We start from the raw sequence: 57,671 nt of genomic DNA on the forward strand, positions 1-57,671 counted from the left end.
GCCTGCATCACCGTCACACGCTCCTCGACGAGGAGTGCGCGCAGCTGCTCGGGCTCGTGGACGACACCCGACGGAGCCACGACCACAGCCGCACCGGCGGTCAGCGGAGCGAACAGCTCCAGCCCCGCGATGTCGAACCCGACCGTCGTCACCGCCAGCAGCCGGTCCTCGCCAGTGACCGGGATGCGCCCCCGCATGTCGGTCAGGAGGTTCGCCAGCGCACCGCGCGAGACGACGACACCCTTGGGACGGCCCGTCGACCCCGACGTGTAGAGCACGTACGCAGCCAGGCCAGGATCGACCGAAGCAGGCAGCGAGGTCCCCGCAGCCGGCTCACGCTCCCACGCCCCCTCCAGCCACTCCTCGTCGATGACCAGGACCGGCCGGGTCTCCTCCCGCATGAACGCCAGCCGCTCCGCCGGGAAGTCGGCATCCAACGGCAGATACGCACCCCCCGTCTTCAGCACCGCCAGCAGCACCACCACCAGGTCCGCCGAACGCGGCAGCATCACCGCCGCATACCGCTCCGGACCCACCCCCGCCTCGACCAGCAACCGCGCCAGCCGCTCACTACGCGCCTCCAGCTCCGCGTACGACACGGCCACCCCACCGAACACGACCGCCGTCGCCCCCGGCACCCGGGCCACCTGCGCCCGCACACACGCCACCACATCCCCAGCGTCCGCGTCCGCCGACCGGGTGTCGTTCCACTCCTCCAGAACCCGCAGCCGCTCATCCTCCGCCAGCACACCCACCCGGCCCACCCGGGCCCCCGGCGCCGACACCACCGCCTCCAACACCCGCACGAAGCGGCGGCCCAGCAGCTCGGCGCTCTCCCGGTCGAAGAGGTCCGCGCTGAACTCCAGTTCCGCGTCGATACCCGCCGCGGAGCTGTCGTCGTCGTGGAGTTCCCCCAGGTTGAAGGCGAGGTCGAAGCGTGCCGCGCTCGATCCGACCGACTGCTCGGACATCTCCGCACCAGGCCAGGACGCGAGGGAGGCCGTGGCCGTCCGTGAGTCCAGGTTGTGCAGGGAGAGCATGGTCTGGAAGAGGGGATGGCGGCTGGTGGAGCGGTCGGGGTTGACGGCTTCCACGAGGCGTTCGAAGGGGATGTCCTGGTGGGCGTAGGCGGCGAGGTCGGTTTCGCGGACGCGTGCCAGAAGCTCCGTGAAGGTGGGGTTGCCGCTCAGGTCGGTGCGCAGGACGAGGGTGTTGACGAAGAACCCGACCAGGTCCTCGACCGCGTCGTCCGTCCGCCCCGCGATCGGTGAGCCGATGGGAATGTCGGTGCCCGCTCCCAGTCGTGACAGAAGGACGGCCAGTGCGGCCTGGAGGACCATGAAGGTGCTGGCCTGTTCCTGCCGGGCCAGTTGCGTGATGCGGGTGTGGAGTTCGGCGGGGATGGTGAAGGTGACGGTGCCGCCCCGGTGGGACGGGGAGGCGGGCCGGGGCCGGTCGGTGGGCAGGTCCAGCTCGGCCGGAAGACCCGACAGGGTCTGCTCCCAGTAGGCGAGCTGCTTGCTCAGGACGGAGTCGGGGTCGTCCTCGGTGCCCAGGACGTCGCGCTGCCACAGGGTGTGGTCGGCGTACTGGACCGGCAGCGGTGTCCAGGACGGTTCGCGTCCGGCCACCCGGGCCGTGTAGGCGGTGGTGAGGTCCCGGGCGAGGGGGGTCAGCGACCAGCCGTCGGCGGCGATGTGGTGCACGACGAGCAGCAGGACGTGGTCGGTCGCGTCGAGGCGGAAGAGGGTGGTGCGCAGGGGCAGGTCGCGGGTGAGGTCGAAGCCCTGGCCCACGGCGTCGGACAGCTCGCCGGCGAGCCGGTCCTCGGTGACGTCCCGTACCTCGACGTTCGGGGTGGCCTGGCCCGGGGTGAGGATGACCTGATGGGCACCGTGCTCGTCATCCGCATAGAGGGTGCGCAGGGCCTCGTGGCGTGCGGTGACGTCGGCCAGGGCTGCGCGCAGGGCGTCGTGGTCGAGGGCGCCGGTCAGGCGCAGGGCTACGGGGATGTTGTAGAGGGCGCTGCCGGGCTCGTACTGGTGCAGGAACCACAGCCGCTGCTGCGCGTACGACAACGGCACCCGCTCCGGACGCACCGCCCGCGCCACCACCGGCGTACGCGCGGACACGGCCTGCCCGAGCAACCCCGCCAGGCCCGCCACCGACGGCGTCTCGAACAGGGCCCGCACCGACAGCTCCACCCCCAGCGCCGTACGGATACGCGACACCAGCCGCGTCGCCAGCAGCGAGTGACCGCCCAGATCGAAGAAGCTGTCGTCGATCCCGACCCGCTCCAGGCCCAGGACGTCCGCGAAGAGGTGGGCCAGGATCTCCTCCTGGCCGGTCCGCGGTCGCCGTGCCGACTCGATCGTGCCGTCCCAGTCGGGCGCGGGCAGGGCGCGGCGGTCGAGCTTGCCGGTGGGGGTGAGGGGCAGTTCGGGCAGGGGGACGACCGCAGCCGGCACCATGTGCTGGGGCAGCCGCTCCGCGACGTACCCGCGCAGCGCGGCAGGGTCGGCCCCGGCGTCCTCGGTGAGGGAGACGTACGCGACGAGCCGCTTGTCGCCCGGCCGGTCCTCCCGTACGACGACCGCCGCCTGCGCCACCGAGTCGTGGGCGCCCAGCAGCGACTCGATCTCGCCCAGCTCGATCCGGAAGCCGCGGACCTTCACCTGGTCGTCGACCCGGCCGATGAACTCCACCAGACCCTCGTCGGTCCAGCGGACCACGTCACCCGTCCGGTACATGCGGGAGCCCGCCGGACCGAACGGGTTGGCGACGAAGCGTTCCGAGGTGAGACCGGGACGCCCCAGGTAGCCGCGGGCCACGCCGGCGCCGGCGACGTACAGCTCGCCGGCCACCCCGACGGGGGCGGGGCGCAGGGCGGCGTCCAGGACGTACACCCGCGCGTTGGAGACGGGGGTGCCGAGTTCGGCGGGGCGGGCGTCGCGTACGACGCCGGTGACGCTGTCGGCGGTGCACTCGGTCGGGCCGTAGAAGTTGAACGCCAGCAGGCCTTCCACCGACGTCAGTTCGCGGCGCAGGCTCTCGCCGATGGCCTCGCCGCCGAGGACCACGAGCGAGGGGCGGTGCCGGTCGGCGTCCAGCAGACCGGCGAGGAGCAGGTGCTGGCACTCCGACGGGGTCATGTCGACGACGTCGATGCGCTGCTCGTCGACCTGCCGCGCGAAGGCCTCCGGGTCGTGCCGGGTGTCGTCGTCGAGCAGGTGAAGCTCGTGGCCGTGCGCGGCCATCCACAGGAACAGGCCCCACGACGCGTCGAAGGAGAAGGAGGCCGTGTGGGCCATGCGCAGCCTGCGGCCGCCGACGGAGTCCACCACTCGGGTCAGGACTTCGTACTGGTGGTGATGGAGCAGGTTGCTGAGGCTCGCATGCGTGATCAGGGCCGCCTTCGGCCGGCCCGTCGACCCGGAGGTGTACAGGATGTAAGCGCCGTTGGCGGGGGTCACGGGGGCGGCGACCGGGTCGGTGTCCGGTCGGCCGTCGAGGGCACGGCGGGTCTCCGCGCCGTCCAGCCGGATCACCGGGACGCCCGAGCCGTCGAGGACCGCGGTCCGGTCCGCCGCGGCGGCGACGGTGACCACGAGCGAGGGCGCCGAGTCCGTCAGCATGAACGAGGTGCGGTCGGCGGGGTACTCCGGATCGACGGGGAGGTAGACCGCTCCCGCCTTCATCGCCGCCAGCAGCGCCACCATGGAGTCCACGGAACGGGGCAGCACCACGGCCACGACGTCCTCGGGGCCGACGCCCTGCTCGGTGATCAGCCGGGCCAGCCGGTTCACCCGGGCGTTGAGTTCCCGGTAGGTGACGCGGGTGTCCTGGAAGACGACGGCCGTCTCGTCGGGGGTACGGGCCACCTGGGCCTCGAAGAGACGGGGAAGGATGTCGGCCGGTACGGGACGCTCGGTGCGGTTCCAGTCCACGAGCAGGCGCTCCCGCTGCCCCGCGGCGAGCGCGTCGACGCGGCCGACCGGAGCGTGCGGGGCGTCGAGCAGCAGGCGCAGGATGCCCAGCAGGTGCTCGGCCAGCTCCCCGGCCTCCTCGGCGCGGAAGACGTCGGGGCGGTAGTCCAGCTGGAAACGCAGCGTGGAGTCGGGCATGCAGACGAGGCCCAGCGGATAGTGCGTGGCGTCGTAGCCCTCGGTGCGCAGGACCCTCAGGCCGTCGGTCGCGCGGTCGAGACCGGAGGCGTCCAGCGGGTAGTTCTCGAACACCATGGAGGTGTCGAAGAGTTCACCCACGTCGGTCAGCCGCTGGATCTCGGCGAGTCCGAGATGCTGGTGGGCGAGGAGCCGGCTCTGTTCCTCCTGGAGCCTGGCCAGCATGCCGGTCAGGGGCTCCGCCGGGCGCAGTCGCAGCCGCAGCGGCAGGGTGTTGATGAACAGACCGACCATGTCCTCGACCCCGTCGAGTTCCGGCGGCCGGCCGGAGACCGTGACGCCGAACACCACGTCGTCGATGCCGGTGACCCTCGACAGAAGCAGTGACCAGGCGCCCTGGACGACGGTGTTGAGGGTCAGACCGTGTTCGCGGGCGAGTGCGGTCAACGCCCGCGTCTCCTGGTCGTCCAAACCGAACCGGACCTGTTCCGGGACCACCGGTGGCTGTCCGGGAGCGAGCGCCGCGACCCGCGTGGGCTCCTCCAGACCCGCCAGCGCCTCCGACCAGGCCCGTACCGCCGCGCCCGTGTCCTGCTCGGCGAGCCAGGTCAGGTGATCGCGGTAGGGGCGCGGGCGGGGAAGCCCGGAGTCGTCGCCCTTGGCCAGGTAGAGCGCGAGCAGTTCCCTCATCAGGATCTGCATCGACCAACCGTCGAGCAGGATGTGATGGTTCGTCAGGACGAAACGGTGACGCTGTCCGCCGAGGTGGATGAGGGTGAAGCGCACCAGGGGCGCCTGCCCCAGGTCGAAGCGCCGGCTGCGGTCCTCCAGCGCCTCGGCCTCCGCCCGGCCCTCCCGGCTCGCCTCGGGCAGACCGCCGAGGTCGACGGTGCGCCAGGGCAGTTCGACCTCGCGGAGCACCAACTGGGCCCACTCGCCGGACTTGCGCTGGCGGAAAGCCACCCGCAGGTTCGGGTAGCGGGCGAGCAGCGCCGCGGACGCGTCCCGCAACGCCCCGGTGTCCAACGGACCTTCGAAGTCCGTCGTCACCTGGGCCACGTAGACGTCGGTGGCGGTCCCTTCGAGGACGTTGTGGAAGAGCAGTCCCTCCTGAAGGGGGGACAGCGGATAGATGTCCTCGATCTTACGGGGCCGTCGCGTCACTGCCATCTCTCCCACTCGGACCGCACTTTGTCACCGTGGCCAGCGTCGAAAATAGGGCTGGCAGCAATATCAGCCAGCAACCTATTCGTCTCGGTGGGTGGTCTGTCAAGGTAAATGCGACGCCCTTAACCCACGCCTTAAACATGGCAGCCGCGTCACGGTTTCCCATGGGCGGTGTTCAACTCCACCCTTAAACAGCAGGGCTTGCGGCGGTGTGGCTGTCGGCCGGTGCTAGGGTCACGGCACTTGCGATGGAGCTGGAGGCGTAATGGCACATCATGAGTTGAGGGAGGAATTCATCACCTGGCTGGGCGGGGATTCCTTCACCTGCCTGGGAGCGCGTTCCGCTCTGCGACAGGACACCCTTGTCGTGCGGTTCTACGATGAGTTGGGCGGGGCGGAAGCCACTGCTCTGCTCCATCGGGACCTGGTCGCGTTCACCGAGGAGCAACTCACCGGGGAAAACGAATTCGCTTCGTTCGTGGCGATATTCCTGACCCCCCGGATGCACGGCGAAGAGGAATTCGAAAAGCTGCTCTGGGAGCAGCTGGGGCATCTGCACCGGCTGGATGCCAAAACCCACGAATGGAGCCCCGGCTACTCCAGCGACACCGATTCGCCTGAATTCGCCTTCAGCGTCGCCGGCCATCCGTTCTTCGTGGCCGGGCTCAGCCCGGAATCCTCTCGGATTTCCCGGCGCTTCTCGCATCCGGCCCTCGTGTTCAATTCGCACGAACAGTTCGCCCGGCTGAAGGCGCAGGGGACGTACTACGGCCTGCAGCGCAGGATCCGCGAACGTGAGGTGCGGCTCCAGGGGAGCGTCAACCCCATGCTGTCCGACCACGGCCAGTCCTCCGAGGCCCGCCAGTACGCGGGGCGGGCCGTACCGGCGGACTGGCGGTGCCCGTTCTCCGCGGAGGGCTCCTGAACCGGGCGGCCGCGGGCCCGCGCGGAAGCCCCCGGGCACGTCCGCACGGAAAGGGGAGGAACGGCTGAATCCTTTCGCCGAGCCGGGCTGAGCGGTGTCCGGCACAGTTCCCGAGACAGTTCCGGAAGACCGTGGTCGCCGTGTCCGGATTCAGTTGACGCTTTCGATCAGCCCCGCCTCGTAGGCGATGATGGCCGCCTGGACACGGTTGCCGACGGCCAGCCTGGTGAGGATGGAACTGACATGAGTCTTGACTGTGCCTTCGACGAGGCGCAGCCGCCGGGCGATCTGGGCGTTCGACAACCCTTCCCCGAGCAGTGTCAGCACCTCCCGCTCCCGGGCGCTGAGGCGGTCGACCCGCTCGCGCGCCGCGGAGCCCCGCGCCATCCGGGCCGTGGGCAGACCGCGGATCACCCGGTGCGCCGCCTCGGGGGAGAGATACGCGGCCCCGTCGGCGACGGCGTGCACCCCCGCGATGAGGTCGCGCGGGTCCCCCGACTTCAGCAGGAAGCCACTGGCGCCCTCGCCCAGGGCGCGCGCGATGTAGTCGTCGTTGCTGAACGTGGTGAAGATGATCACTGCCGTGCCCGCGTCGGACTTCAGGATCTCGGAAGCGGCGTCGAGCCCGTCGAGCTGCGGCATCTGCACGTCCAGGAGTGCCACGTCCGGCCGGTGCCGGCGCACCAGCTCCACGGCCTCCCGGCCGGTGGACGCCTCCGCCACCACCTCGATCTCCGGATCGGCCGACAGGATCGCCCGCGCCCCCGCGCGCATCATCGTCTCGTCGTCGGCGATCAGAACCCGAATCACACGTTCCCCATTTCGTCCCCCGCCGGGGCTGTCGCCGCACCGGCGTTTCGTCAGGACTCCCGGTGAAGGGCCTCCCGGTGAAAGGCCTCTGGAAGTCCTGGGGTCCTGCACGGACCAGTCGATCCCGAATCCTTGTCGAGCGGACCCGGCAACGCAAGGCGGTCCGAAGCGCCCTGCTCTGGGCGGCGCTCGCCGTCCCCGCGCTGCTCGGCTCGCCCGGCGACGCCGACCCCCGCTCCCTGGGGTGGCGGCTGGCCGGCGTCCTGCTGCTCGTACCCGTCGTCGCGCTGCGCGCCACGCGGCTGTCGCTGGCCTGCGGGACCACCGCGGTCCTCAGTCTCGTCAGCCCCTGGTTCGCGCCCGGTCTGTTCGTCATGGGCTACCTGGCCGGCCGGCGCGGCGACACCCGGGAGCGTCCCGTCGACACGGCGCTGGCGGTCACGGCGGTGCTGACGACGCTGGGCGTCCTGGGGCTCCGGGCGGGACACCTCACCACCTGGCTGAACAGCGTCCCGCTGCTGGTGGGCGCCGTGACCGCGTGGCTGGCCGGCCGCCACCGCCACCAGCGCCGCGAGCTGGAACTCGCCGGCTGGCAGCGGGCCCAGCACCTCGAACGGGAGTACGAGCTGGCCGCCGACCGGGCCCGGACCCGGGAACGCGCCCGCATCGCCCAGGACATGCACGACCAGCTCGGGCACGACCTCACCCTCATCGCCATGCAGGCCGCGGCCCTGGAGGTCGCCCCCGACCTGGACGCGTCCGTGCGGGCCACGGCGAGGCAGCTGCGCGGCAACGCGGGGCAGGCCGTCAGCCGCCTCAGCGACATCATCGGGGTGCTGCGTGTGGACACGGCGCAGGAACCGGCGGCACCGCGCGAGGACCTCATGGCGACGGTGGACCGGGCGCGTACCGCGGGAATGCTGATCGACCTGCGGCGGATCGGCCTCGACGTCACGGCCCCGCCCGCGGTCGAGGAAGCGGTGCGGCGGGTGGTCCAGGAGTCGCTCACCAACGCCGCCAAGCACGCGCCCGGCGAGGAGGTCCGGATCCGGATCGACCGTCTGACGGACCACACGGCCGTCACCGTCACCAACGGCGTCTCCGACGGCCCCTCCGAGCCGGCCGTCGGCAACGGCACCGGACTCGTCGGCCTCTCCGAGCGGGTCCAGGTGCTCGGCGGGACCCTCTCCGCCCGGCGCCGCGAGGACGGCGTGTTCGAGGTCTCGGCCCGCCTGCCGCACTCCGGGGAGCTGTACGGGGCCGGTGCCGCCGGTCCCCGGGGCCCGCTCGGGGTCCCGCTCACCGTCACGGCCCGGCGGGACGCCGAGCAGCGGGTCCGCCGCAGCCTCATGACCATGCTGGCGGTGCCCGTGGTGGCGGTCGCCGTCGTGTGCGTGATGATGGTCGTCTACTTCTCGAACGCGTTCGACAGCAGCGCGACGCTCGACGCCTCCACCTACCGCGGGCTGACCCGGGGCGAGCGGTGGCAGGACCTGCGGGTGGTGCTGCCCGCGGAACAGGTGCCCGCGGAGTGGCACGCCGGCTCCCCGCCGGCGCCCGAGCGAGCGGTGTGCCGGTACTACCGGGCCGAGGGCGGTGGCCTGTTCTCGATGGAGGCGGGCGTCTACCGCCTGTGCTTCGTCGACGGGCGGCTGGCGGCCAAGGACGAGCTGTCCGACCAGCGGTGACCGGCCCGCCGAGGGCGCCCGCCGGACTCGGGGGGCGTGTTCTCGGTCCTGCGGGAAACCTGAGGCGGCATGGCGAGATTCGGAACACGCAGGCCGGCGGAGACCCAGGACGGTCCGGCGCTGAAGCGGGCGCTGACCACCCCGCTGCTGTACTTCTTCATCCTGGGTGACGTGCTGGGCGCCGGGGTGTACGTCCTGGTGGGGCAGGTGGCCGCCGACACCGGGGGAGCGGTGTGGGTGCCGCTGGTCGTCGCGCTGCTGCTGGCGATGCTGACCGCGGCCTCCTACGCCGAGCTGGCCACGAAGTACCCCCGGGCGGGCGGCGCCTCCCACTACACCACCCTGGCCTTCGGGCCGTTCGCCGGGTTCGTCGCGGGCTTCTGCATGCTCGCCGCCGGCATCGTCTCCGTGGCCGCGCTGGCCCGCGGCTTCGGGGGCGACTACCTGTCGGCCTTCGTGACGCTGCCGGTGGGCGTCGTCGCCGTGGTGTTCCTCGCCCTGCTCGCGCTGGTCAACGCACGCGGCATCAAGGAGTCCACCCGGGCCAACGTCGTCGCCACCGTCATCGAGGTGGGCGGCCTGCTCGTCATCGTCGCGCTCGGCGCGTGGCTGCTGCTGCGCGGCGACGGCGACGTGGCACGGCTCGGGCAGCTCGGGACACCGGAGAAGGGGGCCGCGGCGGCCGTACTGAGCGGCTCCGTCCTGGCCTACTACTCCTTCGTCGGCTTCGAGACCTCCGTGAACGTCGCCGAGGAGACCCGCGACCCCCGCCGTTCCTACCCGCGCGCCCTGTTCGGCGCCCTCGCCACCGCCGGCGCCGTGTACGTGCTGGTGGGGCTCGCCGCCTCCGTGGCCGTCCCGACAGCCCGGCTGGCCGGATCGAGCGGGCCGCTGCTGGAGGTCGTCGAGGCCGCCGGCGGGGTGCCCACCCGCCTCTTCAGCGCCATCGCCCTGGTCGCGGTCGCGAACGGCGCGCTGCTCACCGGCATCATGTCCTCCCGCCTGGCCTACGGCATGGCCCGGGACGGGCTGCTGCCCGCCGCGCTGACCAAGGTGCTGCCCGGGCGCCGTACCCCCTGGGCGGCGATCGCCGTTACGACCGTGCTGTCGATGCTCCTCGCGCTCACCGGCAGCGTCGCCACCCTCGCGTCCACCCTGGTCCTGCTGCTGCTCGTGGTCTTCCTCATGGTCAACACGGCCGTACTGGTGCTGCGCCGCGACCCGGGCGAGGCCGACCACTTCCGGACCCCGACCGTGCTCCCCGTGCTGGGCGCGGCGTCCTGCGTCGCCCTCGCCACCCAGATCGAGGCGGAGGTGTGGCTGCGCGGACTGCTGGTCGTGGCCGTGGGCACGGTGCTCGCCGCGGTCGCCGCCGTACGGCGGGGCGGCCGGGCGGACGCCACCGGGCCCGCGGACCACCCGGAGGAGGGGCGGCGGACGCCGGGGACGGGTGCCCCGGCCCCAGCACGGCAGACGGAGGGCGCGGGTGCCCCGGACCGGGCGCCGGAGCCGGACGGGGTGGATCACGAGGACCGGGCGGACGGGGTCGCACCCCGCGGTCACGGCGGGCCGCGGGGAGACGACCGACCCGCGGGGTGAGGAGCCGCGCAGCCACCGGGGCGGGCCGGGCGGACGAGGCCCGGCCCGGTCCGGGCTCCCGACCCGAGCCCGCCGGTGATGCCGCGGGCGGGCGAGTCACCGCTCGGCCCCGGGCACGGCCCGCGTGCCAGAATGGACGCCCCGCCGCCCCACCACGCGCCCCCGAGGTTCCCCGTGACCAAGTCAGTCGCCCGCGAGCCGCAGCGCCGCAACGCGCGGTCCAACCGGGCGCGCATCCTGGCCACGGCCCGCCGCGAACTCGGACGCGACCCGGACACCACGCTGGAGGAACTGGCCCGCGCCGCCGGTGTCGTACGGCGGACCCTCTTCGGCCACTTCCCTGGGCGCGCGGCCCTCCTGGAGGCCCTCGCCGAGGAGGCCTCCGAGGTGCTGCGGAGCGCGATGGCCGCCGGTGCGGAGCGCATCGGGTCCGCGGAACCGGCCGAGCGTGCCCTCGCGTACTTCGTGCTGCTGATGTGGCCGGTCGGCGACCGCTACCGGATGCTCCTGGCGCTGGCCCGGCACGACCTGGGCGTGGAGCGGGTCTCCGAGATCCTGGCACCGGCCCGCGCCGAGGTCACCGCCATCCTGGAGCGCGGCCAGCGGGACGGGGCCTTCCCCGCGCATCTGCCGCCCGCCGTGCTGAGCGCCGGACTGGAGGCGATGACGGTCGCACTGCTGGAGCAGGTGAACACGGGGGCGCTGGAGGACGACGGCACCCGGGTCGCCCTGGCCCAGCTCATCGCGGCCGGCGTACCGGAGCGGCGGGCCCGGACCGTCGTCGAGGCCCTCACTCCGGCGGAGCCGATCCCGGGCGAGTAACCCCCGGCCCGCACCACGCCCCACCACGCCCCACCACCCCACTCACCCCCTCCGCGCCCCCCCGCCCAGCCGCGGGCACCCGCGCCCCGACGGCCCGCCCCGGCACCCGGTACGTCGACTTGCGCACCCCTCCGGCCGCCCCCTGCCTGCCCGCCGCGTCGGCCTCGCTCACCCCCCCGCTCCGGCCGCCGGGCCCCCGTGCCGCGCCCTCCCGGCCTGCGCCCACTCCTTATTTGCACCTCCATGTGCAACAAACTACGCTGCGATAAGTCTGCACATCGATGGGCAATTAACTCGCCCCAGCCCCCGGGAGCCCCGATGCCCCTCCTAGCCCCCACCCCCGTCGAGAAGATGACCGGGCCGTACGCGCGGCGCTGGTGGGCCCTCGTCGTCCTCTGCCTGAGCCTGCTGATCGTCGTCATGGCCAACACGTCGCTGATCGTGGCCGCACCGGACATGACGGCCGACCTCGGCCTCAGCAGCAGCGACCTGCAATGGGTCATCGACGGCTACACCGTCCCGTACGCCGCGCTGATGCTGGTCCTCGGCTCGGTGGGCGACAAGTACAGCCGCCGCGGCGCCCTGATCACCGGCCTGGTGATCTTCGCGGGCGGTTCCGTGATGGGCAGCCTGGTGGAGGAGACCGGGCTGGTCATCGCGGCCCGGGCGATCATGGGCGTCGGTGCCGCCGTCGTCATGCCGGCCACGCTGTCCCTGCTGGTCGCGGTCTTCCCGAAGGGGGAGCGGGCCCGGGCCATCACCGCCTGGACCGCCACCTCGGGCCTCGCCATCGCGGTCGGCCCCCTGGTCGCCGGCCGACTCCTGGAGGACCACGCCTGGGGCTCGACCTTCCTGGTCAACGTCCCCGTCGCGGTCGCCGCCGTGGTCGGCGCGCTGATCCTCGTACCGCCGTCCAAGGCGGCCGGCATGGGCCGGATCGACTACGTCGGCGGTCTGCTGTCCATCGTCTCCGTCGGCAGCCTGGTCTACGCGACCATCGAGGGCCCGCACTTCGGCTGGGGGGCCGGCCCGGTCACCGCCGCCGTCGTCGCGGTCGTCGGCCTCGCCGCCTTCGTGACCTGGGAGCTGCGCCACCCGCACCCCATGCTGGACGTCCGCAGGTTCCTGCTGCGCCCGTTCAGCGGCTCGATGCTGGCGGTGCTGTTCTTCTTCTTCGGCACCTACGGCGCCATCTACTACGCCACGCAGTTCCTGCAGTTCGTGCTGGGCTTCGGCGCCCTGGAGACCGGCGTACGGCTGCTGCCGCTGGCCGGCGCCGTGTTCGTCGGCGCCGCCGTCACCGGCCGGCTGACACCGAGGCTGGGGGTGAAGGCCATGGTCGGCTCCGGCATGGTGCTCGGCACCGTCGGCGTCCTCCTGCTGGTCCTCGTCGAGAAGGACTCGACGTACGCCGACTTCCTGGCTCCGATACTGCTGCTGGGCCTCGCGATCGGGCTGAGCGTGTCGCCGGCCACCGACACCATCATGGGTTCCTTCCCGGAGAGCGAACTGGGCGTCGGCGGCGGGGCCAACGACACCGCGCTGGAACTCGGCGGCTCCCTGGGGATCGCCGTGCTGGGCTCCCTGCTCGGCACCGCCTACCGGGACGAACTCGCCGACCTGGCCGGCGGCCGGCTCCCGGCCACCGCGCTGGACACCGCCCAGGACTCCGTGGGCGGCGGACTGGCCGTCGCCGAGCGGCTCGCGGCGAACCCCTCGGCCGGACCGCGGCAGGCCGAGGCCCTGGCCGACGCCGTGCACCAGTCCTTCGCCCACGGGGTCGCCTCGACCAGCCTCGTCGGCGGGATCATCATGGCCGCCGGCACCCTCATCGTCCTCGCCGTCCTGCCCGGCCGCCGCCGCACCGCCCGCCGGCTGCCGGAGGACGGCCCGGCGCGGGACCGGGACGCGGAGTTCAGCGACTCGGCACGGTGAGCCGCCCCGGCCGGTTCCGCGTCAGTCGGCCAGAGCGGCCAGCTCCTCCGGCGTGCGCGGACCGGCCGCCGAGTCCGTCAGCAGGCCCCGCGCCCGCAGCACCCGCGCCACCGCCACCCCCCACGGCAACCGCAGCCCCGCCCGCCCCAGCAGGTCCGCGCGGGTCAGCGCCTGGGCCGTCGGGCCCGTGTGCACACCGTCCGGGGTGAGCAGGGCCACGTCGTCCGACCGACGCAGCGCGAGGTCGACGTCGTGGGTGGCCATCACCACCGTGGTGCCGCCCGCGCGGAGCCCGTCCAGAGTGGCGAGCAGCCTCTCCTGGCCGTCCGGGTCGAGCCCCGCGGTGGGCTCGTCGAGGATCAGCACCCGCGGGCGCATCGCCACGGCCCCGGCGATCGCCGTCCGCTTGCGCTGCCCGTACGACAGCAGATGGGTGGGCCGGTCCGCCAGCGCCGCGATGTCCAGCGCGGCCAGCGCCTCCCCGACCCGCGACCGGACCTCCGCGTCGGACAGACCCAGGTTCAGCGGACCGAAGGACACGTCCTGCCCCACCGAGGCCGCGAACAACTGGTCGTCCGGGTCCTGCACCACCAGCTGCACCGTGGTCCGCAACCGGGTCAACCCCTTGCGGTCGTACGCCACCGGCTCGCCGTCCACCGTCAACGTCCCGGTGTCCGGCCTGAGTCCGCCGCTGAGCAGCCGCATCAGCGTGGTCTTGCCGCTGCCGTTGCGGCCCAGCAGCGCCAGCGCCCGTTCCTCGCGCACCTCGAAGTCCAGGCCGCTCAGCACGTCCGGGCCCTCCTCGTACGCGAAGGACACGCCCCGCAGGGCGACCGGCGGCGGCGCGGCACTCCCGGCCCCCTCGGCCCTCTCGTTCACGACAGCGGCCCTTCCAGTACGAGGGTGAGGGCGGTCAGCGTCGCCAGCAGGGCGAGGCTCGCCGCCGTGAAGGGCACCGAGACGCGGGCCTCGGGCACCAGGACGCGCAGGGTGCCGTCGTAGCCGCGACCCGCGAGACCCGACTGGAGCCGCGCCGCCCGGTCGAAGGCCCGCACGAAGGCCGTCGCGCCGAGCCCGCCGAGGGAGCGCCACGCGGCGGCGCGGCTGGTGTGACCCAGCCGCGCCGCCTGCGCCTCGCGGATCCGGCGCACGGAGTCCAGCAGCAGGAAGCTCATGCGGTACGTCACCAGCGCCACGTCCACCACCGGCGCCGGTACTCCGGCCCGCACCAGGCGGGGCAGCAGGTCGGACATCGGCGTGGTGAACGCGAACAGCAGCACGCCGAGGGAGGCCGCCGAGGTCCGCAGCAACAGCTCACCGGCGCGCACCGGCCCGCCGTCCGCCGCCGTCAGGAACCCGCCCGGGCCCCCGACCTGCACGAGCAGGGGCAGCGCCCCCGTCACGCAGAAACCCAACGGCACCCGGTACGCCCGCCACAGCCGCCGCCCGGGCACGCCCGCCGGGCCGAGCAGCACCGCGAGCACCGTCACCAGCACCAGCGCCGCTCCCGGCCAGGGCGGCAGCGAGACGGCGAGCACGGTCAGGCCGAGCCCGAGCACGGCCTTGTCCACGGGATGGCGGCGGCGCCACCCACTGCTGTGCGCCGCCGCGTCGATCGGCAGCACTCAGTCCCCTTCGGACGCGTCCCGGCCGGCCGGCGCCACCGCCCGCTCCGCACCCTGCCGCCGGCCCCGGCGCAGACCGAAGTAGTAGGCCAGGACGCCCGCGCCGAGCGCGGCCTGCAACGCGAACAGCGCCGACTCGATCTCCCCGGACGGCGGCTCGTACAGCGGCGAGAACCACGGCTCGTAGTCCGGCTCGATCTCGGTGATCGCCGTCTCCGCCTCGGCGTCGGCCCCCGCGAACGGCTCCTCCTTGTGATCGCCGAGCCCCAGCACCAGCGGCAGCACCGCGAGCGCGGCCACGACCAGGAGCAGCAGGGCGTTGATCTTCGCGTTGCGGCTCATCGGGCCACCGCCTCCCGCTCGCCGGACGCGCCCTCGGCGCTCCCGGTCCCCTTGCCGGGGCCCGAGCGCCTCGACAGCACACCCAACCGGATCAGTTCCCCCTTGCTGGACTGCACCAGCAGCCGCATGACGACGACCGTGAGCAGGCCCTCGCTCACCGCCAGCGGGATCTGCGTGACGGCGAAGATGGAACCGAACTTGCCGAGGGCCCCCAGGAAGCCGCTGCCCGGGTCGGGGAAGGCGAGCGCCAGCTGGACGCTGGTGACGCAGTAGGTGGACAGGTCGGCGACGAAGGCGCCGAAGAACACCGTGACCATCAGCGGCACGCCGGAGCGGCGCAGTACCCGGTGGACGGCGTAGCCGGCCCAGGGACCCACCACCGCCATCGAGAAGACGTTGGCACCGAGCGTGGTCAGCCCGCCGTGCGCGAGCAGCAGCGCCTGGAAGAGCAGGGTGATGGTGCCCAGCACCGCCATGATCGGCGGCCGGAACAGGATGGCGCCCAGACCGGTGCCCGTCGGGTGCGAGCAACTCCCGGTGACGGACGGCAGTTTCAGGGCCGACAACACGAACGTGAAGGCTCCGGAGGCCCCGAGGAGCAAGGTGCTCTCCGGATGCTCCCTGACCTCACGGGTGAGTGACCGCACTCCGTGGACGACGAACGGCGCGGACGCGACACCCCAGGCGATCGCGTGCGCCGGAGGCAGAAAACCCTCGGCTATGTGCATGGCTCAGCAGACCCTCTCCAGCACCTCGTGGATGGACGACGCGCCTTGGCCGGTCTCCTGGCTTACGGGTGACACCGCCCGTGCTCCGCCTTCCCGGGTCCGAGGACCCAGTGGCTGCCCGTGAGGGCCGGAGCCGGACTTCCCGATTCACAGTGGCGAGGGCCGCACCGGCATCACACCGGATTTCCCGTTCACCAAGGCGTGGCGACAGTAGTGCTCCCGAAGGGGCGGTGACAAGCGCCCCTCCGGCCCGCGGACGTATGCGGGTTCGCGCAGGTGGCGTCGGTGGACGTCGTCCCGCGGCCGTCAGCCGTGCCGGTCCCGGTCGGTGCGCCGGACCACCATGTCGCGCAGCCGCTGGGTGAGCGCGGTCGCCGCCGCGGTCAGGAACACGAAGCTGTAGACGATCTGGAGGACCGTCACGATACGGGCCGTCTGGCCGCTCGGGGTGATGTCGCCGTACCCGACGGTCGCCAGCGTGACGACGGTGAAGTACAGGGCGTCGACGCGGGTGTCGAGGCCGGTGAACTCGCCCTCGTGCTTGGCGAGGGCGTAGTAGGTGGCCGCGAAGATGTGCACGGTCAGGACGATCAGCAGGGACAGGACCGCACCGGGCCGGGAGTCCGGGCGGTTGGTGAACACGTGGCGGATCTGCCGGAGCAGCAGCACGGCCACGACGGCGAGTGCGAGGGCGAACAGCACCCAGCTGAGCACGGGGCGCCGCGGGCCAAGGTGGTCGAGCGGGAGGACGAAGTAGGCCACGATCACGGCCGCCGTGACACCGGCCCGCGTCAGCCAGGGGCGTGCCGTGTGCCAGAGGGCCCGCAGACGGCCGGAGCGCGCGGGGCCGCCCCGCGGGCTGCCGGGCCGCCGCCGGCCGGACCGGTGGTCCTCCGTCACCGTGCCGTTCCCTCGGCCGGGCTGTCGGCGGCCGCCGGGTCGGTCCGGCGCACCAGTTGGGCGACGACGAAGGCGACGACCGAGGCGATGACGATCAGCGGCGTCTGGTCGTGGGCGTCCCTGCCCATCAGCAGCACCGCCAGCACCGCGCTGGCCAACGGCAGTCCCGTCACCGCCGCCGCGGCGGCCGAGATGCCCAGGGCGAGGGCCGGGGTCGCCCCGAAGCCCGGCAGCCCGGAACACGCGACGGCCGTGGCAGCGCCCAGCAGCACCGCCGGGAAGATCGGCCCCCCGCGCAGGCTGCCCAGCGCGATGCCCCAGGCCAGCCCCTTGCACGCCACCAGGGCGACCAGCGCGCCCACCGACCACGCGTGCGGGTCCGAGGCCAGTACGCCGAGGGTCGCCTGACCGGACAGGGCCGCCTCCGCCGGGGACCGGCCGGTGACCAGGGCGTACACGCACAGGCAGCCGCCCACGGCCACGGCGCACAGGACGGTGCGCGCCGCCGTGTGCCGCCGCGTCCAGGAGACGGTGCGGCGACCCAGTTCGCGGCCCAGCGTGACCAGCACCGCGATCAGGGCCGCCGTGGGGACCCCCCAGAGGAAGTCGCCCGCGTCCGGGCCGACGGCCGGCGGGAGGTCCTGGAGGCTCAGGGCACCGATCTCCAGGCCCGTCCACTGCCCGAACCCGGTGAAGACCAGCGCGCCGGCCGCGCTGGCCAGCAGACACGGCAGCAGCAGGGCGACGAGCTGGGCGCCCGCCAGCCCCGCCCCCTCGATCAGCAGGACGGCCGCCGCCACCGGACCGCCGAGGATGGTGGAGATCGCGGCGGTGGACCCGGCCGTCGCGATGATCGCGCTCGCCTTCGGGTCGCCGGCCGCGCCCGCCCGCCGGACCGCCAGCAGCGCGAGCCCGCTGCCGACGGCCATCAGCGGCGCCTCCGGCCCCAGCACCACACCGAGCGGCAGCGTGGCCAGCGCGGCCAGCACCGCGCCGGGCAGCGCACGGGGGCCGACGGGAGCGCCGCCCAGCCCGTTCACCGGCAGATGCCCGCCGCCGCCCGGCATCCTGGTGACGATCGGCGCCAGGATCAGCCCGGCCAGCAGCAGCGCGGGCAGTGGCCACCACCAGGGCGGGGCGTCGTAACCGGCCGCCCGGGGCAGCGACGTCCACACCCAGTGCTGCACCTGGTGCTGGAACCCGACGAAGAAGAAGCAGGCCAGCGCGATCGGCACGCCCAGCAGGACGCACAGCAGCAGCAGCCGCAGATAGCCGGGGCTCAACAACGTGTGCCGCAGGGACTGTTCCGCCCGGCCCGGCACCGCGTTCGCCGGCGGGGGTCCAGTCGCCACGGTCCTCCTCCGTCCACCTCGCCCCGGCACCTGGTCCGACGGGTCCGGAGCACGCGTTCGCACGTGCGCCTCAGTTAACGCGAGGCGGGCCGGGGACGCATGCGCACGGGGCGCCCCCGAGGGAGCGGGCGGCGGGCGGGCCGGACGGTGCCGGTTCACCCGTCCGGCGTACCCGCATGGCCGGTCGGCGGGGGTGGCCGCAGGCTCGGAGTGACCTGTCGTCGCCCGGCGCGCCGACAGGCCGAGGCCCGTACGGGGACACGCAGAAAGGACTCGCTCATGAGCCAGCACGCCGCACCTTCTCCCGGCAGGCCGACGCACGGCACAGGCGCCCCGCGGCCGGCGGACCGCTCCAGCGGATGGGTGACCGGCGGGGTCGTCTTCGCGGGCGTCCTGATGCTGCTGAACGGTGCCCTCGCCGTCCTTCAGGGCATCGCGGCCCTCGCCGAGGACGACGTGTACGCCCGCGTCGGCAGCTACGTCTACGAACTCAACCTCACCGGCTGGGGCATCATCCACGTGATCCTGGGCGCCCTCGTCCTCGCCACGGGCTACGGACTGCTCAAGGACATGGCCTGGGCGCGCTTCGCGGGTATCTTCCTCGCCTCGCTCAGCCTCATCGCCCAGTTCCTGTTCCTGCCGTACGCGCCCGTCTGGTCGGTGATCGTGATGGCGATCGACGTCTTCGTGATCTGGGCGCTGGCCAGTCGTCAGGACCGGGCGGACCAGCGGTCCTGAGGCCCCTTCGGCTCCCGACCGCGCGGGGCCCGGCGCGGGCCGGACGCGCCACCGCCGTGCCGGCGACCCGGATTTCTCGGGCGGCCACCGGGCACGGAGCGTCGCGAAACGTGTCGCTGTTGGGCCGAACGGGTGACTTGGCGTAAGAATTGGCTGGTGCACGCATTGAAGGCGAGTGAGATCGGGGGGAGCCGGTGAACAGCCACGACGTCACCGATGAACAGTGGGAGGGGCTCGCCCAGGTCGTTCCTCTGCGCGGGCGGGACGCCTGGCCGTCCGCGGTGGGCCACCGGGCGCTGCCGGAGGCGGAGACGGAGACCCGCCGCCGCTTCGTCGTCCTGAGGGTCAACGTGTTCGCGGACGCCCGCGAGGTCGCCGAGATCCTGATGGCGGGCATCCCGGTCCTCCTGGACCTGACCAGCGCCGAGGGCGAGGTCGCCAAACGCGTCCTGGACTTCAGCACGGGCGTCGTCTTCGGCCTGGCCAGCGGGATGCACCGCGTCGACCGCAACGTCTTCCTGCTCACCCCCGCCGGGACCGAGGTGAACGGGCTGATGGAGAGCGCGGCGCAGGTTCCGGGAGTGTGACGGGCCGCTCCGGTCCTGACGGTCCCGTCCCCCGTTCGTAGGAACGCCGTCCGGGCGGAACGGTTCGCCGTCCCGCCCGGACCCTACGGTCCGGACATGGCAGTGTCCCCCGCGTCGACGGCCCCGGCCGCACCCCTGCCGGACCGCCCCCGAGTCACGGAGCTGCGGCTGTCCGCCTTCGCCGGGCACCGCCGCGCCGTGCTGCGGTTCGGGCCGCTCACCGTGCTCGCCGGCCCCAGCGGCTGCGGCAAGACCACCGCGCTCAGGGCGTACGACGCCCTGGCCCGGCTCGGGGGCGGTGCCCGACTCGGCGCGGCCTTCCCCGACCCGGTGGCCTGCGTGCCCGAGCGGGCCCGGCCCGACGCCCAGCACCGCCGCGGTTTCCGCATCGGCTGCACGGCCGACGGAGCGGAGGGGCCCGTGCGCCTCGACGTCGCCGTGCAGGCCGAACCCGAGCTGCGCATCGTGGGGGAGCGGCTGACGGCGGACGGGGTGGTGCTGCTGGAGACGGCCCTGCGCGATCCCGGTCGCCGCGCCGTCCAGGCGGCCTGGCACACCGGCGGGTCCGCGCCCGTGACCCGCGCCCCGCTGCCCGACGACCGGCTCGGCACCCCGCTGCTGCCCCTGCGGGTGGCCGGCAAGACGGACGGGCAGCGCAGGGTGCTCGCCGCCGCCGAGCAGATGGTGGTCGCCCTGCGCTCCGTCTTCTCCTGCGACCCCCGGCCCGGCCGGATGCGGGAGTCCGTGCCCAGCGGCACCGGCCGGCTGCTCGGCGGCTGCGACAACCTCGCCGACGTGCTGTCGCGCACCCGTGCCGAGTGCGGCCGCCGGCACGCGCAGTTCGTCGCGGCGGTCCGCGCCGGATGCGCGGGCTCGGTCGCGGACGTGCTGGCGGAGCCGGTGACCGGCGGCGGGGTCCGCGCGTCGCTGGACCGGGGCGACGGCGTCCGCACCGGCCTGGCGCGGCTCGGCTACGGCGAGCTTCGCTACCTCGCCCTCGCCCTGCTGCTGTTCACCGGCCCCGGGGTGCTGGAGGTCGACCCGGTCGGTGAGGTCCCCGCCGCGTTGCAGACGCTGACCGTGCTCGCCGACGGCTTCGACCGGGGCCTGGACGCCCGGCAGCGCGGGGAACTGCTCCGCCTGGCGGCGCGGATGTGCGACCGCGGCCACATCCGACTGGTCGCGGCGGTGGCCGACGCCTCCTGGGCGACCGGGACGGACGGCGTCACGGTGGTACACCTGGACCCGTGACCGATCTTCCGCACCCGCCCCCCGACCTGCCAGCCCTCCGGCGCAGGCTCGCCGAGTTCGCCGCCGCACGGGACTGGCAGCCGTACCACACGCCCAAGAACCTCGTCGCGGCGCTCAGCGTGGAGGCCTCCGAACTCGTCGAGATCTTCCAGTGGCTGACGCCCGAGCAGTCCGCCCGCGTCATGGCCGACCCGGACACCGCGCACCGGGTCCGGGACGAGGTCGCCGACGTACTGGCGTACCTGCTCCAGTTCTGCGAGGTGCTCGGCGTCGACCCCCTGGCCGCGCTGGCGGCGAAGATCGAGCGCAACGAACTCCGGTTCCCGGTGCGGCCGACCCGGACGCCCGAGTCGGGGGAGTGACGAACTCCGCTATCACTCTCCGCAGTCGAAATCCGGTCGGAAACCATATTCTTGTCCGAAGATTTCCGCCTTCCTCTGGCTTTTCGCCCCACCCACCTTCACTCTGGGTAGTGAACAGCGGAGTTCGGGCGGACGCGCCGCGAGCGCGTCGCAGACAGACGGGGGCAGCGCATGGACGCTGTGCGGCTCATCGTGACGAGCGGGCGTGCCCTGGCGGCCGGCGGCGAGGTGCCGGCCATCCTGACGGAGGTGTGGCAGGTGCAGGCCCTGGCACAGGCGATCGGCAGCCGGTTGGCGGTCCACGGACCACCGGAGCTGCGCGGCGAGGCGATCGGGCTCACCGAGCTGGCGGGCCGCGGCTGCGGAGTGCTGCACACCCCGGAGCTGGCCCCGGGAGAGCTGCGAGCCGCCCAGCTCACCGAACTGGGCGACGCGCGGCAGGCCCTGATGCGCCTGGGCACCCTGCTCGGGGAGACCGGCATAGCCCTGGTCGGCATCGCCTGCGCCGCCGACGACGAGGCCACGTACTGGCAGTGCATGGAGGCCATCGACGCGGCGGACGAGTCACGTGACCGGGTCCTGGAGATGCTCCGCAAACTGGCGGACCGGGACGCGGACCTACCCGAGCGGGAGGCGGGCTAGCCGCCCCCGGCGAGCCGCCGACCGCGACGGCGGGGGTACGGTACGGCGCCCGCCCCCGTCCCGGCCCGCCGGACGGCCGCTCGGCGCCGCAGCTCAGTCGGTGTGCCCCGCCCCGTCCGACGGACGCCCGTGACGCCCCGTGGAAGCGGTGGACTCCGTCGCCTCCGGCAGCCCTCGGGGGCCGGGCCGCTCGGGATCCCCCGCCGACCGGAGATCGGCGTCCAGGGCCGACAGGTCCGCGTTCAGCGCCGCCATGAGTTCCTCCATCTGCTGGAGCAGCCCCTTCGGCCGGGCCTCCGCCCCGTCCTGACGCGGCACGTTCTCTTCGGACATGACGGACTCCTCGGCCCCAGGCCCCCACGGGGGGGGCGACACGGTCGGCGCGCCGGCGCACACCGCCCGGCGCGGAGGCCGGGCGATCCGCCTCCGCCCCGGCAAACGATCAACCCCCGGCCCGGTCACCGGACCGGCCGCGCACCGGCCCCGCGTTGACGCGCGGACCCCCGCGGGCCGCGCGAACCGTGGGGCTTGCGCGCCGGGCCGGACGGCCCCCGGGGGGGAAGGGGCACGCGCCGGGCCGGGCGGAGCCTGTGCGGCACACCCGCGCCGAGCAGGCAGGATGGAGACATGGATCTGCGTATCTTCACCGAGCCCCAGCAGGGGGCCACCTACGACACCTTGCTCACCGTGGCCAAGGCCACCGAGGACCTCGGCTTCGACGCCTTCTTCCGCAGCGACCACTATCTCCGCATGGGCTCCGCGGACGGCCTCCCCGGCCCCACCGACGCCTGGATCACCCTGGCCGGCCTCGCCCGCGAGACCAAGCGCATCCGGCTCGGCACCCTCATGACCGCCGGCACCTTCCGGCTGCCCGGCGTCCTCGCCATCCAGGTCGCCCAGGTCGACCAGATGTCCGGCGGCCGCATCGAGCTGGGCCTGGGCGCCGGCTGGTTCGAGGAGGAGCACAAGGCGTACGGCATCCCCTTCCCCAAGGAGAAGTTCGCCCGCCTGGAGGAGCAACTGGCGATCGTCACCGGTCTGTGGGGCACCGAGACCGGCAAGACCTTCGACTTCCACGGGAAGTTCTACGACCTGACCGAGTCGCCCGCGCTGCCCAAGCCCGCCCAGCCGAAGGTGCCCGTCCTCATCGGCGGTCACGGCGCCACCCGCACACCGCGCCTGGCCGCCCGGTACGCCGACGAGTTCAACATCCCGTTCGCCTCGCTGGAGGACACCGAGCGCCAGTTCGCCCGGGTGCGGGCCGCCGCCGAGGAGGCCGGCCGCGCGGCCGACGCCCTCACCTACTCCAACGCCCTCGTCGTCTGCGTCGGCAAGGACGACGCCGAAGTCGCCCGCCGGGCCTCGGTGATCGGCCGCGAGGTCGAGGAGCTGAAGGCCAACGGGCTGGCCGGCTCCCCGGCCGAGGTCGTCGAGAAGATCGGCCGCTACGCCGAGGCCGGCGCGCAGCGCGTCTACCTCCAGGTCCTCGACCTCGACGACCTGGACCACCTGGAACTGATCTCCTCCCAGGTCCAGTCACAGCTGTCCTGACCCGGTGACCCCGCCCCCGGCCCCGCCGCACGACCCGCGGACGCCGCCCCTCGCCCCGCCGGAGCACGCTCGGACACCGGCCCGCGAATAACCGAAGGCGCCGGTCACCCACCCTGTGCGATGGTGTGACCGTCGTCCTGCCGGAGCCCTCGGGATCTACCACCCCGGGGGCTCCCGCGCGTACGGCATCCCGACACCGACCACCGGCCGGAGAGGCCCTCCGCATGTTCCTGACCATCACCACCACCGGTACTCCCGAACGCCCCGCGACCGACCTCGGCTTCCTGCTGCACAAGCATCCCGACAAGGCGCAGACGTTCTCCACCTCCTTCGGCACGGCCCACGTGCTCTACCCGGAGGCGGAGGAGCAGCGCTGCACGGCCGCGCTGCTGCTGGAGATCGACGCGGTGGCGCTGGTGCGGCGCGGCAAGGGCAAGGGACGGGGCGGAGCCCCCGACGCGGCCCTGGCGCAGTACGTCAACGACCGCCCCTACGCGGCCTCCTCGCTCCTCGCCGTCGCGCTGGGCAACGTCTTCTCCAGCGCGATGCGCGGCGTGTGCAGGACGCGCCCCGAGCGGGCGGCCGAGCCGCTGCCGCTGCGCGTCGGGGTCCCGGCGCTGCCCGCCCGCGGCGGCCCGGACCTCGTACGCCGCCTCTTCGAGCCGCTCGGCTGGACCGTCACCGTCGAGAGCGTCCCGCTGGACACCGCGTTCCCCGAGTGGGGCGACTCGCGCTACGTCCGCCTCGAACTGGAGTCCGCGAAGCGCACCCTCGCCGAGGCCCTGCGCCACCTGTACGTGCTCCTCCCGGTGCTCGACGACGCCAAGCACTACTGGGTCTCCCCGGACGAGGTCGACAAGCTGATGCGCGCCGGGGAGGGCTGGCTGCCTGCCCACCCGGAGCAGAAGCTGATCACCAGCCGCTACCTGTCCCGCCGCTGGTCGCTGACCCGTGAGGCGATGGAGCGACTGGAACTGATCCGGCTGGCCGAGACCGACGACAGCGAGGTCGAGGAGATCGACAACGCCGTCGAGGCCGAGACCGAGCAGGAGGACCGGCCCACCCCGCTCGCCGTGCACCGCCGCGAGGCGATTCTGACCGCCCTGCGGGAGAACGCCGCCGCCCGCGTCCTCGACCTCGGCTGCGGCGAGGGGCACCTGGTGCGGGAGCTGCTCAAGGAGCCGCGGTTCACCGAGATCGTCGGCGTGGACGTGTCGGTGCGCGCGCTCACCATCGCCTCCCGCCGGCTCCGGCTGGACCGCATGGGCGAGCGCCAGGCCGCGAGGGTCGCCCTGTTCCAGGGGTCCCTGGCCTACACGGACAAGCGGCTGCGCGGCTACGACGCCGCCGTGCTCAGCGAGGTGATCGAGCACGTCGACCCGCCCCGCCTGCCCGCCCTCGTCTACGCGGTGTTCGGCTCGGCCCGCCCCCGCACGGTCGTCGTCACCACGCCGAACGTCGAGTACAACGTGCGCTGGGAGAGCCTCCCCGCCGGGCGCGTCCGCCACCGCGACCACCGCTTCGAGTGGACCCGCCAGGAGTTCCGTGCCTGGGCGGACGAGGTGGCCGAACGGCACGGCTACGCGGTCGAGTTCCGGCCCGTCGGCCCCGACGACCCCGAGGTCGGCCCGCCCACCCAGATGGCCGTCTTCACCACCAGGACCGAGACCGAGACCGAGAAGGAGGCGAAGGCCGCATGAGCACCACCGACACCACCGACACCACCGCACGGGCCCGCACCCTGCCCGTCACCGACCTCTCCCTCGTCGTGCTGATCGGCGCCTCCGGCTCCGGCAAGTCCACCTTCGCCCGGCGCCACTTCAAGCCCACCGAGGTCGTCTCCTCGGACTTCTGCCGGGGCCTGGTCGCCGACGACGAGAACGACCAGAGCGCGAGCCGCGACGCCTTCGACGTCCTGCACTACATCGCGGGCAAGCGGCTCGCCGCCGGCCGCCGCACCGTCGTCGACGCCACCAACGTGCAGCAGGACGGCAGACGCCAGTTGGTCGAGCTGGCCAGGAAGCACGACGTCCTGCCCATCGCCATCGTCCTCGACGTGCCCGAGGAGGTGTGCGCCGCGCGCAACGCGGCCCGCACCGACCGGGCCGACATGCCCCGCCGGGTCATCCAGCGCCACATCCGCGAACTCCGCCGCTCCCTGCGCCGCCTGGAACGCGAGGGCTTCCGCAAGGTGCACCTCCTGCGCGGCGCGGAGGAGGCCGAACAGGCCACCGTCGTCACCGAGAAGCGCTTCAACGACCTCACCCACCTCACCGGCCCGTTCGACATCGTCGGCGACGTCCACGGCTGCGCCGCCGAACTGGAGGCCCTGCTCACACGGCTCGGCTACACCGACGGCGTGCACCCCGAGGGCCGCACCGCGGTCTTCGTCGGCGACCTCGTCGACCGCGGCCCGGACAGCCCCGGAGTGCTGCGCCGCGTGATGTCCATGGTGAAGTCGGGCAACGCCCTGTGCGTCCCCGGCAACCACGAGAACAAGTACGGCCGCCACCTCAAGGGCCGCAAGGTCCAGCACACCCACGGACTCGCCGAGACCGTCGCGCAGATGGACGGCGAGAGCGAGGAGTTCCGCGCCGAGGTGAGGGAGTTCATCGACGGTCTGGTCAGCCACTACGTCCTCGACGGCGGCCGGCTCGTGGTCTGCCACGCCGGCCTGCCGGAGAAGTACCACGGCCGCACCTCCGGACGGGTCCGCAGCCACGCCCTGTACGGCGACACCACCGGCGAGACCGACGAGTTCGGACTGCCGGTGCGCTACCCGTGGGCCGAGGACTACCGGGGCCGCGCGGCCGTCGTCTACGGCCACACCCCGGTCCCGGAGGCCACCTGGCTCAACAACACCATCTGCCTCGACACCGGCGCCGTCTTCGGCGGCAAGCTCACCGCGCTGCGCTGGCCCGAGCGCGAACTGGTCGACGTACCGGCCGAGCGGGTCTGGTACGAGCCGGCCAAGCCGCTGCGCACCGAGGCGCCCGGCGGCAAGGACGGCCGCCCGCTCGACCTGGCCGACGTGCACGGCCGCCGGACGGTGGAGACCCGGCACGCCGGCCGGATCACCGTGCGCGAGGAGAACGCGGCGGCGGCCCTGGAGGTCATGAGCCGCTTCGCCACCGACCCCGGACTCCTGCCGTACCTGCCGCCGACCATGGCCCCCACCGCCACCTCGCAGGTGGACGGCTACCTGGAGCACCCGAAGGAGGCCTTCGCCCAGTACGCGGCCGACGGCGTGGCGCGGGTCGTGTGCGAGGAGAAGCACATGGGCTCGCGGGCGGTGGTGCTGGTCTGCCGCGACGCGCAGGCGGCGCACGCCCGCTTCGGGGCCGGGGGAGGCATCACCGGGTCCCTCTGCACCCGCACCGGCCGCCCCTTCCTGGACGACGCGACCCTCTCCGAGGCGATCCTCGACCGGCTGCGCACCGCGATCGGCGAGGCCGGTCTGTGGGACGAACTGGCCACCGACTGGCTGCTGCTCGACACCGAGCTGATGCCGTGGTCGCTGAAGGCCTCCGGACTGCTGCGCTCCCAGTACGCGGCCGTGGGCGCCGCCTCCGGCGCGGTGTTCCCGGGCGCACTGGCCGCTCTGGAGGCCGCCGCGGCCCGGGGCGTCGACGTCACCGGCCTGCTGGCCCGCCAGCGCGAGCGGTCCGCCGACGCCGCCGCCTTCACGGACGCCTACCGGCGCTACTGCTGGCCCACCGAAGGCCTCGACGGCGTCCACCTGGCCCCGTTCCAGATCCTGGCCGCCCAGGGCCGCAGCCTGGCCGCCCTGCCCCACGACGAGCAGCTCGCCCTCATCGACCGCCTCGTCGAGCACGACGGCAGCGGCCTGCTGCGCACCACCCGGCGCCTCTACGTCGACACGGGCGACCCGGAGTCGGTGGCGGCGGGCACCGACTGGTGGCTGGAGATGACCGGCCGCGGCGGCGAGGGCATGGTCGTCAAGCCGCTCGGCGCCCTGGTCCGCGACGCCAAGGGCCGCCTGGTCCAGCCCGGCATCAAGTGCCGGGGCCGCGAGTACCTGCGGATCGTCTACGGCCCCGAGTACACCCGCCCGGACAACCTCGCCCGGCTGCGGCAGCGCTTCCTCGGCCACAAGCGGTCCCTGGCGCTCCGCGAGTACGCCCTCGGCCTGGAGGCCCTGGACCGCTTGGCGGACGGCGAGCCGCTGTGGCGCGTTCACGAGGCGGTGTTCGGCGTGCTGGCGCTGGAGTCGGAGCCGGTGGACCCGCGGCTGTGAGCGCACGTTTTCGGCCGAGATGCCCCTGAGGGGGTGTCCCGGCCGGACGCCGTGCCCCGGGACCCCACACGTCCCTGGTTAACCGTCAGTCGCCGTGCTAGCTTCGCAGGTCGGTCAGGCAGACGTACCGACTCACGGGGGACAGTCGGTGGAGACAGGCGCGGGATTCGGCGGGACGGCGGACGCTTCCAGGCACGCGCGGGGCATGGCGCTGCTCTTCGACCTGACCGAGGCGCTGTGCGGCATGAGCTGCACGGAGGACCCGCAGGCGCGCGGACAGTTCGCCCAGATGCTCGGCGAGAACCTCGGCCGCCCCGTCGACCTGCGGGGCGTCAGACAGCGCGAGGACGTGGTGACCCTCGTGCGCACCGCCCTGAACGAGGCGGGCGGGGAGCACGTACTCGTCGGGGTGGTGCGCATCCTCGAAGGCGCGCCGGCCGGCGAGGAACTGGACCAGCTGATCGCCCCCGCCCGCTCCGGCGTCCCGCCTCCCCAGCCGCCGCCGGGTCCGCTCGGCCGCGACGACGAGACCAGCGCGCGTGCCGTCCTGGCCAAGGGAGAACTTCCCGCGGACCGGCTGCGGGACGACCTCGCGGTGGAGCTGGGCGGTCTCGACCTGCCTCTCGGGCTCCTGCCCGACCAGCTCTTCCAGCACGTCCTCGAACGGAACGTCCAGCCCGACGGCATGCCGCCCGCCGTGCTCCTGCTCGACCGGGCGGCCCTCCTCGCCGACGCGCCCGGCCACCGCACCGCACTGTCCGGCTGGGTCGACGACTGGGCCCGGCGCGCGGAGCTTACCCGGGCCCTGGAGCGGCGACGGGACGCACGGGCCGCCGTGGTGCGCGGTCCCGACATCCCCCGCTGCCTGATCGTCGCCGTGGAACCGGCCCGGGACGCCTCCGGCGACGTCGTGGTGCGCCACTGGCTGAACACCGTCGCCGGCCACTGGAATCCCCAGCCCGGCACGCCGGCCGTCACCACCCTGGACGCGCTCGGCTCGGCCGTCGACGAAGCGCTGAGCCGGGGCGCGCGGCTCCGTCCCGGCCCCCGCGACCGGCGTCCGAGTGGACACGGGCAGCCTTCGGCGTATGTCGAGTTCGTCCTTCCGTACGACCTCCTCAACCACGACGTGGCGGGGTTGACGCACCGTGTCGGCGACGGCCAGCCCTTGCGCCTGGGCACCCGGTACGGGGTACACCTCCGCAGTCTCGAGCGCATGCGGTCCCGGGACCGCCGGGTCCTGGAGCAGTGGGAGGAGCGCTGGGACGCCCTGCGGGAGCACGGGGTGGCCGTGCACGGCTGGAGCGAGCCGGACGGCGGCCGGCTCGGCGCCTGGCAGACGGCGCTCGCCGGGGACACCGGCCGGACGGCCGTGGTGCTGGACGCCCCGGCCGACGCGCCCGCCCTGGAGGCGCTCAAGGCCGCCATAGCGGAAGGCGTGGGGCTTGCGGTCTGGGACCGCCGGGGAGTCTTCCCGGAGGAACGCCGGGAGGTGGTGACCGCCCTGTTCGCCGCCGTACCGACGCCCGGGCAGATCCCCCTGGCCGTCCACCGCCTGCGGGAGAACGCCGAACGGCAGGCCCAGGGCCCCGGCCGGCTCCTCGGCCGGCACATCGGGTTCCTCTGGGACGATCCCACCCGTCTTGTCGACATCCAGTCCGACTACGGCGATCTCGCCGGCGAGGAGGCAACGGCATGAACGCGCAGGAGCAGGCGTCCCCGAACGGCTGGCGGGTGTTCCACGGCACCGGCCGGCCACCGGTCGTTCCGCCCGCACTGCCCGCGGCGCCGCCCTGGCGGCTCTTCCGCGGCGAGCCGCCCCAGCCCGCGCCGCCGGACGACCCGCAGGCCGCGCTGCGCCGCCTGGGCGACGGACAGGTCACCGCGCAGCTGGGCACCGACGAGATCGACACCGTCAACGCCGCCCTGCTGCTGCGCAGGCCGTTGCTGATCACCGGCCCGCCGGGCGTCGGCAAGTCCACCCTCGCCTACCTGATCTCCCGCGAGCTGGGCCTGGGCCGGGTCCTGGAGTGGAGCATCGTCAGCCGCACCACGCTCCGGGACGGCCTCTACGTCCACGACGCCATGGGACGTGCCCAGGCCATCGCCGCCTGGCAGGCCGGGCTGCGCGGCACCACGGCCCCCCACCACGCACCCGACGGGACCGAATCCGCCGCCGGGCACCCCCCGGCCGACACGGCCGGCGCGGCCGACGTCAATGCCCCGATATCCTCGTCACCCGAGCAACTCCCGCCCGTACTGGGCGACTTCATCACCCTCGGGCCCCTCGGTACGGCTCTCCTCCCTTACGATCGTCCGCGGGTGCTCCTGGTCGACGAACTCGACAAGAGCGACATCGACCTGCCCAACGACCTGCTGCACGTCCTGGAGAACGGAAGCTATGACGTCCCGGAACTGGTCCGTGACGCCGCCGACAGCGCGCGCGTCCACACCAGCGACCCCGGTGGCCAGGCACTGCTGCGCAGCGGACGGGTGGAGTGCCGGGAGTTCCCGGTCGTGGTGATCACCAGCAACGGCGAACGGGAGTTCCCCGCCGCCTTCCGCCGGCGCTGCCTGCCGCTGGAGATGCGCACGCCGAGCCGCCGGCAGTTGCTGGCCCTGGTGGAGGGGCACCTGGGGTCCAGGCCGCAGGGCACCGAGGATCTGGTCGACCTCTTCGTGCAGCGGGTGCAGGCCGGCGGTACGCACTCCCTGGATCAACTACTCAACGCGGTGCAGATGACTACCGCGGGTGGTTTCCAGGCGGACGGTGACGGGCGTAAGCTCGTGGAAATGCTCCTCCGCGACCTCGCGAAGGGCCGCTGAATGACCGGCTTCCCCAGGGAGCACGCATCCGGACCGGGCGACGAGGACCCCGTATCGGGGACGTCGCCTCCCTCGGTGCTGCCCGAAACCGTCGACGAGGGCCTCGCTGTCCCCGGCGGGCACCGGGCCGGCGTGCCCGTCGTCTCCGACCGTGACGTCGCGGGGCCCGCCGTCACGGACCGGTCCGCGGCGGGGCGCGCCCAGCCGTACCCGGGTGATCCGCGGTCGTCCGTGCCGCACTGGCAGGAGGTCGCCGACGCCGTCTGGCTCGCCGCCTACTGGGACCGCCACGGCGGACCGGGCCGGACGCCGGGCCCCGCCTCGCCGGACCACCCGCTCCCCACGGATGCGCCCGTTGCCGCAGGACCGCGGGACCCGGACCCGGGGAAGACGGACGCCCGGCCCTCGGGCCCCGCCGCCGAAGAACTCCCGGCTCCCGTCCGGCCACCCGCCTCCGGCAGGCCCGATCCGGCGCCGGTCCCTGGCCCCCGGGACGCGTCCGCACCGCCCGCACCCGCCCCCGTCCCGCTGCGGCCGGCGGCCCGCAACCGGCTGTTACCCGACCCCGAGGGCCCCTTCACGCTGCACGCCGGCCGGCCGCTGCTGCCCGCCGAGGACGACCCGTCCGGGCCCGGCCGGGCCACCGCCCTGCTCGCCCGCGCCCTCCACCAGCTGGCCCGGCGCATCCCCTCCCGCCACACCCTGGAACTCGACGAGGAAGCCACCGCCGAACAGGGCCTGGCGGACGGCATGTGGCTGCCCTTCCTGCGGCCCGCCCGCACCCCCGCCTTCGACCTGGTGCTGCTCACCGACGACGCCCCGACCATGCGCATCTGGCAGGAGACCTGCGCGCGGCTGGCCGAGGCCGCCGAGCACAGCGGCGCCTTCCGAGGCGTCCGCCCGGTACGGGTGCACGTGCCGCGCACCGGCACCGCCACCCTGCGCTGGAACACCGGCCGGGCCGACGCCGACCCGGCCGAACTGCTCGACGGGCGCGGCGGACGCGTCTTCCTCGTCGTCACCGACGGCCTCGCCCCCGGCTGGGCGGCCCCCGCCGCCGACGACCTGCTCAAGCGCCTCGCCCACGCCGGCCCCACCGCACTGGTCCACCTGCTGCCCCCGCACCTGCGCCACCGCAGCTCCCTCTACCCGTACGAGGCGGTCCTGGAGGCCGGCGGCTTCGGCGCCCCGAACGACGGGCTCGGCCACTGGGCGCCGCCCGGCGGCCCCGACCCGTTGCGCCCCCTGCCCGAGGCCGGCGACGACTCGGTGCCGGTGCCCGTGCTGTCGCTCAAGCCCGGCTCCCTCGCCGCCTGGTCACACCTCGTGACCGGGGAACGCGGCGTGCGCCGCGCCCTGCCCATCGTGCTGGCCGGTGCCCTGGCCAAGGGCGCCCCCGCCCCCGGACTGCGCGCCCCGCGCTTCCCGCGCGCCGCCACCACCGCCGTGCGCCGCTTCTTCACCCTCGCCACTCCGGCCGCCCGTCGGCTCGCCACCCAGCTGGCCGCCATCCCGTTCGACCTGGACCTCGTGGAGCAGCTGCGGCGGCGCACGATGCCGGAGACCGGGCCCGACCACCTCGCCGAGATCCTCATGGGCGGTCTCATCGACTGGGACCGGGCCGGCGAAGGCCGCCCCGAGTTCGCCGAAGGGGTCCGCGAGGCACTGCTCGCCACCACGACCCGCAGCCAACTCGCCCGCACCGTCGCGGTGGTGGGCGAGCTGCCCGCCGCGGGTCAGCGGGGCGTCGCCCTGCGCGCCGCCCTCCACGACCCGGCGGGCGCCGCCCTGCCCGACCCGGCGGAGCGGGGCTGGGTGCGCAGCGAACTCGCCGTGATGCGCGCCCTCTCGGGGCCCTACTCCGAGCGGGCCAGGCGCATCGAACCCGTAGTCGCCGGGCCCGTGCCGCCCGGTGCGGCCGATCGGGTGGACGTCCGTTTGCCCACGGGTACACCCGCTGAGGTGAACCCGGCGGGCGACGACGGGTCATCCGGTGGCCGAGAAGGCAGTCATCCAGCGTCGAGCGATTCCGACGAACCTGGAGCACCCGTGCCGCTGGTACCCGACGCGACCCCACTCGAAGCCCCGGAGGCTGAGCCGCTCATGCAGAGCACCACGACCGCCACGTCCGCCCTCCTGGTGAACGTTCCCCTGCGGAACACCTCGTTCGTCGGCCGCCAGGGGCTGCTGAGCGCCGTGGAGGAGCAACTCGGCGCCCAGGACACGGCCGCCGTGCTTCCGCACGCGCTGCACGGGCTCGGCGGGGTCGGCAAGTCGCAGCTGGCGCTGGAGTACATCTGGACCCACCAGCACGACTACCGGGTGATCTGCTGGATCCCCGCCGAGCGCGAGAGCCTCGTGCTGGCCGCACTGGGCACGCTCGCCGCCCAGCTGGGCGTCGTCCCCTCCGGCCAGGACCGCCCCGGCGCGCCCGCCGCGAACACGGCGGTGCCCGCCGTGCTGAAGGCGCTGAGCGAGGGGAAACCGCACGGCAACTGGCTGCTCGTCTTCGACAACGCCGAGGACGTCGACACGGTCCGGCAGTACTTCCCCACCAACGGGCCCGGCAAGGTCATCGTCACCTCCCGCAACCGGGCCTGGGAGCGGGTGGCCACGCCCCTGCCGGTGAACGTCTTCGAGCGTTCCGAGTCCATCGAGCTGCTCCAGAAGCGCTCGCCCGACCTGTCCTCCGACGACGCCGACCGGCTCGCCGACGCCCTCGGCGACCTGCCGCTCGCCGTCGAGCAGGCGGGCGCCTGGCGCGCGGTCACCGGCATGCTCGTCGACGAGTACCTCGACCTGCTCGCCCAGCGCAGCCCCGAGATCCTGGAACTCGACCCGAATCCCGACTACCCGGTGTCCGTCGCCGCCGCCTGGGACCTCTCGCTGGAGCGCATCCGGCAGAACAACCCCGGTGCCCGGCAGCTGCTCGACATCTGCGCCAGCATGGCCCCCGAGCCCATCCCGCGGTCGATCCTGCGCGGCAGCCGGGGTGTCAGCATCACGCCGGAGATCGACCCGCTGCTGCGCGAGTCGATCACACTGAACCGCGCCATCCGCGACCTCAACCAGTTCTCCCTGATCAGGGTGGACCCGCGGTCCAACACCCTCCAGATGCACCGCCTCCTGCAGACCGTGCTCCTGGCCAAACTGGGCGCCGAGGAACGGGAACGGATGCGCGGCGCCGCGCACCAGCTGCTGTCGGCGGCCAAGCCGGGCGCCCCCGGCGCCTCGCTGGAGTGGCCCGCCTACCAGGCGCTGCTGCCGCACGTGCTCGCCTCCCAGGCGGTGACCAGCTCCGACACCTGGGTGCGCGACCTCGTCACCGACACCGTCTGGTTCCTGTACTACTGGGGCGATCACGAGGGCGCGGCGGACTACGCCCGGGAGGCCTGGAGCGCCTGGCTCGCGGCGTCCGGCGAGGAGGACATCCACGTCCTGCGCATGACCAAGAGCTTCTCGTTCCTGCTGCGCCAGACCGGCCAGGTGACCGAGTCCATCCCGCTGATCGAGCAGGCGCTGGAGACCTCCCGCCGGCTGGAGGTCGAGCCCGAGGAACTGATCGACTCCCTGTGCGAGATGGCCGACGCCCGCCGCTACCAGGGCCGCATCCACGAGGGGCGGACCGTGAGCCAGGAGGCGACCGAGCTGTCGCGGTCCCTGTTCGGCCCGGACGACCCCACCACGCTGCGCGCCATCCACTCGTGGGGCGTCGACCTCAGACTCTGCGGAGAGTTCCGCGAGGCGCTGCCGCTGGACCGGGAGAACGCCCGGCTCCGCGACCTGCTGTTCGGGCCGACCAGCTTCTTCACCCTCAACACCCTCAACGGCCTGGCCATCAACATGCGGGAGAGCGGTGACTACCCCGGGGCGCGCGACTTCCAGGAGGACGTGTACCGGCGAGCCGGCGCCGCCTTCGGTGCGGAGCACCCGCTCACCCTGCGCATCGCACGCAACCTGGCCGTCTGCCGCCGCCGCGACGGGGCGCTCACCGAGGGCGCGGAGCTGTCCACGGAGACGCTGCGGCGCTTCAACAGCCGCTACGGGCCGGACCACTTCGACTCGCTCTCCACCGCCACCAACGTCTCCGTCGACCTGCGGCTGACCGGAGACCTCGACGGCTCCAGGGAGCTGGCCGAGGAGACGGTCCGGCGCTACGAGCAACGGCTCGGCGAGGAGCACCTGTACACCCTGCTGACCCGGGCCAACCTGGCCGCGACCCTGCGCACGCTCGGCAACCTGGACAAGGCGCAGGAGCACGAGGACCAGGTGGCGGACCGGTTGGCCGCGACCGTGGGGGAGGGGCACATCACCGCCCTGACCACAGCCCTCGGCCAGGCCAGTACGGCCTACGCCCGCCTGGACTTCGAGCGGGCGCACGAGATCGACCGGGCCAACCTGCCGCGGCTCGCCGAGGTGGCCGGCGAGGACCACCCGCTCACCCTGTCGTGCACCGCCAACCTCGCCCTCGACCTGCGCGGCCTCAGCCGGGGCGCGGAGGCCGACGAGCTGCTGCGCGGGGCGGTCGAGGGCTTCACCCGCGTGGTCCGCGCCGACCACCCCTGGCTCCTCGCGGCCCGCGGGCGGCGGCGCATCGAGTGCGACATGGCGCCGATGCCGCTGTAACGGCGCCCGGCGCCCGGCGCCCGACGGGCCGTCTCAGCCGACGTCCGCCGCCGGGGCCGTCGCCGCCGCGCCGTCCTGGGCGGGCGGGGCGGGCGGGGCGGCCGCGCCGAAGACCGGCGGCGCGGGGCGGTCCCGTTCGGCCAGGCGGCGGACCAGCAGCAGGAGCGGCTGGGTGAACAGGGTCGTGGCCAGGGCCATGAAGACCAGCACGGTGTAGAGCGGGGGACTCAGCAGTCCCGCTTGCAGACCCGCGTTGAGCGCGATCAGCTCGGTGAGGCCCCGGGCGCTGAGCAGCACGCCGATGGTCCGTGCGTCGTGCCGGTCCAGTCCGCCGAGCCGCGCCGCGAGCGTGCCGCTGCCGATCTTCGTCACGACCGCCAGTACGGTCACCACCAGCAGGACCGCCCAGCCCGTGCCGTCCATGGTGTTCAGCGCCACCGACTGCCCCGAGATCACGAAGAAGAACGGCAGCAGCAGCGAGCTGACGTCGTGCAGCGGTCGCAGCAGGTCCGGATCGAGGGTGCCGTCCTCCTCGCGCGGGACCACCACCCCGGCCAGCAGCGCGCCGAAGATCACGTGCAGCCCGAGGGAGTGCGTCACCCACGCCGACCCGAGGGCGAAGCCGATGAGCAGCGCGAGCCGCAGCGAGGGCTCCATCCGGGTGCCCCACAGCAGCCGGCGCAGGACCGGCCGGGCCGCGAGCGCCATCACGGTGACGAAACCGACCGCGAGCGCCGCCCGCCAGGGCCAGTCCAGCGCGGCTCCGCCGCCGTCCCCCTCCATCAGTGCCGCGGCCAGCACGGTCCAGCAGACCGCGTCCAGCACGCCGGCCGCCGAGACCGCCACCACACCCGGCACCGAACGGGAGAGGCCGTTCTCGCGCACGATGGCCGTCAGCACGGGCACCGCCGTTATCGACAGGGCCACCCCGGCGAAGACCACCATGGCGGGGGAGGGGTCACGGGGCATGCCCAGCTCGTGCAGCTGGTCCCGGAACAGCAGCGCGCCCCCGCAGCCGGCGACCATCGGCACCACGAACGAGGCCAGCGCCACGATCAGCGAGGTACGGGCCCGGGCGCCGAGGATCTTCAGGTCCAGCTCGTAACCCACCGCGAAGAGGAAGACCACCAGGGCGAACTGCGCGAAACCGGTCAGGGCCGGGCCGATCTCGGGCGGGAAGAGCGAGGCGTGGGCGTCCGGCGCCACCGCGCCGAGCAGGGACGGGCCGAGCGCGATGCCCGCCGTCAGCTGGCCGACGATGTAGGGCTGCTTGAGCCGCCGGGCCAGCCAGCCGGCCGCGTGGGCGGCTACCAGGACGAGAGCCGAGGCACCCACGAAATGCGTGATCAACGCGTCAGGGCTCATGAGGTCTCCCCGTTGGTCCGGTGGTCATCCGGTTGCAGACGTGTTCGACGGTCGCCCGTGCGACGATCCCGTGTTCGGAGCCTTCCCCGCGCCGGAGCCCCAACTTTCCTAGAATAAGGCGCAATTGACGAAGCAACGGAAGTCGTACACGGACTTTCACCGGGGTCACGGGGGGCACATGACGGCGGTTGTCTTCATCCACGGCACAGGGGTGCGCGAACCGGGCTTCTCTGCGCTCGCGGGGCGCTTCTCCGCCGGAGTGACGGAACTGCGCGGCGGGCTGCGCGTGGTGCCGTACTACTGGGGCGGCGAGCACGGGGCCACCCTCGCCGCCGGCGGCGCGAGCCTGCCACCGGTCTCCGGCGCCGGCCGGGGCCCCGGCGCGCCGGACGCGGCCGAGGACGACACGGCCGCCTGGGCCGCCCTCTACGCCGACCCGTACGCCGAACTGGCCCTGGCCGCCGGTTCCCTGCCCGCGGCCGAACTGCCGCCCGGTTCGCTGTCCCTGGACCAGCCGGTCCGGGAGCGGCTGGCCGCCCTCGCCGCCCAGGGCGACGCGCCGGCGGCCGAGCTGGGCCCGGGCCTGGGTCGCGCCGCCGCCGACCTGGCCGCCCACCCGCTGCTCGGCGCCGCCGCCGCGGCCCTCGCCCCGGACGACCTCCCCGACCTGGCGGCCCGCTGCCTGACCGCCCAGGTCGTCGCCGGCGCCCTCGACGCCGACGCGCCCCTCGTGCCGGTCGGCGCCACCCGGGACGCCGTCGCCGGCCGGCTCGCCCTGACCCTCGGCGCGCCGGCCCCCGGCACGGAACGCGGGGTGCGCTCGCTGGCCCTGCGGGTCGCGGGCTCGGCCGCCTCCCGGGCCGTCGTCCGCCGCCGCCGCGCCCTCACCGAGGCCGCCCATCCGGCCGCCGGGGACGTCCTGCGCTACCTCAGCCGCGGCGAGGCGGTCCGCGCCGGACTGCGCCACCTGCTCGCCGGGCTGGAGCCGCCCGTCGCGATCGTCGCCCACAGCCTCGGCGGCATCATCGCCCTGGACACCCTGGTCCTGACCCCGCTCCCGCAGGTCCGGCTGCTGGTCACCGCCGGCTCCCAGGCGCCGTTCCTGTACGAGTCGGGGTCGCTGCCCTCCCTGGAGCACCCGGCGCCCCTGCCCGACCACGTCCCCGAGTGGCTGAACCTGTACGACCCCCGCGACCTGCTCTCCTACCTGGGCGCCGGCCTCTTCCCTGGCCGGGTCACCGACATCGCCGTCGACAGCCGCCAGCCGTTCCCGGCCGCGCACAGCGCCTACTGGACCAACCCGGACGTGTACCGGCACCTGGTGGAGCGGCTGCCGTGACCGGCCCGGTCGCCGCCGGGGCGGTGGACCCGGCGCGCGTGCACGCCCTCGTCGTCGGCGTCGAGGCGTACGACGCGGGTGGCGGCTGGGACCTGCCCGGGCCCGCCCGGGACGCGGTCCGCTTCCACCGCCTGCTGCGCGCCGCCGGCGTACCGGAGGCCAACCTCCGGCTGCACCTCGCGCCGTTGCCGCCGTACGTCCCCGAGACGCCGTACGCGCCGGCCGACCACGCCACGCTGCGCCGGGTGCTGGTCCGTGAACTGCCAGCGGTGCGGGGCGACGTGCTCTGGGTCTGGTGGGGCGGGCACGGGGTCCTCGACCGGTCCGGACACCTGCGGTTGTTCTGCGCGGACGCCACCACCGACGACAAGCTGGGCATCGACCTGGACTCCGCGCTCGAACGCTACGCCGGAGACGCCGTGCCCGGCCTCGCCGACCAACTGTGGGTCGTGGACGCGTGCGAGACCTTCGAGGAGGCGCTCGCCTTCCGGGAGTCGCTGCCACCCGACGGACTGCCGGTCGGGCGGCGCAGCACGGCGCACCGGCAGACCGTGCTGCGGGCCGCCGGGCGGGGCCGTACCGCCGCCAACGATCCCGCGCGGGCCACGGGCCTGTTCTCCGACGTCCTGCTCGCCCTGCTGGCCGACCGGACCGCCGTACTGCCCTCCCCGCCGGATGCGGAGGAACTGTTTCCGGCCGTGCGAACGCGTATCGCCGCCCTCAGGGACGCGGGTCGAACTCTGCAGTATCCCGAGATCCGGTTGCAGGGACCCCAACGCACCGAGATCCTCACCTCGGCGGACCTCGACGGCGGGGAGCGGCGGATCTCCCCGCTGCTGCGGGCCGTGGACGCCCTCCTCGCCTACCCGCTGATGAGCGACCCGGCGGAGCGGCAGACGGTGGTCGCCGCGCTGGGCCCCGGCGTCACCGGCACATTGCCCCGTCACAGCAAGGCCCGCACGGACGCGGCCGGAATTCTCGCCGGGCTCGCCCGGCACCGGCCGCAGGCGCTGTGGGACCTGTTCGACGCGGTGCTGTCCGTGGACGACGACCCGGAACTGAGCGCGGAACTCGCGGGGGCGCTACGGCAGTTGGAGGCCTCGACGCGGTCGAGGCGGACGCACCGATGATCGGTGGCGTGATCGTACGGTTTTCGGCAAGGGCAGGAACGGCCATGATGGAGTAAGACACGGTGTCATCGCGTGCCACCGTGCGAGAAGGGGGAGCATCTTGGACCAGCCGCCCGCTCTGCATCATGCCGTGACCGCCGCCCGGGACCCGGCCGCTCGTACGCGCGCCGTCTGGGAGTCGGACCTGGCGGACGTCGCGGCGCTGCCCTTGTCCGCTGTGGACGGTCTCACACCGCTCCGCCCCTCCGTCCGCCTTCTCGAAGAGGTCCTGCGCGCACGCGGCAGCATCCGGGGCGGCGGCGAGGGCAGCGGCGGCGGCGGTGGCAACGGTGGTGCCCGAGCCGAATAGCCGACACCCGCCCCTGCGGCAGAGCCCGACGCGGCCGTGCGCCCGCCGGGCCGTCCGTGTGTCCGCACCCGTAACCGGAGGTCCCCGCTCATGACCAGCGCCCCGCGTCCCGCTCCGTTCCGGATGCCGGACCGGCTCTTCGCGCAACTGGCCGCGGGGGGCGGTTCCCCGGAGGCCGTCGCCTTCCTGGAGCGCGGGGAGCGGGCACGGCGGCTGCTCCTGCTGCGCACCCTGCTGGACCGGCTGGCGGAGCTGCCCACGCCCCTGACGCCGGTGGCCCAGGCCTGGGCCACGTTCAAGGAGGCCGCCGAGCGGGCGCCCGAGGCGGTCGACCGGCTGCTGCTCGCGCCGACGACCGGCGGCTGGATCGCCCACATGCTGCGCCGCGTGCACGGCACCGCGACCGGGCCGCCGTTGTGGGCGGAGGCCGGCCGGCTGAACGTCCTGGCGATCACCGCCTCCCTGCACGCCGGTACGGAGCGGACCCTCACGGTTCCCGTCACCGACGGCGGACTGCACCTGCCGGGCCTGGGCACGCTCCGCGTCCCGGGCCGGTCGCCCGGTCCCTCCGTCGCCCGTGCGGCGACGAAGGCGGGCCAACTCACCTTCTCCGGCCCCCCGCACCGCGACGGGACCCCGACCCTGGTGACGTGCCGTCCGGCGACGGCACCGGCGCGGTACCTCCGCCCTGACGGGCCCCGCGCGGAAGGACCCGAGCCGGAAGGCCCCCGGCCGGGCGGTCCCCGACGGAACCCGCCCGAGCCGGACGCCTCGACGCAGTGGCGTACACCCGACCCGGAGCCCGTGCGCGGGCGGCGCGCATCCGAGCCGGCCGTGCTCTCGCGGCGCCCCGCCCCGCCGGTGACCGCCGCCGTGACCGCGGGCCCCTGGCTGCCCCTGCGCACCCTCACCCACACCACCCCCGCGGGGCCGGTCGCCATACCGCTGGACGACCTCGACCCCTACCGCGACCTCGACGACCCCGTCCCGCCCGCCCGGCTCGACGCCGACGAGGCGGCCGAGTGGCAGCGGATCTTCGACGGTGCCGTCGCGCTGCTCGCCGCCACCGGCACCGCACCCGGCCCGGGACGGCTCGACCCGGCCCTGATACGCGCCGTCGTGCCGTACGGCCGTACCGCGCTCAGCCCGCCCGCCCCGCCGACCGTCCGCGTCTCCGCCTCCAGCGGCGACTCCTTCGGCGCCATGCTGATCTCCCGGCCCGGATCGGCGCTCGCCCTCGCCGAGACGCTCGTCCACGAGTTCCAGCACAGCAAACTCGCCGCGCTCCTCCACCTCTTCCCCCTCCTCGACGACGACCGCGAGGAGCGCTACTACGCCCCCTGGCGCGCCGACCCGCGCCACCTCACCGGGCTGCTGCACGGCGCGTACGCCTTCACCGGCGTGGCCGGGTTCTGGCGGGACCGGCTGGCCGAGCCGGAGCACGCCGAGGCCGCCGCCTACCACTTCGCGCTGCGCCGTCTGCAGAGCCGACTGGTGGTGCGGACGCTGCTGACCAGTGGCCGGCTCACCGCTCCCGGCCGGCGGCTGGTCGGCGGCCTCGCCCGGACCCTGGACGGCTGGCTGCGCGAACCCGTCGCCCCGGCCGCGCTCGCCCGGGCCCGTACGGCCGCGGCCCTGCACCGCACGCAGTGGCGGCTGCGCAACATCGCGGCGATGGACGGTCCGGACGGCGCCCTCCGGTTCCGCCCGGACCGCGCCTTCTGGCCGGACACCCGCACCCACGCCTTCGCCACCCGCCCGGCGGCCCCCCTCGCCCCCGACGAGCACCTCGCCGCCGGTGACGCGGCCGCCGCCCTGGACGGCTACACCGAGGACCTCGCCCGCGACCCGGCCGACGTCCACGCCCGGTCCGGCTGGATCGTCGCCCGCGCCGTCCTGGACCCGGGCCCGGCCACCCGCCGCACCCTCGCCCGCCCGGAACTGCTCCAGCCGCAGCCCGGTCGCTGAACCGGGAGGCACGGGTCTGCCCGAGCCGGGGGTGAACAGGCGCCCGAATGGTCAGGATGGAGGCATGGGATTCCACGTCGACTCCGAAGCCGGGCGGCTCACCCGCGTCATCCTGCACCGGCCGGATCTCGAGCTCAAAAGGCTCACCCCCAGCAACAAGGACGCTCTCCTCTTCGACGACGTGCTCTGGGTGCGCCGGGCGCGCGCCGAGCACGACGGGTTCGCCGACGTGCTCCGCGACCGCGGGGTCGCCGTGCACCTCTTCGGGGACCTGCTCACCGAGACCCTGGACCTGCCGGCCGCGCGACGGCTGGTCCTGGACCGGGTCTTCGACGAGAAGGAGTACGGAGTGCTGGCCACGGACCATCTCCGGGCCGCCTTCGAGACCCTGCCCGCGGGCGAGCTGGCCGAGGCGCTGGTCGGCGGCATGACCAAGCGCGAGTTCCTCCAGGCGCACCCGGAACCGACCTCCGTGCGCTTCCACGCCATGGAGCTGGACGACTTCCTGCTCGGCCCGCTGCCGAACCACCTCTTCACCCGGGACACCTCGGCCTGGATCTACGACGGCGTGTCCATCAACGCCATGCGCTGGCCCGCCCGGCAGCGCGAGACGGTCCACTTCGAGGCGATCTACCGGCACCATCCACTCTTCCGCGACGAGGACTTCCGCCTGTGGTCGGAGGGCCAGGCCGACTACCCGTCCACCATCGAGGGCGGCGACGTCCTGGTCATCGGCAACGGCGCGGTACTCATCGGCATGAGCGAGCGGACCACGCCCCAGGCCGTGGAGATGCTCGCCCACAAGCTGTTCGCCGCCGGCTCCGCCCGCACCATCGTGGCCCTGGACCTGCCCAAGCGGCGGGCCTTCATGCACCTCGACACCGTGATGACGATGGTCGACGGCGACACCTTCACCCAGTACGCCGGGCTCGGCATGCTCCGCTCGTACACCATCGAGCCGGGCGCGGGCGACAAGGAGCTGAAGGTCACCGACCACCCGCCGGAGCACATGCACCGCGCGATCGCCGCCGCCCTCGGCCTGAACGAGATCCGGGTCCTCACCGCCACCCAGGACGTCCACGCCGCCGAACGCGAGCAGTGGGACGACGGCTGCAACGTCCTGGCCGTCGAGCCCGGCGTCGTCGTCGCCTACGAACGGAACGCCACCACCAACACCCACCTGCGCAAACAGGGCATCGAGGTGATCGAGATCCCGGGCAGCGAGCTGGGCCGGGGCAGGGGCGGACCGCGCTGCATGAGCTGCCCGGTGGAACGGCAGGCCGTACAAGAGGTCGCACAAGGGGCCGCACAAGGGGCCGTATAAGAATTCTATTACTCGTATACTGTTCCAGAGTCACGTCCCCGTACCCCTGGAGCGCCCCCATGGCGACAGTCCCGACCGCCCTCGCCGGCCGCCACTTCCTCAAGGAGCTCGACTTCACCGCGGACGAGTTCCGCGCGCTGGTGGAGCTGGCCGCGGAGCTGAAGGCCGCCAAGAAGGCCGGGGCCGAGACGCCGTACCTGCGGGGGAAGAACATCGCGCTGATCTTCGAGAAGACCTCGACGCGCACGCGCTGCGCGTTCGAGGTCGCGGCCGCCGACCAGGGTGCCTCGACGACGTACCTCGACCCGGCGGGCTCGCAGATCGGCCACAAGGAGTCCGTGAAGGACACCGCGCGTGTGCTCGGTCGCATGTTCGACGGGATCGAGTACCGGGGCGACAGCCAGCAGAAGGTCGAGGAGCTCGCGGCCTTCGCCGGGGTGCCCGTCTACAACGGCCTGACCGACGACTGGCACCCGACCCAGATGCTCGCCGACGTGCTCACCATGACCGAGCACAGTGACCGGCCCCTCACCGGGATCTCCTTCGCCTACCTCGGCGACGCCCGCTTCAACATGGGCAACAGCTACCTGGTCACCGGCGCCCTGCTCGGCATGGACGTGCGGATCGTCGCCCCCGAGTCCTACTGGCCCGCCCAGGAGGTCGTCGACCGGGCGAGGAAGCTCGCCGAGTCGAGCGGGGCGCGGATCACGCTCACCGAGAACGTGGCGGAGGGCGTGCGCGGCGCCGACTTCGTGGTCACCGACGTCTGGGTCTCCATGGGCGAGCCCAAGGAGGTCTGGGCCGAGCGCATCGAGGCCCTCGGTCCGTACGCGGTGACCATGGACGTCCTGCGCGCCACCGGGAACCCGGACGTGAAGTTCCTGCACTGCCTCCCCGCCTTCCACGACCTGGGGACCAAGGTCGGCCAGGACATCTTCGAGGCCCACGGACTGGAGTCCCTGGAGGTCACGGACGAGGTCTTCGAGTCCGCGCACTCGGTCGTCTTCGACGAGGCGGAGAACCGGCTGCACACCATCAAGGCGGTCCTGGTCGCCACGCTCGCCTGACCGGCTCGCCACGCCGGCCCGACCCGATCCCCACGCCGGCCCCACCCGGCGGCCGGTCGGCCCTGTCGTACGGCCGACCGGCACCGTTATATTGACCGGCGGCCCGGAGCCACCCCTTCCGGAGCCGTCGGCCGCGACCACCGTCGCGCCCCCGCACCACCAGAAACGAGCACCACCCGCAATGCCCGCTTCCCGTATCAAGTCCCCCCACCAGCTCGTCGCCGAATCCGGCGCCGACCGCGAAGGCCACGGCCTGAAGCGCACGATGGGACTCTTCCAGCTCGTCTGCTTCGGCGTCGGCGCCATCGTCGGCACCGGCATCTTCGTCGGCCTCTCCGACTCGGTGGCCGAGGCCGGACCGGCCGTCGTCGTCTCCTTCGTGCTCGCCGCGATCACGTGCGTGTTCACCGCGTTCGCCTTCGCCGAGCTGGGCGGCGCGATCCCGGTCTCCGGCTCCTCGTACTCCTTCGCCTACGCCGGACTCGGCGAGCGGACCGCCTTCCTCGTCGGCTGGTGCCTGCTCCTGGAGTACGGCGTGTCCGTCTCCGCGGTCGCGGTCGGCTGGAGCCAGTACGTCAACGAGCTGCTGGACGGCGTCCTCGGCCTGCGCCTGCCGGAGGCGCTCTCCGCGGGGCCCGGCGACGGCGGCGTGGTCAACCTCCCCGCGGTGATCGTCATCGCCCTGGCCTGCGTCCTGCTGGTCCGCGGGGTGCGTGAGAGCGCCCGGGCCACGGCCGCGATGGCCGTGCTCAAGCTGGCCGTCCTCCTCGCCTTCTGCGCGATCGGCTTCCTCGCCTTCGAGGACGGCAACCTCAGCCCGTTCTCACCGGCCGGTCTCGGCGGTATCGGCGCCGGCACCACGGCCGCCTTCTTCTCGTACATCGGCTTCGACGCGATCACCACCGCCGGTGAGGAGGCCAAGAACCCGCGCCGGGACATCCCCGTCGCGATCCTGGTCTGCATCGGCCTGGTCACCGTGCTCTACTGCGCGGTCGCCGTGGCCGCGATCGGCGCCGTCGGCGGCGACACGGTCGGTGACCGGCCCGCCGCGCTGTCCTACGTCGTCAACGAGGTCACCGGCTCCACGATCGGCGGCGGGGTCGTCGCCTTCGGCGCGGTGGTCGCCATCGCCTCGGTGGTGCTGGCGGTGATGTACGGCCAGACCCGCATCCTGATGTCCATGTCCCGCGACGGCCTGATCCCGCGCGTCTTCCAGAAGGTCTCCCCGCGCACCGCGACGCCCGTCGCCGGCACCCTGATCGTCGGCGCGGTCTTCGCCCTCCCGGCGGCCTTCGCCCCGCTGGACGCGGTGGTCAACCTGTGCACCATCGGCACCCTGGCCACCATGGCCGCCGTCAACGTCGCGGTGATCGCGCTGCGCCGCCGGGAGCCGGGCCTCGCCCGTACCTTCCGCGTGCCGCTGTACCCGGTGACGCCGCTGCTCGGGGTCGGTTTCTGCCTGTACCTGATGTACGAGACGGGCGGGGCGACCTGGCTCCAGTTCGCGGTGTTCCTCGCGGTGGGCCTGCTGGTGTACACGGCCTACGGGCGCCGGCACTCCCGGCTCGCGGAGGGCGACGCGCAGGTCACTCCGGGGAGCGACGCGGAGCGGGTACGGCAGGAAGCCTGAACCAGACCGCCTTGCCGGACCCGGTGGGGCGGTGACCGCAGGACGAGCTGAGGGCGCGGATCAGCAGCAGTCCGCGCCCGTGCTCCTGCCACGGGTCGGGCGGCTCCTTGTCCGGGCGGGTGAGGTCGCCGGGCGGCGACGGGTCCGGGTCGTGCACCTCCACCTGGCAGCCGGTCGGCAGCAGCTCCACGACCAGCTCTATCGGCGACCCGCCGGCGGTGTGCTCCACGGCGTTCGCGACCAGTTCCGCCGTGAGCAGCTCCGCGGTGTCGCCGTCGGCCGTGTGCTCCAGCTCGGCCAGCGCCGTCCGCACCAGGGCGCGGGCGACCGGCACGGCCGCGGCGGAGTGCGGCAGCGCGATGCGCCAGGAAGCGGGGGCTGGGATGCGATCGTGCACGGCGAGTCCGTTCTGGAGCAGGCGGTCCTGTCCTGCTTTCAACTTTATGAATGGTACGGGTCCGGTCGGCAGAGCCCTTCGACGGGCACCGTGCGGGACCTTCGACCCCGCCGAGGGGCGGCGTACCCCGTCGAACACCGGCCTCCACGCGGATGATCCCGCCGTTACCGCCTCATCGACGGCCTGTGACACATCGGCTATCGCGTGCTCATGACGACAGTCACGGATGAGTGATAACTTCGAGAGGCAGTGCTCGGTGATGCCGCGCCCGCCCCAGGAGGCCGCCCGTCATGAGTCCCTTCACCGGATCCACCGCCCCCACCCCCGAGTGGCGGCACCTGCGCGTCGATCTGACCGACGGCGTCGCCACCGTCACCCTCACCCGCCCCGACAAGCTCAACGCCCTCACCTTCGGCGCCTACGCCGACCTGCGCGACCTGCTCGCCGAGCTGTCCCGGGAGCGGTCCGTGCGGGCCCTGGTGCTGGCCGGCGAGGGCCGCGGCTTCTGCTCCGGCGGCGACGTCGACGAGATCATCGGCGCGACCCTGGCCATGGACACCGCCCAGCTGCTGGACTTCAACCGGATGACCGGCCAGGTGGTGCGGGCCGTACGGGAGTGCCCGTTCCCGGTGGTCGCCGCGGTCCACGGGGTCGCCGCCGGAGCGGGCGCGGTCCTCGCCCTGGCCGCCGACTTCCGTGTCGCCGACCCCTCCGCCCGCTTCGCCTTCCTCTTCACCCGGGTCGGCCTCTCCGGCGGCGACATGGGCGCCGCCTACCTGCTGCCCCGCGTGGTGGGCCTGGGCCACGCCACCCGGCTGCTGATGCTCGGCGAACCGGTGCGGGCGCCCGAGGCCGAGCGGATCGGCCTGATCAGCGAGCTGACCGACGAGGGCCGCGTCGACGAGGCCGCCCGGGCCCTCGCCCGGCGCCTGGCCGACGGCCCGGCCCTGGCGTACGCCCAGACCAAGGCCCTCCTCACCGCCGAGCTGGACATGCCACTGGCGGCGGCGGTGGAGCTGGACGCCTCGACGCAGGCCCTGCTGATGAACGGCGCGGACTACGCCGAGTTCCACGCGGCGTTCACGGAGAAGCGGCCTCCGAAGTGGAACGGACGGTAGGGATGCGCACCCCAGGGGCGCGGGAAACCCTGCGCGTCGCGGTCGTCGGCGGCGGCCCCGGCGGCCTCTACACCGCCGCCCTCCTCAAACGCCTCGACCCCGGCCGCCGGATCACCGTCTGGGAACGCAACCCTCCCGACGTCACCTTCGGCTTCGGCGTCGTCCTCTCCGACGAGACCCTGGGCGGCATCGAACACGCCGACCCGGTCGTCTTCGAGGCCCTCGCGCGCGACTTCGTCCGCTGGGACGACATCGACATCGTCCACCGGGGCACCCGGCACACCTCCGGCGGGCACCGCTTCGCCGCCCTCGGCCGCCGCCGTCTCCTGGAGATCCTGCACGACCGCTGCCGGGCCCTCGGCGTCGAGCTGCGCTTCGGCACCGAGGCCCCGCCGCCGGACCGGCTGGCGCGGACGCACGACCTGGTCGTCGCCGCCGACGGCGTGCACAGCGCCACCCGCGAGGCCTGCGCCGAGGCCTTCCGACCCCACCTCACCGGTCACCGCTGCCGCTACATCTGGCTGGCCGCCGACTTCGCCCTCGACGCCTTCCGCTTCGAGATCGCCGAGACCGAGCACGGCGTGATGCAGCTGCACGGCTACCCGTACGCGCCGGACGCCTCCACGGTCATCGTCGAGATGCGCGAGGAGGTCTGGCGGGCGGCCGGCCTCGACGCGGCGGACGAAGGGGAGTCGGCAGCCCGCTGCGCCAAGATCTTCGCCGACACCCTGGGCGGCCGGCCGCTGAAGTCCAACAGGTCGGCGTGGACCACCTTCCGCACCGTCGTCAACGACCGCTGGTCGCACGGCAACATCGTCCTCCTCGGCGACGCCGCCCACACCGCCCACTTCTCCATCGGCTCGGGCACCAAGCTGGCCGTGGAGGACGCCCTGGCGCTCGCCGCCTGCCTCCAGGAGCGGCCGGCCCTCCCCGAGGCGCTCGCCGCCTACGAGGCGGAACGGCGCCCCGTCGTCGCCTCCACGCAGCGGGCGGCCCGGGCCAGCCTGGAATGGTTCGAGGACCTGCCCCGGTACCTCGACCTGCCGCCCCGCCGGTTCGCCTTCAACCTGCTCACCCGCAGCCGCCGCGTCACCCACGGGAACCTGCGGCTGCGCGACGCCCGCTTCACCGAGTCCGTCGAGCGCGAGTTCGGCTGCCCGCCCGGCACACCCCCGATGTTCACCCCGCTGCGGCTGCGCGGCCTGACTTTGCGCAACCGCGTCGTCGTCTCCCCGATGGACATGTACTCCGCCACCGACGGCGTGCCCGGCGACTTCCACCTGGTCCACCTGGGGGCCAGGGCCCTGGGCGGCGCCGGACTGGTGATGACCGAGATGGTGTGCGTCAGCGCCGAGGGCCGGATCACTCCGGGCTGCGCCGGCCTGTACACCGGCCGGCAGGGCGAGGCGTGGCGGCGGATCACCGACTTCGTGCACGCCCGGGCGCCCGGCACCGCCATCGGCGTGCAGCTCGGGCACAGCGGGCGCAAGGGCTCCACCCGGCTGATGTGGGAGGGCATCGACGAGCCGCTGCCCGACGGCAACTGGCCGCTGGTGGCACCGTCCGCGCTGCCGTACAAGCCGGGCAGTCAGGTCCCGCGCGCCTTGTCCCGGGCTCAACTGACCGACATCAGGGAGCAGTTCGCGGCCGCCGCCGCCCGGGCCGCCCGAGCCGGCTTCGACCTGCTCGAACTGCACTGCGCCCACGGCTACCTGCTCTCCGGCTTCCTCTCCCCGCTCACCAACCACCGCACCGACGCCTACGGCGGATCACCGGAGAAGCGGCTGCGCTTCCCACTGGAGGTCTTCGACGCCGTACGCGGCGTGTGGCCGCAGGAGCGGCCGATGACCGTCCGGATCTCCGCGACCGACTGGGCCGAGGGCGGCGTCGGCGGCGAGGAGGCCGTGGCGATCGCCCGGGCCTTCGCGGCCCACGGCGCCGACGCCGTCGACGTGTCCACGGGGCAGGTGGTGGCCGACGAGCGGCCGGAGTACGGGCGGTCGTACCAGACGCCGTACGCGGACCGCGTCCGCAACGAGGCGGGCGTCCCGGTGATAGCCGTCGGCGCGATCTCCTCCTGGGACGACGTCAACTCGCTGATCCTGGCCGGACGCGCCGACCTGTGCGCGCTCGCCCGCCCCCACCTCTACGACCCGCACTGGACGCTGCACGCGGCGGCCGAGCAGGGCTACGAGGGGCCGGGCGTCGTGTGGCCCGCGCCGTACCGGGCGGGCAGCCGCCCTCCGGTGACCGGGCGCACCGACGCGCCCAAACCCCGGCTCACGCTGGGCGGCGCGGCTCAGGACGTGTAGCCCCAGGCCGCGGCCGCCGCCCGCAGCGGCCCGGGGATCGCGTCGTCGGCGGGGAGCGCGCGGCCGGGCTGGACGGTGCCGGTGCGGATGTTCTCCCGCCAGTCGCCGAGGCCGCGGACGAGTTCGCCGCCCTTCCTCGCGCCGTAGTGCAGCATCGTCGGTGCGTAGTCGAGGCCGAGGAACGCGCACAGGCGGCGCATCTCGCGCTCGGGGTCCTCGGTCACGTCCTCGTAGCGCACGGTGAAGCCGTCGGCGTCGGCCGTACGGGCCTCCTCGACCGCCGCGAGATAGGGCAGCACGTCCTCGACCGCCTTGTCGTACGGCCGCTTGACGGGGTCGCTCTCGTGCCAGGAGCGGGCCGTCGACTCGGGGTGGCGCAGCAGGAAGACGAAGCGCGCGTCGGGCCAGCAGTCCTTCAGGCGCCGGTACATGTAGGCGTTGGCCGGGGTCTTCTCGACGACGAAGTCCTTGCCGGACCGGGTCAGTTCCCGGTGCAGGACGCGGTCCCACAGCAGGTGCTCCAGGTCGCCGCGGCCCAGCCCGAGGGCGCTCATCGCACGCTCGGAGAACCAGTTGCCGCACACGACCTCCATGCGGCCGAGGTGCAGCTCGTGCGGGGCGTGCAGCCGCGGGTGGGCGTCCATCATCATCCGCAGCAGGGTGGAGCCGGAGCGGATGGACGAGATGATGAAGACGGGCCGCCGCAGCAGCCTGTCGGTCGCCAGTTCCCCGGCCGGGGGACATCGGTAGGGGGCCGCGGGCCGCTCGGCGGAGCGCGGCGCGGGGGCCGCCCTCCGCGCCGCCGCGGGAGCTCTCCGTACCTGGAGGCCGGTGGTGGCGGTGAGGGCCCGGTTCAAGTGACGCGCGAGACTCATGCGTCCGCACGGTAGGCGGGAAACCTGAGAAGAGGGTCTGAGGAGGCTGAGGGTTCCCTGATCGCGGCGGAGTGTGACACGAGTCACTGATCGTGGTGGTGTGCGGGCTCCGGCGTCACGTAGAGCGCGCCCGCGTCGCGCAGCCGCTCGTGCAGGGCCCGGAAGACGGCCGCCGAACGCGCGCCCGGCCAGTCGGCGGGGAGCAGCCCGGCGGGCAGCCCCGGATCGGCGTACGGCAGGTGGCGCCAGGAGTCCAGGGCGAGGAGGTAGTCGCGGTACGCCTCCTCGGGCGGGGTGTCCGCCCGGCGCTCCCAGTCGTGCAGCACGCGCGCGTGGCGCTCCAGGAACGCCTCGTGCTCCTTGGCGATCGCGCCCAGGTCCCACCAGCGGGCCACCGCCTCGGCCGTCGGCGTGAACCCGAGGTGCGCGCCCCGGAAGAAGTCCACGTAGGCGTCGAGGCCCAGGCGTTCCAGCGCGTGCCGGGTCTCCTCGTACAGCCGGGCCGGGGCGATCCACACGCCGGGGGCCGCGGTGCCGAAGCCCAGGCCGGCCAGGCGGGAGCGGAGCACGTGCCGCTTCTGCCGCTCCGACTCCGGCACCGAGAACACGGCCAGCACCCAGCCCTCGTCCTCGTAGGGCGCCGTGGCGTAGACGCGCCGGTCGCCGTCGTCGAGGAGTTGCCGGGCCTCGGCGGACAGCTCGTACCCGGCCGCGCCCCGGGCGGTACGGGCGGGCAGCAGCAGCCCGCGCCGCTTCAGCCGTGACACCGACGAGCGTACGGACGGTGCGTCCACCCCGACCGCGGCCAGCAGCCGGATCAGCTCGGCGACGGGCACCGGACCCGGCACGGAGCGGCCGTAGGCGCCGTAGAGCGTGACGATCAGGGACCTGGGGGCGTGCTGCGCGTGCTGCTCGGACACATTGATCATCTTATGTCGTCGGCATTACGCCTGGTCACCCTGGGGACCGCCGGGCGGGGGCAGGAGCCGGTAGCGCTGGAGCTTGCCGGTCGCCGTGCGCGGCAGCGCGTCCGGGAAGAGGAACTCGCGCGGGCACTTGTACGGCGCCAGCTCGGCCCTGAGGAACGCGCGCAGCGCGTCGGCGTCCCGTTCGGCGCCCTCCCGCAGCACCGCGTGCGCCACCACGACCTGCCCGCGGTCCGCGTCGGGCCGGCCCACCACCGCGGCCTCCACGACGTCCGGGTGCCGCAGCAGCGCGTCCTCCACCTCCGGCCCGGCGATGTTGTACCCGGCGGAGATGATCATGTCGTCGGCGCGTGCCACGTACCGGAAGTACCCGTCGGGCCGGCGGACGTAGGTGTCCCCGGTGATGTTCCAGCCGCCGCGCACGTACTCCCGCTGGCGCGGATCGGCGAGGTACCGGCAGCCCACCGGCCCCCGCACCGCCAGCAGTCCGGGCTCCCCGTCGGGCACCGGCACGCCGTCCTCGTCCTGCACGCGCGCGTGCCACCCGGGCACCGGCACGCCCGTCGTACCGGGCCTGATGTCCCCGTCGGCCGCGGAGACGAAGATGTGCAGCAGCTCGGTGGCCCCGATGCCGTTGATGATGCGCAGGCCGGTGCGCTCGTGCCAGGCCCGCCAGGTGGCCGCGGGCAGGTTCTCGCCCGCGGAGACGCACCGCCGCAGACAGGTCACGTCGTACCCGTCCAGCTCGTCGAGCATCGCGCGGTACGCCGTCGGCGCGGTGAACAGCACCGACACCCGGTGCTCGGCGACGGCGGGCAACAGCTGCCTGGGACCCGCCTGTTCGAGCAGCAGGGCGCAGGCCCCGGCCCGCATCGGGAAGATCACGAGCCCGCCGAGCCCGAAGGTGAAGCCGAGCGGCGGACTGCCCGCGAAGACGTCCTCCGCGCGGGGGCGCAGGACATGCCGCGAGAAGGTGTCGGCGACCGCCAGCACGTCACGGTGGAAGTGCATGCAGCCCTTGGGCCGGCCGGTCGTGCCGGAGGTGAAGGCGATCAGCGCCACGTCGTCGGCCGCCGTGTCCACGGCCGGGTACGGCGTCCGCGGCACCGTCCCGCCCTCCGTACGGGTCACCAGATCGTCGTGAGCGTCCCCGCCGTACGTCGTGATCCGCAGGCCGGGGATCTCCGCCTTGGCGAGGTCGTCGACGGCCCGGACATCGCACAGCGCGTGCCGCACCCGGGCGATCTCGCCGATCGTGCGCAGTTCGTGCGGGCGCTGCTGGGCCAGCACGGTGACCGCCACCGCCCCCGCCTTCAGCACCGCCAGCCAACAGGCGGCCAGCCACGGGGTGGTGGGGCCGCGCAGCAGCACCCGGTTGCCGGGGACGATGCCCAGTTCGCCGGTGAGGAGGTGGGCGAGCCGGTCGACGCGGGCCCGCAGCAGGCCGTAGCTCCAGTTCTCCCCGGAGGCCGTGCGGAAGACCGGGCGGTCCGCGGGCGGGCCGGTGAGCAGCTCGGCGGCGCAGTTCAACCGGGCGGGGTAGCGCAGTTCCGGCAGGTCGAAGCGGAGTTCGGGCCACTGGTCGGGGGGCGGCAGGTGCTCGCGCGCGAAGGTGTCGACGTGGGCCGAGCGGTGCGGATCCGCGCGGTGCGGGTCTGCCATGGCGGTTCGCCCCCTTTGTCGTGGTGGGCTCGCGCAACGAGCGTATCGTGTTGGTTACGACAGTCAACGGTGCGCGATAACCTCGGGTACGGCCCGGTGGGGCAGGGGAGCAGGGGAAGGGACCGGCGATGACCGCATTCTCGCTCGAACCGGCACAACTCGCCTGGTGCGCCGAGCTGCGCGCGCTGGCCGCCGAGCGGCTGCGCCCGCTGGCCGACAAGGGCGCACCGGGCCGGGTCAACCGCGCCCTCGTCACCGAACTCGGCACCCTCGGCCTGCTGCCGCGCCTCTTCACCTCCGGCGCGCTCGACCTGTGCCTGATGCGGGAGTCCCTCGCCCGGACCTGCACGGAGGCGGAGACCGCCCTCGCCCTCCAGGGACTCGGCGCCCACCCGGTGCACGCCCACGGCACCGAGGTCCAGCGCGCCCGCTGGGTGCCCCGCGTCGCCGACGGCAGCGCGGTGGCCGCCTTCGCCCTCAGCGAGCCCGACGCCGGTTCGGACGCGGCGGCACTCAGCCTCCACGCGGAACGCGACGGCCCCTCCGGCTGGCGGCTCACCGGGGAGAAGTGCTGGATCTCCAACGCCCCCGAGGCCGACTTCTACACCGTCTTCGCCCGCACCACGCCCGGCGCCGGCGCCCGCGGCGTCACCGCCTTCCTGGTGCCGGCCGACCGCCCCGGCCTGACCGGCACCCCGCTCGACATGCTGTCCCCGCACCCCGTCGGCGCCCTCGGCTTCGACGCCGTTCCCGTCTCCGCCGACGACGTCCTCGGCGAACCCGACCGGGGCTTCGGGGTCGCCATGGGCACCCTCAACCTGTTCCGCCCCAGCGTCGGCGCCTTCGCCGTCGGCATGGCGCAGGCGGCCCTGGACGCCACCCTCGCGCACACCAGCACCCGCGACGCCTTCGGCGGCAAGCTGCGCGACCTGCAGGCCGTCTCCCACCAGGTCGCCGAGATGGCCCTGCGCACCGAGGCGGCCCGGCTGATGGTGTACGCCGCGGCGACGGCGTACGACGAGGGCGCCGCGGACGTCCCCCGACGCGCCGCGATGGCGAAACTCCTCGCCACCGAGACCGCCCAGTACGTGGTGGACCAGGCCGTCCAGCTGCACGGCGCCCGTGCACTGCGCCGCGGGCACCTGCTCGAACACCTCTACCGCGAGGTGCGCGCCCCCCGCGTCTACGAGGGCGCGAGCGAGGTGCAGCGCGGCATCATCGCCAAGGAGCTGTACCGCGCCGTCAACGCGACGAAGGAGAACGGGACATGACCGTGGAACGGGTGAACCCGTCCGAACTCTCCCCGCCGACCGGCTTCTCCCACGCCGTCACGGCCACGGGCACCCGCGTCGTCTTCCTGGCCGGGCAGACCGCCCTCGACACCGACGGCAAGGTCACCGGCGACACCCTCCCCGCCCAGTTCGAGAAGGCCCTCGCCAACCTCCTGGCCGCCCTGCGCGCGGCCGGCGGCACCCCCGCCGACCTCGCCCGGGTCACCGTCTACGCCACCGACGTCGCCGCGTACCGCGCGCACGCCGCCGACCTCGGCCGCGTCTGGCGCGCGCTGGCGGGCCGCGACTACCCGGCGATGGCGGTCGTGCAGGTCGTACGCCTGTGGGACGAGCGGGCGCTGGTGGAGCTCGACGGGTTCGCGGTACTGCCGTAGGGCCCCGCGGTGCGCGCAGGTGCCGGCACCGGGGCCGGGCTCGGGGTCAGGATCAGGCGGCCGTCGCCAGGCGTCCGGCGGGCACCCGGCACGGTGCGACCACCCGCCCGTCGGGCAGCAGTTCGCCGGTGTCGTCGAAGACGATCGTGCCGTCGCACAGCAGGTTCCAGCCCTGTTCGGGGTGGGCGGCGACGACGTGCGCGGAGCCGGCCCGCGCGGCGGGGGAGTCGGCCGCGGAGCGGGAAGACCGGTGGGTACACATGGCGCACCTCCACATCGGAGGACGGTGCCGTCGGCGGGACCGTCCCTCGTACCGACCGTGCGCCCGGTCGCACCGCCCCGCCAACCCCCGGGCGCCGAGCGTGACAGGACCCGGACGACCCGGCGACGGTTCCACGACGGCCGACGCGGACTCGCCACCGAGTGGGTGACGGTCACTCCGGGCGGCCCGTGCGCCGGGTACCAGTGGAACTCCCCATTCCGTCCGACCGGGAGGTCCTCCATGCCCGTACGATCCGCGGCCCTCGCCACCGCCGCCGGCGCCGCCCTGCTGCTGGCCGCCCCCACCGCCACGGCGACCACCCACGACGCCCGCCAGGTCGCGGAGTCGGTGACCGTCGACCCGACCGGCCGCATCGCCGCGGACGGCAGCGTCACCCTGTCCGGGACCTACCGCTGCACCGCCGGCACCGGCCCCGTCTTCGTCAGCTCCTCCGTGAGCCAGGGCGACCCGTCCGTCCGCTACGGCATCGGCGGTACCCGAGCGGTGTGCGACGGCCTCGAACACCGCTGGATCAACACGGGCACGCCCTCCCAGAACGCGCTGAAGCCCGGCGCGGCCCAGGTCGAGGCCACTCTGATGGAACTGCGCACCACGGGAATCCTGCCGCTGCCGAGCTTCCACGCACGGCAGGGCCAGGACGTGACGCTGGTCGAGGGCTGAGCCTCACCGTCACCGGCCCCGCATCACCCGGGCGCGGGGCCCTCACCGTCACCGGCCCCGCATCACCCGGGCGCGGGGCCCGCTCCTCGCGTACGGCGAGCGTCCGAGGCGGTGGAGGCGGTGGAGGCGGTTGAGGGCGACGGGGGCGACGGAGGCCGGGCCGACGGTCAGGTCCGCTGCCCCGGCCCCGCGCCGGGCCTCGGCGTGCGCGCGGCCCGCATCCGCTGGTGCGGCAGGGACACCGCCTCCGGACCCGCCGCGTCCGGGTCCGCCGACCCGCCCCCGGCCTCCGCCGAGGGCGCGGCGCGCTGACGGTGACGCGGCAGCGCACGCCGGGGCGGACGGGTGAGCGTGATCTGGCGGACGATCTGCTGGAAGCACACCAGCGACGCCAGCCCCGGGAGGGCGGCGGCCGCGCCGTCGCTGAGTGTCCTGGGCGCCTGCGCGATGCACAGCAGCATCGCGATCGCCGAGAACAGCAGCACCACGGCCCAGGAGTGGACCGCGCGGCGCTGGTGCAGCGCCGACCGCAGCACGGCCAGCGACGCCACCAGCCAGGGCCCGTAGACCAGCAGGGGCCACCACGACACGACACCGGCACGGGTGCGGGTCACGGCGGCCAGGCGCAGCGGTTCGTAGGCCACCATGCCGCCGAACAGACTCACGGAGGCCGCGATGACCGCGGCGAGCGCCGCGACGAAAAGACTCGCGGCACGCAGGCGGCTCACTTTTCTGCGAATACGGCGGTGGCTCGTGGGGAATTCCCGCAGCGGCGGAAGTTCGGCCGTGATTTCCTGCAAATTGCTCAGCGGTGTACCCGGCACGGGGGTGATCACCGAGGCGTCCGCCGTCCCCTGAATGACGGTGGCCTGCTGGTCCATCGCGTCCTGGAGCAGGAACGCGAGCTCCTCGGCCGGGTCCCAGCCGGGTTCCGGCGGGATTAGCGCCTCCTGCGGCGGCGGTTCCGGAGCGCGGTGCCGGCCGGGGCGGGAGGAGCGGAACGAGCCCTCCCCGTAAGCCATGTGATGGTGCATCTGTTCCTCGTGCATGACGCCCCCGGTCACTCCGACGCGGTGTAGGTGCGGGTTCCCTGGGACCGGCGCCACCGCTCCGCGAGGCCGGCCTCCAGCTCGGTCATGACGTCCAGGAAGCGCTGGAGCACGGGCTCGGTCACCCGGAGCGGCACGGGGAGTCCACCTCTGGTCAGAGTTCCCTCACTCGACGGCGGGCAGTGATCTCTGCCGGGCCGGTAAACGTATGGCCCAAGCGTCACCAATTCCCCGTATTCCTCTGTCATATCCGAAGTAACGTCTGCCTACTCCGTCGGATGCGCGGCAGTCGAGTGAACGATTTCTGCGATACTTACCCAATCTCGAATTCACACCGGCTCGAATGTCATGCAGTACGAAGACCGGTGCCGTACGGGTGCCCCGGGCGGGGGCGGGCCGGTAGGGGCTGACCGGTAGGGGCGGACCGGTAGGGGCTGACCGGCGAGGTCGCGTCCTCGGTGGAGGTCGGGGAGGGCGCCCTCACCTCGGGTCAAGGTAGACTTCCGCGACTTCCGGGCAATGACGCCCGACCGGCGGCCAGAGGGTCGCCGCCCTGCCCGGCGAGGCCCCCCGCGAGGCGGCCGGGCCGCCGGGGGAGCCGCACTCCCGACGGCTCACGAAACACCGCGCGTGCGTGTCCAGGCAGGGACGCCTGCGCCCGAACAGGAACGGTTGCATGTCCTCACCGCTGTCCGCAGCTCCCCGGCCGCGCATGACCAAGCCCGACTGGCTCGCCTCCCCGAGGATCCTGCGCACCGAGGTGCTGGCCGGTCTGGTCGTGGCCCTGGCGCTCATTCCCGAGGCCATCTCCTTCTCGATCATCGCCGGGGTCGACCCCGGCATCGGCCTCTTCGCCTCCTTCACCATGGCGGTCGTCATCTCCGTGGTGGGCGGCCGCAAGGCGATGATCTCCGCCGCCACCGGCGCGGTCGCCCTCGTCATCGCCCCGCTCAACCGCGAGCACGGACTGGGGTACCTGGTCGCCGCCGTCATCCTGGCCGGCGTGTTCCAGGTGATCCTCGGCGCGCTCGGCGTGGCCAAGCTGATGCGGTTCGTGCCCCGCTCGGTGATGGTCGGCTTCGTCAACGCACTGGCCATCCTGATCTTCACGGCGCAGGTGCCGGAGATGCACGACGTGCCGTGGGCCGTCTACCCGCTCCTCGCGGGAGGCCTGGCCCTGATGGTGTTCTTCCCCAAGGTCACCAAGGTGCTCCCGGCGCCGCTGGTCTCCATCGTCGTGCTGACCGTGATCACCGTCGCGGCCGGCATCGCGGTCCCCACGGTCGGGGACAAGGGCGAACTGCCCTCCTCCCTGCCCGTGCCCGGTCTGCCCGACGTCCCCTTCACCGTGGACACCCTGACGACCGTCGCGCCCTACGCCCTCGCCATGGCGCTGGTGGGCCTGATGGAGTCCCTGATGACGGCCAAACTGGTCGACGACATCACCGACACCCCCTCGAACAAGACCCGTGAGTCCATCGGCCAGGGCGTCGCCAACATCGTCACCGGCTTCTTCGGCGGCATGGGCGGCTGCGCCATGATCGGCCAGACGATGATCAACGTGAAGGTGTCCGGCGCCCGGACCCGCCTGTCCACCTTCCTGGCCGGCGCCTTCCTGATGGTGCTGTGCATCGTCTTCGGCCCGGTCGTCTCCGACATCCCCATGGCCGCGCTCGTCGCCGTCATGGTCATG

The 57,671-nt window shown here is 73.8% G+C and carries 46 protein-coding genes and 1 riboswitch (1 of these 47 running past the window's edge); of the genes, 29 read left to right on the forward strand and 17 right to left on the reverse strand.

The features are described 5' to 3' along the window. Positions 1-5,294, reverse strand: a 5,294-nt coding sequence (locus AC07FV_RS09075) for an amino acid adenylation domain-containing protein (protein WP_479085799.1), incomplete at its 3' end; no start/stop codon positions are given. Between the two features lie 262 nt (positions 5,295-5,556). Here AC07FV_RS09075 and gntA point away from each other — a divergent pair. Continuing rightward, entirely contained in the window at positions 5,557-6,216 is a 660-nt protein-coding gene (gntA, locus tag AC07FV_RS09080; protein ID WP_479085800.1) for a guanitoxin biosynthesis heme-dependent pre-guanitoxin N-hydroxylase GntA, read from the forward strand. 150 nt (positions 6,217-6,366) lie between these two features. Here the strand turns inward: gntA and AC07FV_RS09085 are convergent, their stop codons facing one another. Then, positions 6,367-7,026 carry a response regulator gene (locus tag AC07FV_RS09085; RefSeq protein ID WP_383650040.1) on the reverse strand — a complete coding sequence of 220 codons (660 nt, stop codon included), beginning with the start codon at positions 7,024-7,026 and terminating at the stop codon, positions 6,367-6,369. Between the two features lie 77 nt (positions 7,027-7,103). On the opposite strand from AC07FV_RS09085, the gene AC07FV_RS09090 reads away from it, so the two are divergent. The 4 genes from AC07FV_RS09090 to AC07FV_RS09105 all read left to right on the forward strand — a co-directional run bounded on the left by AC07FV_RS09090 (position 7,104) and on the right by AC07FV_RS09105 (position 13,070). Beyond that, a complete protein-coding gene (locus tag AC07FV_RS09090) occupies positions 7,104-8,714 on the forward strand; it encodes a sensor histidine kinase (RefSeq protein WP_479085802.1) in 1,611 nt (536 codons plus the stop codon). A 69-nt stretch (positions 8,715-8,783) separates the two neighbouring features. Beyond that, a complete protein-coding gene (locus AC07FV_RS09095) occupies positions 8,784-10,313 on the forward strand; it encodes an APC family permease (protein WP_479085804.1) in 1,530 nt (509 codons plus the stop codon). A 174-nt stretch (positions 10,314-10,487) separates the two neighbouring features. Next, positions 10,488-11,135 carry a TetR/AcrR family transcriptional regulator gene (locus AC07FV_RS09100; protein WP_479085806.1) on the forward strand — a complete coding sequence of 216 codons (648 nt, stop codon included), beginning with the start codon at positions 10,488-10,490 and terminating at the stop codon, positions 11,133-11,135. A 318-nt stretch (positions 11,136-11,453) separates the two neighbouring features. After that, positions 11,454-13,070 (forward strand): MFS transporter, encoded by a 1,617-nt coding sequence (locus AC07FV_RS09105; RefSeq protein WP_479085807.1) that lies wholly within the window; start codon positions 11,454-11,456, stop codon positions 13,068-13,070. Between the two features lie 21 nt (positions 13,071-13,091). Here the strand turns inward: AC07FV_RS09105 and AC07FV_RS09110 are convergent, their stop codons facing one another. The 6 genes from AC07FV_RS09110 to AC07FV_RS09135 form a co-directional block, all read right to left on the reverse strand. Then, positions 13,092-13,949, reverse strand: coding sequence for an ATP-binding cassette domain-containing protein (locus AC07FV_RS09110; protein ID WP_479085809.1), 858 nt, complete (start codon positions 13,947-13,949; stop codon positions 13,092-13,094). Continuing rightward, the gene (gene cbiQ / locus AC07FV_RS09115; RefSeq protein WP_479085810.1) at positions 13,946-14,695 is read right to left on the reverse strand and encodes a cobalt ECF transporter T component CbiQ; all 750 of its coding nucleotides are present in this window, start codon (positions 14,693-14,695) and stop codon (positions 13,946-13,948) included. Before cbiQ ends, AC07FV_RS09110 begins: the two co-directional genes overlap by 4 nt. Beyond that, complete coding sequence (locus AC07FV_RS09120) at positions 14,696-15,037, reverse strand: energy-coupling factor ABC transporter substrate-binding protein (protein WP_479085812.1); 342 nt, start codon at positions 15,035-15,037, stop codon at positions 14,696-14,698. Continuing rightward, positions 15,034-15,765, reverse strand: coding sequence for an energy-coupling factor ABC transporter permease (locus AC07FV_RS09125; protein ID WP_479085813.1), 732 nt, complete (start codon positions 15,763-15,765; stop codon positions 15,034-15,036). The genes AC07FV_RS09120 and AC07FV_RS09125 overlap by 4 nt, the downstream gene beginning before the upstream one ends. Before the next feature lie 30 nt (positions 15,766-15,795). Beyond that, positions 15,796-15,979: riboswitch (cobalamin riboswitch) on the reverse strand. Between the two features lie 92 nt (positions 15,980-16,071). Further along, complete coding sequence (locus AC07FV_RS09130) at positions 16,072-16,560, reverse strand: potassium channel family protein (protein WP_479086630.1); 489 nt, start codon at positions 16,558-16,560, stop codon at positions 16,072-16,074. A 101-nt stretch (positions 16,561-16,661) separates the two neighbouring features. Next, positions 16,662-18,017, reverse strand: coding sequence for a chloride channel protein (locus AC07FV_RS09135; protein WP_479085815.1), 1,356 nt, complete (start codon positions 18,015-18,017; stop codon positions 16,662-16,664). A gap of 279 nt (positions 18,018-18,296) precedes the next feature. Here AC07FV_RS09135 and AC07FV_RS09140 point away from each other — a divergent pair, with 279 nt between their 5' ends. The 5 genes from AC07FV_RS09140 to AC07FV_RS09160 all read left to right on the forward strand — a co-directional run bounded on the left by AC07FV_RS09140 (position 18,297) and on the right by AC07FV_RS09160 (position 21,597). Further along, positions 18,297-18,755, forward strand: coding sequence for a DUF7144 family membrane protein (locus tag AC07FV_RS09140; RefSeq protein WP_479085817.1), 459 nt, complete (start codon positions 18,297-18,299; stop codon positions 18,753-18,755). A gap of 194 nt (positions 18,756-18,949) precedes the next feature. Continuing rightward, positions 18,950-19,342, forward strand: a complete 393-nt coding sequence (locus AC07FV_RS09145) for a cell division protein SepF (RefSeq protein ID WP_356612057.1) — start codon at positions 18,950-18,952, stop codon at positions 19,340-19,342. A gap of 96 nt (positions 19,343-19,438) precedes the next feature. Next, on the forward strand, positions 19,439-20,593 hold the full coding sequence (locus AC07FV_RS09150) for an AAA family ATPase (RefSeq protein ID WP_479085818.1): 1,155 nt from the start codon (positions 19,439-19,441) through the stop codon (positions 20,591-20,593). Then, a complete protein-coding gene (locus AC07FV_RS09155; protein WP_479085820.1) occupies positions 20,590-20,955 on the forward strand; it encodes a nucleotide pyrophosphohydrolase in 366 nt (121 codons plus the stop codon). Before AC07FV_RS09150 ends, AC07FV_RS09155 begins: the two co-directional genes overlap by 4 nt. Before the next feature lie 171 nt (positions 20,956-21,126). Next, positions 21,127-21,597 (forward strand): DUF6099 family protein, encoded by a 471-nt coding sequence (locus AC07FV_RS09160; protein ID WP_479085821.1) that lies wholly within the window; start codon positions 21,127-21,129, stop codon positions 21,595-21,597. 93 nt (positions 21,598-21,690) lie between these two features. Here AC07FV_RS09160 and AC07FV_RS09165 read toward each other — a convergent pair whose 3' ends face one another. Continuing rightward, positions 21,691-21,930, reverse strand: coding sequence for a hypothetical protein (locus tag AC07FV_RS09165; protein WP_479085823.1), 240 nt, complete (start codon positions 21,928-21,930; stop codon positions 21,691-21,693). A gap of 294 nt (positions 21,931-22,224) precedes the next feature. On the opposite strand from AC07FV_RS09165, the gene AC07FV_RS09170 reads away from it, so the two are divergent. The 6 genes from AC07FV_RS09170 (at position 22,225) to fxsT (ending at position 34,858) form a co-directional block, all read left to right on the forward strand. Beyond that, positions 22,225-23,148: an LLM class F420-dependent oxidoreductase gene (locus AC07FV_RS09170; protein WP_479085825.1), complete on the forward strand. Its 924-nt coding sequence runs from the start codon at positions 22,225-22,227 to the stop codon at positions 23,146-23,148. A gap of 224 nt (positions 23,149-23,372) precedes the next feature. Further along, on the forward strand, positions 23,373-24,848 hold the full coding sequence (locus AC07FV_RS09175) for a 3' terminal RNA ribose 2'-O-methyltransferase Hen1 (protein WP_479085827.1): 1,476 nt from the start codon (positions 23,373-23,375) through the stop codon (positions 24,846-24,848). Next, on the forward strand, positions 24,845-27,406 hold the full coding sequence (locus AC07FV_RS09180) for a polynucleotide kinase-phosphatase (RefSeq protein ID WP_479085829.1): 2,562 nt from the start codon (positions 24,845-24,847) through the stop codon (positions 27,404-27,406). The genes AC07FV_RS09175 and AC07FV_RS09180 overlap by 4 nt, the downstream gene beginning before the upstream one ends. Before the next feature lie 205 nt (positions 27,407-27,611). Then, on the forward strand, positions 27,612-29,105 hold the full coding sequence (locus AC07FV_RS09185; RefSeq protein ID WP_479085831.1) for a VMAP-C domain-containing protein: 1,494 nt from the start codon (positions 27,612-27,614) through the stop codon (positions 29,103-29,105). Further along, positions 29,102-30,232, forward strand: coding sequence for a MoxR family ATPase (locus tag AC07FV_RS09190; protein ID WP_479085833.1), 1,131 nt, complete (start codon positions 29,102-29,104; stop codon positions 30,230-30,232). Before AC07FV_RS09185 ends, AC07FV_RS09190 begins: the two co-directional genes overlap by 4 nt. After that, the gene (gene fxsT, locus AC07FV_RS09195) at positions 30,233-34,858 is read left to right on the forward strand and encodes an FxSxx-COOH system tetratricopeptide repeat protein (RefSeq protein WP_479085835.1); all 4,626 of its coding nucleotides are present in this window, start codon (positions 30,233-30,235) and stop codon (positions 34,856-34,858) included. Between the two features lie 33 nt (positions 34,859-34,891). On the opposite strand, the gene AC07FV_RS09200 is transcribed toward fxsT, so the two are convergent. Beyond that, entirely contained in the window at positions 34,892-36,223 is a 1,332-nt protein-coding gene (locus AC07FV_RS09200) for a cation:proton antiporter (protein ID WP_479085837.1), read from the reverse strand. Positions 36,224-36,401: 178 nt separating this feature from the next. Here AC07FV_RS09200 and AC07FV_RS09205 point away from each other — a divergent pair, with 178 nt between their 5' ends. The 7 genes from AC07FV_RS09205 (at position 36,402) to AC07FV_RS09235 (ending at position 45,030) form a co-directional block, all read left to right on the forward strand. Further along, positions 36,402-37,562 carry a hypothetical protein gene (locus AC07FV_RS09205; protein WP_479085839.1) on the forward strand — a complete coding sequence of 387 codons (1,161 nt, stop codon included), beginning with the start codon at positions 36,402-36,404 and terminating at the stop codon, positions 37,560-37,562. Then, the gene (locus tag AC07FV_RS09210; protein ID WP_479085840.1) at positions 37,559-38,692 is read left to right on the forward strand and encodes an effector-associated domain 2-containing protein; all 1,134 of its coding nucleotides are present in this window, start codon (positions 37,559-37,561) and stop codon (positions 38,690-38,692) included. The genes AC07FV_RS09205 and AC07FV_RS09210 overlap by 4 nt, the downstream gene beginning before the upstream one ends. A gap of 130 nt (positions 38,693-38,822) precedes the next feature. Next, complete coding sequence (locus AC07FV_RS09215; protein WP_479085842.1) at positions 38,823-39,041, forward strand: hypothetical protein; 219 nt, start codon at positions 38,823-38,825, stop codon at positions 39,039-39,041. Positions 39,042-39,131: 90 nt separating this feature from the next. Beyond that, positions 39,132-41,009 (forward strand): HEXXH motif domain-containing protein, encoded by a 1,878-nt coding sequence (locus tag AC07FV_RS09220; protein WP_479085844.1) that lies wholly within the window; start codon positions 39,132-39,134, stop codon positions 41,007-41,009. A 64-nt stretch (positions 41,010-41,073) separates the two neighbouring features. Continuing rightward, complete coding sequence (locus tag AC07FV_RS09225) at positions 41,074-42,333, forward strand: arginine deiminase (protein ID WP_479085846.1); 1,260 nt, start codon at positions 41,074-41,076, stop codon at positions 42,331-42,333. A 59-nt stretch (positions 42,334-42,392) separates the two neighbouring features. Next, entirely contained in the window at positions 42,393-43,400 is a 1,008-nt protein-coding gene (gene argF, locus AC07FV_RS09230; RefSeq protein ID WP_479085848.1) for an ornithine carbamoyltransferase, read from the forward strand. Between the two features lie 181 nt (positions 43,401-43,581). Beyond that, the gene (locus AC07FV_RS09235) at positions 43,582-45,030 is read left to right on the forward strand and encodes an amino acid permease (protein WP_479085849.1); all 1,449 of its coding nucleotides are present in this window, start codon (positions 43,582-43,584) and stop codon (positions 45,028-45,030) included. Here the strand turns inward: AC07FV_RS09235 and AC07FV_RS09240 are convergent. Then, the gene (locus AC07FV_RS09240) at positions 44,987-45,469 is read right to left on the reverse strand and encodes an ATP-binding protein (protein ID WP_356612024.1); all 483 of its coding nucleotides are present in this window, start codon (positions 45,467-45,469) and stop codon (positions 44,987-44,989) included. The two genes, AC07FV_RS09235 and AC07FV_RS09240, sit on opposite strands and share 44 nt — an antisense overlap. A 248-nt stretch (positions 45,470-45,717) precedes the next feature. Between AC07FV_RS09240 and AC07FV_RS09245 the strand changes: the two genes are divergently transcribed. Both AC07FV_RS09245 and AC07FV_RS09250 read left to right on the forward strand, forming a co-directional pair. Continuing rightward, a complete protein-coding gene (locus tag AC07FV_RS09245) occupies positions 45,718-46,545 on the forward strand; it encodes an enoyl-CoA hydratase family protein (protein ID WP_479085851.1) in 828 nt (275 codons plus the stop codon). 2 nt (positions 46,546-46,547) lie between these two features. Beyond that, positions 46,548-48,857, forward strand: coding sequence for a bifunctional salicylyl-CoA 5-hydroxylase/oxidoreductase (locus AC07FV_RS09250; protein ID WP_479085853.1), 2,310 nt, complete (start codon positions 46,548-46,550; stop codon positions 48,855-48,857). On the opposite strand, the gene AC07FV_RS09255 is transcribed toward AC07FV_RS09250, so the two are convergent. The 3 genes from AC07FV_RS09255 to AC07FV_RS09265 all read right to left on the reverse strand — a co-directional run bounded on the left by AC07FV_RS09255 (position 48,845) and on the right by AC07FV_RS09265 (position 52,320). Further along, positions 48,845-49,732: a sulfotransferase family protein gene (locus AC07FV_RS09255; protein WP_479085855.1), complete on the reverse strand. Its 888-nt coding sequence runs from the start codon at positions 49,730-49,732 to the stop codon at positions 48,845-48,847. The genes AC07FV_RS09250 and AC07FV_RS09255 overlap by 13 nt on opposite strands. A gap of 83 nt (positions 49,733-49,815) precedes the next feature. Continuing rightward, positions 49,816-50,661, reverse strand: coding sequence for a PaaX family transcriptional regulator (locus tag AC07FV_RS09260; protein ID WP_479085857.1), 846 nt, complete (start codon positions 50,659-50,661; stop codon positions 49,816-49,818). Between the two features lie 15 nt (positions 50,662-50,676). Further along, positions 50,677-52,320 (reverse strand): AMP-binding protein, encoded by a 1,644-nt coding sequence (locus AC07FV_RS09265; protein WP_479085859.1) that lies wholly within the window; start codon positions 52,318-52,320, stop codon positions 50,677-50,679. Positions 52,321-52,448: 128 nt separating this feature from the next. On the opposite strand from AC07FV_RS09265, the gene AC07FV_RS09270 reads away from it, so the two are divergent. Together AC07FV_RS09270 and AC07FV_RS09275 are read left to right on the forward strand one after the other, a co-directional pair. Beyond that, a complete protein-coding gene (locus AC07FV_RS09270) occupies positions 52,449-53,591 on the forward strand; it encodes an acyl-CoA dehydrogenase family protein (RefSeq protein ID WP_479085860.1) in 1,143 nt (380 codons plus the stop codon). Beyond that, positions 53,588-53,986, forward strand: a complete 399-nt coding sequence (locus AC07FV_RS09275; RefSeq protein WP_479085861.1) for a RidA family protein — start codon at positions 53,588-53,590, stop codon at positions 53,984-53,986. Before AC07FV_RS09270 ends, AC07FV_RS09275 begins: the two co-directional genes overlap by 4 nt. Before the next feature lie 52 nt (positions 53,987-54,038). Here AC07FV_RS09275 and AC07FV_RS09280 read toward each other — a convergent pair whose 3' ends face one another. Further along, complete coding sequence (locus tag AC07FV_RS09280; protein WP_479085862.1) at positions 54,039-54,248, reverse strand: DUF5999 family protein; 210 nt, start codon at positions 54,246-54,248, stop codon at positions 54,039-54,041. A gap of 240 nt (positions 54,249-54,488) precedes the next feature. Between AC07FV_RS09280 and AC07FV_RS09285 the strand changes: the two genes are divergently transcribed. Then, complete coding sequence (locus tag AC07FV_RS09285) at positions 54,489-54,929, forward strand: DUF6299 family protein (protein ID WP_479085864.1); 441 nt, start codon at positions 54,489-54,491, stop codon at positions 54,927-54,929. Positions 54,930-55,096: 167 nt separating this feature from the next. On the opposite strand, the gene AC07FV_RS09290 is transcribed toward AC07FV_RS09285, so the two are convergent. Continuing rightward, positions 55,097-55,951 (reverse strand): hypothetical protein, encoded by an 855-nt coding sequence (locus AC07FV_RS09290; RefSeq protein ID WP_479085865.1) that lies wholly within the window; start codon positions 55,949-55,951, stop codon positions 55,097-55,099. A gap of 38 nt (positions 55,952-55,989) precedes the next feature. Further along, positions 55,990-56,115, reverse strand: a complete 126-nt coding sequence (locus tag AC07FV_RS09295) for a hypothetical protein (protein ID WP_356612009.1) — start codon at positions 56,113-56,115, stop codon at positions 55,990-55,992. Positions 56,116-56,654: 539 nt separating this feature from the next. Here AC07FV_RS09295 and AC07FV_RS09300 point away from each other — a divergent pair. Next, positions 56,655-57,671, forward strand: partial view of a SulP family inorganic anion transporter gene (locus AC07FV_RS09300; RefSeq protein WP_479085867.1) — the 5' portion only. It continues 486 nt past the right edge of the window; 1,017 of the gene's 1,503 nt are visible here — the first part of the coding sequence; the start codon lies at positions 56,655-56,657; its stop codon lies off the right edge, out of view.

It is taken from the genome of Streptomyces sp. NPDC045956, from assembly GCF_056430705.1.

Coding starts and splice junctions, on each gene's coding strand:
- gntA (WP_479085800.1), top strand. CDS start 5,557: ATGGCACATCATGAGTTGAGGGAGGAATTCATCACCTGGCTGGGCGGG.
- AC07FV_RS09095 (WP_479085804.1), top strand. CDS start 8,784: ATGGCGAGATTCGGAACACGCAGGCCGGCGGAGACCCAGGACGGTCCG.
- AC07FV_RS09105 (WP_479085807.1), top strand. CDS start 11,454: ATGCCCCTCCTAGCCCCCACCCCCGTCGAGAAGATGACCGGGCCGTAC.
- AC07FV_RS09120 (WP_479085812.1), bottom strand. CDS start 15,037: ATGAGCCGCAACGCGAAGATCAACGCCCTGCTGCTCCTGGTCGTGGCC.
- AC07FV_RS09125 (WP_479085813.1), bottom strand. CDS start 15,765: ATGCACATAGCCGAGGGTTTTCTGCCTCCGGCGCACGCGATCGCCTGG.
- AC07FV_RS09140 (WP_479085817.1), top strand. CDS start 18,297: ATGAGCCAGCACGCCGCACCTTCTCCCGGCAGGCCGACGCACGGCACA.
- AC07FV_RS09150 (WP_479085818.1), top strand. CDS start 19,439: ATGGCAGTGTCCCCCGCGTCGACGGCCCCGGCCGCACCCCTGCCGGAC.
- AC07FV_RS09160 (WP_479085821.1), top strand. CDS start 21,127: ATGGACGCTGTGCGGCTCATCGTGACGAGCGGGCGTGCCCTGGCGGCC.
- AC07FV_RS09165 (WP_479085823.1), bottom strand. CDS start 21,930: ATGTCCGAAGAGAACGTGCCGCGTCAGGACGGGGCGGAGGCCCGGCCG.
- AC07FV_RS09170 (WP_479085825.1), top strand. CDS start 22,225: ATGGATCTGCGTATCTTCACCGAGCCCCAGCAGGGGGCCACCTACGAC.
- AC07FV_RS09175 (WP_479085827.1), top strand. CDS start 23,373: ATGTTCCTGACCATCACCACCACCGGTACTCCCGAACGCCCCGCGACC.
- AC07FV_RS09180 (WP_479085829.1), top strand. CDS start 24,845: ATGAGCACCACCGACACCACCGACACCACCGCACGGGCCCGCACCCTG.
- AC07FV_RS09185 (WP_479085831.1), top strand. CDS start 27,612: ATGGCGCTGCTCTTCGACCTGACCGAGGCGCTGTGCGGCATGAGCTGC.
- AC07FV_RS09190 (WP_479085833.1), top strand. CDS start 29,102: ATGAACGCGCAGGAGCAGGCGTCCCCGAACGGCTGGCGGGTGTTCCAC.
- fxsT (WP_479085835.1), top strand. CDS start 30,233: ATGACCGGCTTCCCCAGGGAGCACGCATCCGGACCGGGCGACGAGGAC.
- AC07FV_RS09200 (WP_479085837.1), bottom strand. CDS start 36,223: ATGAGCCCTGACGCGTTGATCACGCATTTCGTGGGTGCCTCGGCTCTC.
- AC07FV_RS09205 (WP_479085839.1), top strand. CDS start 36,402: ATGACGGCGGTTGTCTTCATCCACGGCACAGGGGTGCGCGAACCGGGC.
- AC07FV_RS09220 (WP_479085844.1), top strand. CDS start 39,132: ATGACCAGCGCCCCGCGTCCCGCTCCGTTCCGGATGCCGGACCGGCTC.
- AC07FV_RS09225 (WP_479085846.1), top strand. CDS start 41,074: ATGGGATTCCACGTCGACTCCGAAGCCGGGCGGCTCACCCGCGTCATC.
- argF (WP_479085848.1), top strand. CDS start 42,393: ATGGCGACAGTCCCGACCGCCCTCGCCGGCCGCCACTTCCTCAAGGAG.
- AC07FV_RS09235 (WP_479085849.1), top strand. CDS start 43,582: ATGCCCGCTTCCCGTATCAAGTCCCCCCACCAGCTCGTCGCCGAATCC.
- AC07FV_RS09245 (WP_479085851.1), top strand. CDS start 45,718: ATGAGTCCCTTCACCGGATCCACCGCCCCCACCCCCGAGTGGCGGCAC.
- AC07FV_RS09250 (WP_479085853.1), top strand. CDS start 46,548: ATGCGCACCCCAGGGGCGCGGGAAACCCTGCGCGTCGCGGTCGTCGGC.
- AC07FV_RS09255 (WP_479085855.1), bottom strand. CDS start 49,732: ATGAGTCTCGCGCGTCACTTGAACCGGGCCCTCACCGCCACCACCGGC.
- AC07FV_RS09260 (WP_479085857.1), bottom strand. CDS start 50,661: ATGATCAATGTGTCCGAGCAGCACGCGCAGCACGCCCCCAGGTCCCTG.
- AC07FV_RS09265 (WP_479085859.1), bottom strand. CDS start 52,320: ATGGCAGACCCGCACCGCGCGGATCCGCACCGCTCGGCCCACGTCGAC.
- AC07FV_RS09270 (WP_479085860.1), top strand. CDS start 52,449: ATGACCGCATTCTCGCTCGAACCGGCACAACTCGCCTGGTGCGCCGAG.
- AC07FV_RS09275 (WP_479085861.1), top strand. CDS start 53,588: ATGACCGTGGAACGGGTGAACCCGTCCGAACTCTCCCCGCCGACCGGC.
- AC07FV_RS09280 (WP_479085862.1), bottom strand. CDS start 54,248: ATGTGTACCCACCGGTCTTCCCGCTCCGCGGCCGACTCCCCCGCCGCG.
- AC07FV_RS09285 (WP_479085864.1), top strand. CDS start 54,489: ATGCCCGTACGATCCGCGGCCCTCGCCACCGCCGCCGGCGCCGCCCTG.
- AC07FV_RS09290 (WP_479085865.1), bottom strand. CDS start 55,951: ATGGCTTACGGGGAGGGCTCGTTCCGCTCCTCCCGCCCCGGCCGGCAC.